This window comes from Microbacterium aquimaris (genome assembly GCF_039531285.1).
GTDB classification, from domain to species: Bacteria; Actinomycetota; Actinomycetes; order Actinomycetales; family Microbacteriaceae; genus Microbacterium; species Microbacterium aquimaris.
This window is the reverse complement of sequence record NZ_BAAAPT010000001.1, coordinates 1-55,755: the sequence shown is the minus strand read 5'-3', so window position 1 is coordinate 55,755 and position 55,755 is coordinate 1. Positions and strand designations below refer to the sequence as shown.

General features: G+C 69.4%; 57 protein-coding genes and 2 tRNA genes (1 of these 59 only partly in view). 35 read left to right on the top strand and 24 right to left on the bottom strand.

The window, feature by feature from the left end:
• Together ABD204_RS00295 and ABD204_RS00290 are read right to left on the bottom strand one after the other, a co-directional pair.
• A protein-coding gene (locus ABD204_RS00295) for a helicase-associated domain-containing protein (protein ID WP_194422750.1) crosses the window boundary here: on the bottom strand, positions 1–662 show its 5' portion. Its footprint begins 1,054 nt before the window's first position; only the first 662 of its 1,716 coding nucleotides appear in the window; it begins with the start codon at positions 660–662; its stop codon lies off the left edge, out of view.
• Positions 663–929 carry a multidrug ABC transporter ATPase gene (locus ABD204_RS00290; RefSeq protein WP_194422749.1) on the bottom strand — a complete coding sequence of 89 codons (267 nt, stop codon included), beginning with the start codon at positions 927–929 and terminating at the stop codon, positions 663–665. It lies immediately after the preceding gene.
• A gap of 160 nt (positions 930–1,089) precedes the next feature.
• Between ABD204_RS00290 and ABD204_RS00285 the strand changes: the two genes are divergently transcribed.
• Both ABD204_RS00285 and ABD204_RS00280 read left to right on the top strand, forming a co-directional pair.
• On the top strand, positions 1,090–1,473 hold the full coding sequence (locus ABD204_RS00285; RefSeq protein ID WP_194422748.1) for a cold-shock protein: 384 nt from the start codon (positions 1,090–1,092) through the stop codon (positions 1,471–1,473).
• Positions 1,457–2,086 (top strand): DUF3027 domain-containing protein, encoded by a 630-nt coding sequence (locus tag ABD204_RS00280; RefSeq protein ID WP_194422747.1) that lies wholly within the window; start codon positions 1,457–1,459, stop codon positions 2,084–2,086. Before ABD204_RS00285 ends, ABD204_RS00280 begins: the two co-directional genes overlap by 17 nt.
• Before the next feature lie 31 nt (positions 2,087–2,117).
• Here ABD204_RS00280 and serC read toward each other — a convergent pair whose 3' ends face one another.
• The gene (serC, locus tag ABD204_RS00275) at positions 2,118–3,233 is read right to left on the bottom strand and encodes a phosphoserine transaminase (protein ID WP_194422746.1); all 1,116 of its coding nucleotides are present in this window, start codon (positions 3,231–3,233) and stop codon (positions 2,118–2,120) included.
• A 269-nt stretch (positions 3,234–3,502) separates the two neighbouring features.
• On the opposite strand from serC, the gene ABD204_RS00270 reads away from it, so the two are divergent.
• The 6 genes from ABD204_RS00270 (at position 3,503) to ABD204_RS00245 (ending at position 11,994) form a co-directional block, all read left to right on the top strand.
• Positions 3,503–4,204 carry an iron-dependent transcriptional repressor DtxR gene (locus ABD204_RS00270; protein WP_194422745.1) on the top strand — a complete coding sequence of 234 codons (702 nt, stop codon included), beginning with the start codon at positions 3,503–3,505 and terminating at the stop codon, positions 4,202–4,204.
• A 218-nt stretch (positions 4,205–4,422) separates the two neighbouring features.
• Complete coding sequence (locus ABD204_RS00265; RefSeq protein ID WP_241747742.1) at positions 4,423–5,346, top strand: M23 family metallopeptidase; 924 nt, start codon at positions 4,423–4,425, stop codon at positions 5,344–5,346.
• Between the two features lie 316 nt (positions 5,347–5,662).
• On the top strand, positions 5,663–6,160 hold the full coding sequence (locus tag ABD204_RS00260) for an HNH endonuclease (protein ID WP_194422744.1): 498 nt from the start codon (positions 5,663–5,665) through the stop codon (positions 6,158–6,160).
• A 115-nt stretch (positions 6,161–6,275) separates the two neighbouring features.
• Positions 6,276–6,995, top strand: coding sequence for a hypothetical protein (locus ABD204_RS00255; protein WP_194422743.1), 720 nt, complete (start codon positions 6,276–6,278; stop codon positions 6,993–6,995).
• The gene (locus tag ABD204_RS00250) at positions 6,995–8,578 is read left to right on the top strand and encodes a DNA polymerase Y family protein (protein WP_194422742.1); all 1,584 of its coding nucleotides are present in this window, start codon (positions 6,995–6,997) and stop codon (positions 8,576–8,578) included. Before ABD204_RS00255 ends, ABD204_RS00250 begins: the two co-directional genes overlap by 1 nt.
• A complete protein-coding gene (locus ABD204_RS00245) occupies positions 8,578–11,994 on the top strand; it encodes an error-prone DNA polymerase (protein ID WP_194422741.1) in 3,417 nt (1,138 codons plus the stop codon). The genes ABD204_RS00250 and ABD204_RS00245 overlap by 1 nt, the downstream gene beginning before the upstream one ends.
• A gap of 1 nt (position 11,995) precedes the next feature.
• Here ABD204_RS00245 and ABD204_RS00240 read toward each other — a convergent pair.
• Positions 11,996–12,068: transfer RNA gene (locus ABD204_RS00240), tRNA-Arg, on the bottom strand.
• 103 nt (positions 12,069–12,171) lie between these two features.
• Here ABD204_RS00240 and ABD204_RS00235 point away from each other — a divergent pair.
• Entirely contained in the window at positions 12,172–12,582 is a 411-nt protein-coding gene (locus tag ABD204_RS00235) for a glucose-6-phosphate dehydrogenase (RefSeq protein WP_194422740.1), read from the top strand.
• Positions 12,583–12,606: 24 nt separating this feature from the next.
• Here ABD204_RS00235 and ABD204_RS00230 read toward each other — a convergent pair whose 3' ends face one another.
• A complete protein-coding gene (locus ABD204_RS00230) occupies positions 12,607–12,936 on the bottom strand; it encodes a hypothetical protein (protein WP_194422739.1) in 330 nt (109 codons plus the stop codon).
• A 157-nt stretch (positions 12,937–13,093) separates the two neighbouring features.
• Here ABD204_RS00230 and ABD204_RS00225 point away from each other — a divergent pair, with 157 nt between their 5' ends.
• From ABD204_RS00225 to ABD204_RS00215, 3 genes are all read left to right on the top strand, one after another.
• Positions 13,094–15,439 carry a phosphoketolase family protein gene (locus ABD204_RS00225; protein WP_194422738.1) on the top strand — a complete coding sequence of 782 codons (2,346 nt, stop codon included), beginning with the start codon at positions 13,094–13,096 and terminating at the stop codon, positions 15,437–15,439.
• A gap of 89 nt (positions 15,440–15,528) precedes the next feature.
• The gene (locus ABD204_RS00220) at positions 15,529–15,792 is read left to right on the top strand and encodes a hypothetical protein (protein WP_194422737.1); all 264 of its coding nucleotides are present in this window, start codon (positions 15,529–15,531) and stop codon (positions 15,790–15,792) included.
• Positions 15,793–15,863: 71 nt separating this feature from the next.
• Positions 15,864–16,172, top strand: a complete 309-nt coding sequence (locus ABD204_RS00215; RefSeq protein WP_194422736.1) for a DUF7882 family protein — start codon at positions 15,864–15,866, stop codon at positions 16,170–16,172.
• 1 nt (position 16,173) lies between these two features.
• Here ABD204_RS00215 and ABD204_RS00210 read toward each other — a convergent pair whose 3' ends face one another.
• The 5 genes from ABD204_RS00210 to ABD204_RS00190 form a co-directional block, all read right to left on the bottom strand.
• Positions 16,174–16,644 carry a MarR family transcriptional regulator gene (locus tag ABD204_RS00210; RefSeq protein WP_194422735.1) on the bottom strand — a complete coding sequence of 157 codons (471 nt, stop codon included), beginning with the start codon at positions 16,642–16,644 and terminating at the stop codon, positions 16,174–16,176.
• 122 nt (positions 16,645–16,766) lie between these two features.
• Positions 16,767–17,051: a Fe-S cluster assembly protein HesB gene (locus tag ABD204_RS00205; RefSeq protein ID WP_194422734.1), complete on the bottom strand. Its 285-nt coding sequence runs from the start codon at positions 17,049–17,051 to the stop codon at positions 16,767–16,769.
• A gap of 114 nt (positions 17,052–17,165) precedes the next feature.
• A complete protein-coding gene (locus tag ABD204_RS00200; RefSeq protein ID WP_194422733.1) occupies positions 17,166–17,507 on the bottom strand; it encodes a histone-like nucleoid-structuring protein Lsr2 in 342 nt (113 codons plus the stop codon).
• A 63-nt stretch (positions 17,508–17,570) separates the two neighbouring features.
• Positions 17,571–18,431, bottom strand: coding sequence for a helix-turn-helix transcriptional regulator (locus tag ABD204_RS00195; RefSeq protein WP_194422732.1), 861 nt, complete (start codon positions 18,429–18,431; stop codon positions 17,571–17,573).
• A 68-nt stretch (positions 18,432–18,499) separates the two neighbouring features.
• Positions 18,500–19,021: a methylated-DNA--[protein]-cysteine S-methyltransferase gene (locus ABD204_RS00190; protein WP_194422731.1), complete on the bottom strand. Its 522-nt coding sequence runs from the start codon at positions 19,019–19,021 to the stop codon at positions 18,500–18,502.
• Between the two features lie 181 nt (positions 19,022–19,202).
• On the opposite strand from ABD204_RS00190, the gene ABD204_RS00185 reads away from it, so the two are divergent.
• Complete coding sequence (locus tag ABD204_RS00185) at positions 19,203–22,943, top strand: AAA family ATPase (RefSeq protein ID WP_241747741.1); 3,741 nt, start codon at positions 19,203–19,205, stop codon at positions 22,941–22,943.
• Complete coding sequence (locus ABD204_RS00180) at positions 22,930–23,118, top strand: hypothetical protein (RefSeq protein WP_194422730.1); 189 nt, start codon at positions 22,930–22,932, stop codon at positions 23,116–23,118. The genes ABD204_RS00185 and ABD204_RS00180 overlap by 14 nt, the downstream gene beginning before the upstream one ends.
• 10 nt (positions 23,119–23,128) lie before the next feature.
• On the opposite strand, the gene mscL is transcribed toward ABD204_RS00180, so the two are convergent.
• From mscL to ABD204_RS00165, 3 genes are read right to left on the bottom strand one after another with little or no spacing between them, the layout of a single operon-like run.
• On the bottom strand, positions 23,129–23,554 hold the full coding sequence (mscL, locus tag ABD204_RS00175) for a large conductance mechanosensitive channel protein MscL (protein WP_194422729.1): 426 nt from the start codon (positions 23,552–23,554) through the stop codon (positions 23,129–23,131).
• Positions 23,555–23,583: 29 nt separating this feature from the next.
• Positions 23,584–23,865 (bottom strand): FmdB family zinc ribbon protein, encoded by a 282-nt coding sequence (locus ABD204_RS00170; protein ID WP_194422728.1) that lies wholly within the window; start codon positions 23,863–23,865, stop codon positions 23,584–23,586.
• Positions 23,866–23,885: 20 nt separating this feature from the next.
• Positions 23,886–24,482: a 5-formyltetrahydrofolate cyclo-ligase gene (locus tag ABD204_RS00165; protein WP_194422727.1), complete on the bottom strand. Its 597-nt coding sequence runs from the start codon at positions 24,480–24,482 to the stop codon at positions 23,886–23,888.
• A 57-nt stretch (positions 24,483–24,539) separates the two neighbouring features.
• On the opposite strand from ABD204_RS00165, the gene galU reads away from it, so the two are divergent.
• From galU to ABD204_RS00140, 5 genes are all read left to right on the top strand, one after another.
• A complete protein-coding gene (gene galU / locus ABD204_RS00160; protein ID WP_194422726.1) occupies positions 24,540–25,427 on the top strand; it encodes a UTP--glucose-1-phosphate uridylyltransferase GalU in 888 nt (295 codons plus the stop codon).
• 25 nt (positions 25,428–25,452) lie between these two features.
• Positions 25,453–26,082, top strand: coding sequence for a GNAT family N-acetyltransferase (locus tag ABD204_RS00155; protein WP_194422725.1), 630 nt, complete (start codon positions 25,453–25,455; stop codon positions 26,080–26,082).
• 64 nt (positions 26,083–26,146) lie between these two features.
• Positions 26,147–27,016: a large exoprotein gene (locus tag ABD204_RS00150; protein WP_194422724.1), complete on the top strand. Its 870-nt coding sequence runs from the start codon at positions 26,147–26,149 to the stop codon at positions 27,014–27,016.
• A gap of 60 nt (positions 27,017–27,076) precedes the next feature.
• Positions 27,077–27,149, top strand: a tRNA-Ala gene (locus ABD204_RS00145).
• A gap of 70 nt (positions 27,150–27,219) precedes the next feature.
• Positions 27,220–27,699: an MFS transporter gene (locus ABD204_RS00140; RefSeq protein ID WP_194422723.1), complete on the top strand. Its 480-nt coding sequence runs from the start codon at positions 27,220–27,222 to the stop codon at positions 27,697–27,699.
• A 3-nt stretch (positions 27,700–27,702) separates the two neighbouring features.
• Here ABD204_RS00140 and ABD204_RS00135 read toward each other — a convergent pair whose 3' ends face one another.
• Positions 27,703–28,371, bottom strand: a complete 669-nt coding sequence (locus ABD204_RS00135; protein WP_194422722.1) for a TetR/AcrR family transcriptional regulator — start codon at positions 28,369–28,371, stop codon at positions 27,703–27,705.
• Positions 28,372–28,456: 85 nt separating this feature from the next.
• On the opposite strand from ABD204_RS00135, the gene ABD204_RS00130 reads away from it, so the two are divergent.
• Positions 28,457–29,083, top strand: a complete 627-nt coding sequence (locus ABD204_RS00130) for a hypothetical protein (RefSeq protein ID WP_194422721.1) — start codon at positions 28,457–28,459, stop codon at positions 29,081–29,083.
• Here ABD204_RS00130 and ABD204_RS00125 read toward each other — a convergent pair.
• Entirely contained in the window at positions 29,073–30,152 is a 1,080-nt protein-coding gene (locus ABD204_RS00125; protein ID WP_194422720.1) for a Glu/Leu/Phe/Val dehydrogenase family protein, read from the bottom strand. The genes ABD204_RS00130 and ABD204_RS00125 overlap by 11 nt on opposite strands.
• A gap of 124 nt (positions 30,153–30,276) precedes the next feature.
• On the opposite strand from ABD204_RS00125, the gene ABD204_RS00120 reads away from it, so the two are divergent.
• Positions 30,277–30,750 carry a YbaK/EbsC family protein gene (locus tag ABD204_RS00120; RefSeq protein WP_194422719.1) on the top strand — a complete coding sequence of 158 codons (474 nt, stop codon included), beginning with the start codon at positions 30,277–30,279 and terminating at the stop codon, positions 30,748–30,750.
• A 16-nt stretch (positions 30,751–30,766) separates the two neighbouring features.
• Here the strand turns inward: ABD204_RS00120 and ABD204_RS00115 are convergent, their stop codons facing one another.
• The 5 genes from ABD204_RS00115 to ABD204_RS00095 all read right to left on the bottom strand — a co-directional run bounded on the left by ABD204_RS00115 (position 30,767) and on the right by ABD204_RS00095 (position 35,306).
• Entirely contained in the window at positions 30,767–31,891 is a 1,125-nt protein-coding gene (locus tag ABD204_RS00115) for a baeRF11 domain-containing protein (RefSeq protein WP_194422718.1), read from the bottom strand.
• A gap of 68 nt (positions 31,892–31,959) precedes the next feature.
• Positions 31,960–32,430 (bottom strand): SixA phosphatase family protein, encoded by a 471-nt coding sequence (locus ABD204_RS00110; RefSeq protein WP_194422717.1) that lies wholly within the window; start codon positions 32,428–32,430, stop codon positions 31,960–31,962.
• 63 nt (positions 32,431–32,493) lie between these two features.
• Complete coding sequence (locus ABD204_RS00105) at positions 32,494–32,835, bottom strand: gamma-glutamylcyclotransferase family protein (protein ID WP_194422716.1); 342 nt, start codon at positions 32,833–32,835, stop codon at positions 32,494–32,496.
• A 19-nt stretch (positions 32,836–32,854) separates the two neighbouring features.
• A complete protein-coding gene (locus ABD204_RS00100) occupies positions 32,855–34,060 on the bottom strand; it encodes a DUF445 domain-containing protein (protein ID WP_194424146.1) in 1,206 nt (401 codons plus the stop codon).
• A gap of 67 nt (positions 34,061–34,127) precedes the next feature.
• Positions 34,128–35,306, bottom strand: a complete 1,179-nt coding sequence (locus tag ABD204_RS00095; protein ID WP_194422715.1) for an acyl-CoA dehydrogenase family protein — start codon at positions 35,304–35,306, stop codon at positions 34,128–34,130.
• 77 nt (positions 35,307–35,383) lie between these two features.
• On the opposite strand from ABD204_RS00095, the gene ABD204_RS00090 reads away from it, so the two are divergent.
• Complete coding sequence (locus tag ABD204_RS00090; RefSeq protein ID WP_194422714.1) at positions 35,384–36,388, top strand: TIGR00341 family protein; 1,005 nt, start codon at positions 35,384–35,386, stop codon at positions 36,386–36,388.
• A gap of 38 nt (positions 36,389–36,426) precedes the next feature.
• On the top strand, positions 36,427–36,831 hold the full coding sequence (locus ABD204_RS00085; protein ID WP_194422713.1) for a pilus assembly protein CpaE: 405 nt from the start codon (positions 36,427–36,429) through the stop codon (positions 36,829–36,831).
• 7 nt (positions 36,832–36,838) lie between these two features.
• On the opposite strand, the gene ABD204_RS00080 is transcribed toward ABD204_RS00085, so the two are convergent.
• Positions 36,839–38,044, bottom strand: coding sequence for an MFS transporter (locus ABD204_RS00080; protein ID WP_194422712.1), 1,206 nt, complete (start codon positions 38,042–38,044; stop codon positions 36,839–36,841).
• A 374-nt stretch (positions 38,045–38,418) separates the two neighbouring features.
• On the opposite strand from ABD204_RS00080, the gene nrdH reads away from it, so the two are divergent.
• The 9 genes from nrdH to ABD204_RS00035 all read left to right on the top strand — a co-directional run bounded on the left by nrdH (position 38,419) and on the right by ABD204_RS00035 (position 47,811).
• On the top strand, positions 38,419–38,652 hold the full coding sequence (nrdH, locus tag ABD204_RS00075; protein ID WP_071044530.1) for a glutaredoxin-like protein NrdH: 234 nt from the start codon (positions 38,419–38,421) through the stop codon (positions 38,650–38,652).
• A gap of 3 nt (positions 38,653–38,655) precedes the next feature.
• The gene (gene nrdI / locus ABD204_RS00070; protein ID WP_194422711.1) at positions 38,656–39,120 is read left to right on the top strand and encodes a class Ib ribonucleoside-diphosphate reductase assembly flavoprotein NrdI; all 465 of its coding nucleotides are present in this window, start codon (positions 38,656–38,658) and stop codon (positions 39,118–39,120) included.
• A complete protein-coding gene (nrdE, locus tag ABD204_RS00065; RefSeq protein ID WP_194422710.1) occupies positions 39,102–41,258 on the top strand; it encodes a class 1b ribonucleoside-diphosphate reductase subunit alpha in 2,157 nt (718 codons plus the stop codon). The genes nrdI and nrdE overlap by 19 nt, the downstream gene beginning before the upstream one ends.
• A 24-nt stretch (positions 41,259–41,282) precedes the next feature.
• The gene (gene nrdF / locus ABD204_RS00060) at positions 41,283–42,257 is read left to right on the top strand and encodes a class 1b ribonucleoside-diphosphate reductase subunit beta (protein ID WP_194422709.1); all 975 of its coding nucleotides are present in this window, start codon (positions 41,283–41,285) and stop codon (positions 42,255–42,257) included.
• 155 nt (positions 42,258–42,412) lie between these two features.
• The gene (locus ABD204_RS00055; protein WP_194422708.1) at positions 42,413–44,047 is read left to right on the top strand and encodes an ABC transporter substrate-binding protein; all 1,635 of its coding nucleotides are present in this window, start codon (positions 42,413–42,415) and stop codon (positions 44,045–44,047) included.
• A 5-nt stretch (positions 44,048–44,052) separates the two neighbouring features.
• Complete coding sequence (locus ABD204_RS00050; RefSeq protein WP_322597666.1) at positions 44,053–45,039, top strand: ABC transporter permease; 987 nt, start codon at positions 44,053–44,055, stop codon at positions 45,037–45,039.
• On the top strand, positions 45,036–45,881 hold the full coding sequence (locus tag ABD204_RS00045; protein WP_194422707.1) for an ABC transporter permease: 846 nt from the start codon (positions 45,036–45,038) through the stop codon (positions 45,879–45,881). Before ABD204_RS00050 ends, ABD204_RS00045 begins: the two co-directional genes overlap by 4 nt.
• Positions 45,882–45,886: 5 nt before the next feature.
• Complete coding sequence (locus tag ABD204_RS00040) at positions 45,887–47,380, top strand: ATP-binding cassette domain-containing protein (RefSeq protein WP_194424144.1); 1,494 nt, start codon at positions 45,887–45,889, stop codon at positions 47,378–47,380.
• 44 nt (positions 47,381–47,424) lie between these two features.
• Positions 47,425–47,811 (top strand): DoxX family protein, encoded by a 387-nt coding sequence (locus ABD204_RS00035; RefSeq protein ID WP_194422706.1) that lies wholly within the window; start codon positions 47,425–47,427, stop codon positions 47,809–47,811.
• Between the two features lie 3 nt (positions 47,812–47,814).
• Here the strand turns inward: ABD204_RS00035 and ABD204_RS00030 are convergent, their stop codons facing one another.
• Positions 47,815–48,921 (bottom strand): class I SAM-dependent methyltransferase, encoded by a 1,107-nt coding sequence (locus tag ABD204_RS00030; protein WP_194422705.1) that lies wholly within the window; start codon positions 48,919–48,921, stop codon positions 47,815–47,817.
• A 66-nt stretch (positions 48,922–48,987) separates the two neighbouring features.
• Here ABD204_RS00030 and ABD204_RS00025 point away from each other — a divergent pair, with 66 nt between their 5' ends.
• Positions 48,988–49,443, top strand: a complete 456-nt coding sequence (locus ABD204_RS00025; protein ID WP_194422704.1) for a DUF3817 domain-containing protein — start codon at positions 48,988–48,990, stop codon at positions 49,441–49,443.
• 115 nt (positions 49,444–49,558) lie between these two features.
• The gene (locus ABD204_RS00020) at positions 49,559–52,093 is read left to right on the top strand and encodes an ATP-dependent Clp protease ATP-binding subunit (protein WP_194422703.1); all 2,535 of its coding nucleotides are present in this window, start codon (positions 49,559–49,561) and stop codon (positions 52,091–52,093) included.
• 64 nt (positions 52,094–52,157) lie between these two features.
• Here ABD204_RS00020 and ABD204_RS00015 read toward each other — a convergent pair whose 3' ends face one another.
• On the bottom strand, positions 52,158–53,012 hold the full coding sequence (locus tag ABD204_RS00015) for an NYN domain-containing protein (protein WP_194422702.1): 855 nt from the start codon (positions 53,010–53,012) through the stop codon (positions 52,158–52,160).
• A gap of 20 nt (positions 53,013–53,032) precedes the next feature.
• On the bottom strand, positions 53,033–54,016 hold the full coding sequence (locus ABD204_RS00010) for a Gfo/Idh/MocA family protein (protein WP_194422701.1): 984 nt from the start codon (positions 54,014–54,016) through the stop codon (positions 53,033–53,035).
• Between the two features lie 86 nt (positions 54,017–54,102).
• On the opposite strand from ABD204_RS00010, the gene ABD204_RS00005 reads away from it, so the two are divergent.
• A complete protein-coding gene (locus tag ABD204_RS00005; protein ID WP_194422700.1) occupies positions 54,103–55,431 on the top strand; it encodes a M20/M25/M40 family metallo-hydrolase in 1,329 nt (442 codons plus the stop codon).
• Positions 55,432–55,755: the final 324 nt, after the last annotated feature.

Below are 55,755 nucleotides of genomic sequence, written 5' to 3'. Positions count from 1 at the left end.
TGTTCCCATCGTTCGGCGGTGGGCAGGTGGAGCCATCGGTCGCCGGCGTCGGAGACCGTGGCTTCGCGTTCGGCTGTGTCGATCAGAACCGCGGCACGGGCGATCGTGGCCAGGTCGTCGAGCGCCTCGGCGTCTTCGACGATGCCCGCCTCGAGCAGGCGCCGGCGGTCGCTCGCGCTGATCGACCCGGTCGCCGTCGACGACAGCGGCGACTGCTCGGTCGCCAGGAGCAGATCGGCGAGAGCGCCGGTGGAGGTGAAGGCGCGTTCCGCGGCGGAGGCTTCCTGCGCGGCGGTCGCGGGGGGCGGAGGAGCGCCTTCCGGCGCGGAGAAGGCGGCGGGCCGGGCTTCGCGGGTGCGCCGGACACGGGCGGCCACGGCGGTCGGTAGCGCGCCACCGACGAGGAGTTGCGATGACGACGGGATCGCGTCGATGGTCGCGTCCTCGCCGTCGGCGAGGGCGGCCAGTGCCGCCAGCGCGGCACGCGGGAGACGGGTGAGGGCGCGGTCGACCGATCCCGCCTCGAGCAGACCCTCGGCCGCGTCGAAGAAGTCCCGCCACGCCACACCGGCCGAGACCGCGCGGGTCGTCAGGACCTCGCCGAGTCGTGCGTCATCCAGTCCTGCCAGTTGCAGGGCCAGAGCGCGCTCGTCGGAGACCACTCAGGATCCGCGGTTGGCCCGCGACCTCCGCACGAGCGTCATGATCAGCACCGCGAGCAGCATCACGAACGCGATGGGCGGTGCGAAGTACACCGTGAACCCGATCGTGGGCCAGAGCCCGGTGCTCATGTCCGCCCCCGCGCTGGAGGCGATCATGATCGCGAAGAAGCAGATGACCGACAGTGCGAGCAGGCCGAGGGACATGAACGCGAGGATGCGGTCGATGCGGCGGATGGGGACGTCGCCGCCCGGGGTTCGCGTGCTCATCCGTCCCAGCCTAGCGGAGCGCCGCGCCCGCGTCTTTCCGGAGTCCGCGGCGGGCGCGGTACCCGGTCCACGGCGGTGGGTGCCGTAGTCTGGAGGAGGGGTCGGATCGGCCCCGGTTTCACCCTGCCCGCGTGCGCGGGCCAGTATCAGCGAGGTTTCGATGCCCACCGGCAAGGTCAGGTTCTACGACGAGGACAAGGGATTCGGCTTCATCACCACAGATGACGGCCAGGACGTCTTCCTCCACGCCACGGCGCTGCCCACGGGGACCCCGGCGCCGGGGCCCGGTACGCGCCTCGAGTTCGGCGTCGCCGACGGCAAGCGCGGACTTCAGGCCCTCTCGGTGCGGGTGCTGGAAGCGCCGGTCAGTCTTTCCAAGCGTGCACGAAAGCCCGCCGACGACATGGCCGTCATCATCGAGGACCTCGTCGGTCTTCTCGACGGCCTCGGTGCGGAGTTGCGGCGCGGCCGGTACCCCAGCGGCTCGCACTCGAAGAAGATCGCCGCGGTCCTGCGCAAGGTGGCCGATGACCTCGACGCCTGACGCCCCCGGTCCCGACCAGCCGGCAGCCGACGCGGTCGCGCTGCCCGATCCCGCGCTCCTGGCGGCGCACGATCTGGCGCTGGCGGCCCTGCGTGAGATCACCCCCGAATCGACCATCGGCGCGCCCGCGGGACACCGGGTCGAAGCGGACGGGATCGTCTCGCTGCTGTTCGCGAACCGCCTCGCGGGCTACCCGGGTTGGTTCTGGACGGTGAGCCTGGCCCGCGTGGCCGACGCCGACCCGACGGTCCTGGAGGTGGAGCTGCTGCCCGGCGACGACGCGCTGCTCGCACCGGACTGGGTCCCGTGGGCGGAGCGTCTCGCCGACTATCAGGCCGCGCAGGCCGCGGCCGCCGAGGACGCCGCGTCCGGTGACGGGTCGGACGAGGATGACTCCGACGCGGATGAGCCGGATGAGGACGAAGAGGACGACCGCGGCTCGATCCTGCACTCGGGCGACGTGGACGGTGTCGACATCGACGAACTCTCTCCGGACTACGCGGAGGGCGACGACGCGGATCTCGACGATTCCGACGTCGACGCGGACGACGCGGACGCCCCCGCCTCCGACGAAGACCCTGAACCGGTCGACACGACCGACGAGCGGGACTGACGGGCGGGGGGAGGAACGCGTCCCCGATCGATCAGCCCAGACGCTCCACGGTGTAGTCGATCGCCCGCACGAGGCTGCGTACGTCGGCGGGTTCGATCGAGACGAAGGTCGCCACGCGAAGCTGATTGCGTCCGAGCTTGCGGTACGGCTCGGTGTCGACGATTCCGTTGGCCCGGAGGCTCTTGGCGATGGCGGCCGCGTCGATCGACTCGTCGAAGTCGATCGTGACGACCACCGGCGATCGGTCCTCCGGATCGGTGACGAACGGTGTGGCGAGGGAGGACTCCTCCGCCCACGAATACAGCACCGAGGACGACTCTGCGGTGCGTGCGCCGGCCCAGGCGAGGCCGCCGTTGTCGAGGATCCAGGCCAGCTGGTCCTCCAGGAGCAGCAGAGTCGACAGCGCCGGGGTGTTGAGCGTCTGGTTCAACCGTGAGTTGTCCACGGCGTTCTTGAGGCTCAAGAAGTCCGGGATGTAGCGATCGGTCGCCGCGATCCGTTCGATGCGCGCGATCGCCGCCGGCGACATGGCTGCGAACCACAGCCCACCGTCGGATCCGAGGTTCTTCTGCGGTGCGAAGTAGTAGACGTCGGCCTCCGCGACATCGACGTCGATGCCGCCTGCGGCGCTCGTGGCGTCGATGACGGTCAGTGCACCCGCATCCGCCGACACGCGGCGTACCGGCGCCGCGACACCCGTGGAGGTCTCGTTGTGCGGCCACGCGTACACGTCGACGCCTTCGACGGGTTCGGCGGCCGTGCGGGTGCCGGGCTCGACGGTGCGGACGTCGGGGGCGGTCAGCCACGGCGCCGCGGCGGCCTTGGCGAATTTGCCCCCGAACTCGCCGAACACGAGGTTCTGGCTCCGGCGTTCGATCAGGCCGAACGCGGCGGCGTCCCAGAAGGCGGTGGAACCGCCGTTGCCGAGCACGATCTCGTAGCCCTCGGGGATGCGCAGCAACTGGGCGAGGTGCTCGCGGACCCGGCCGACGAGGTTCTTCACCGGTGCCTGGCGGTGCGAGGTGCCCAGCACCGACGCCCCGCGGGTCACAAGGGACTCCAGCTGGGCGCCGCGCACTTTCGACGGGCCGCAGCCGAATCGTCCGTCAGCGGGCAGAAGGTCACGGGGTAGCTCGACGTGCGCCATGGCACGATTCTACGGTCGGCGGCGCGCCGGCGCGCCGCCGACCACCGCCGCCGGCGTCCCCTGCAGCAGGCCGGTGTGCTGCCCACGTCGCTCCCGGTCGATCGCATGTCCGACGGCGTCGCGTTCGTTGTGGCTCCGGGACGCGGTGGCCGTTGGCTCAGCTGCGAAGTGCCTTCCATCGGCGCGCGGGCAAGGGAGGGGCCGGGCCGGTGTGCCCCGGTGCGGATAGGCTGTCCTTGCCCGTCCGACAGCTGTGAGGGAACCGCGATATGGCCGATCTCATCGACACCACCGAGATGTATCTGCGCACGATCCTCGAGTTGGAGGAGGAGAACATCGTCCCCCTCCGTGCGCGCATCTCCGAGCGACTCGGGCACTCCGGCCCCACGGTCTCGCAGACGGTCGGTCGGATGGAGCGAGACGGACTGGTCGTCGTCTCGGACGACCGTCGACTCGAACTGACCGAACTCGGCCGGCAGAAGGCCGTCGACGTCATGCGCAAGCATCGACTCGCCGAACGTCTGCTGTCGGATGTGATCGGTCTGGACTGGGCCTATGTGCACGAAGAGGCCTGCCGGTGGGAACACGTCATGAGCGAGCAGGTCGAGCGACGCCTCGTCGAATTGCTCGGGCACCCCACCGAATCGCCCTACGGTAACCCCATCCCCGGGCTCGATCTGCTCGGCGATGTGGCCGGGGCGACTTTCGAACAGGGCGTCGTCGGTCTCGTGCGGCGCCTGAACGCCGCGGACGCGCCGATCCGGGGAACCGTGCGACGGCTCGCGGAGCCGGTACAGGTGGACCCCGAGCTCCTGGAGCAGCTCAAGGACGCCGGAGTCCTCCCGGGCGCTCGCGGGGAGTTCCGGTTCAGTGAGGGGTACGTCCTGGTTCAGATGGAGGGGTCGGCCGACGCGCTCGAGCTCCCGATCGAAGTCGCCTCGCACATCTTCCTGGTCGACGACGCGGCGTGACGCGTGCAGGTGGATCGCGGTGTCTCGCGCGGTCAGCGTGACTTATTCGTTATCTTCAGGTAGCCTGGCGCGGTCCTGTATCCCGCGAGAGCGCGGATTCCGGACGCTGGGAAGGTCGCCTCACGGACTCGTCGCCTTCGCAGCGAATCGCACGCTGTGCCCCCGACACCAGTGCCGACGAGTCAGCGCCTCCGGCGCCGAGGCGCCGGAGGATTGATTTGGCTGAAGAGAACCACCCGCACGACGAGCAGGTCTCCGCGACCGTCTCTCGACGCGACCGTGCGCGTCGGATGGCTTCGCGCGCCAAGAAGAGCGTGACCCGAGGCGCCGCCGCCGTCACGTCGGCCCCTCGTCCCGCCGCGTCACGTCGGCCCCTGCGCACTCTGGTGATCTTCAGCATGGTCGGTGGGCTCGTCGCCACCGTCGGTCTCCCCGCCTACGGGGCCATCACCCTTCCCTCCGAGGAACCCCAGACCCTTCAGCAGGTCGCGGCGGAAGACGCCCAGTCCCTCGTGATCGCATCGGCGACGGACGCCGACGTCGACACCGAGGAGCCCGTCGACCTCGGTCGCGAGAGCTATTCGGCGACCACCGCCGAGGAGATCGAGGAGAAGAAGGCCGAAGAGGCCGCGGCTGAGGCGGCCGCCGAGCGGGCACGCCTGGCCGCAGCGGCCAGCACCGAGCAGGAGGACTCGTCGGGGAGCACGTACTCGGTGGACCTGTCGATGGTCGCGCCGGGCTCCGGAGAGGTCCGGTATCCGCTGGCGGGCGGATACACCGTCGGCGACGGCTTCCTCGCCCGCGGCGGATCCCACATGGGTGTCGATCTGCTCGCGCCGGCCGGAACGCCGATTTACGCGGTCGCCGGCGGGGTCGTGCGCATGTCCCAGGAGAGCCTCGGAGGCTACGGCGTGGCCGTGGTGATCGACCATGTCATCAACGGGCAGGCGGTGACCTCCACTTACGGGCACATGATCTACGGCAGCCGACAGGTCGTCGTGGGGCAGACCGTCTCTCCGGGGCAGGTCATCGGTCTGGTCGGGACCACCGGGAGTTCCACGGCCAACCACCTCCACCTGGAGATCGCGATCGGCGGTTCGTACGTCGACCCGTGGGCCTGGGTCCAGCAGAACGCGGGGTGACGCCTGTATGGCGTGTTCCCCGACACGCCACGTCCCGTTCATCCGACGATGCCGCCCCGCGCATGCCGTGGTGCACTACCCTGAGACCGACGCTGAGAGAAGCGGAGGGAAGTCGATGGAGAGTGCGCCACGCATCCGAACCATGGATGCGCTCGGACTCCTCGTCCTTCGGCATTCTATGAGCGGAAGCCGCGGTCCCGCCGTGGTCTCCAAGGCGCTGTCTGTGTGACAGCGCCTTTTTTCATGCCCGAAACCTCTCGATCCGTCGTGATTCGAATAACCGCGAAGCCGTCCCGGCCGTTCGAGAGGAACCACTATGCGCACCCTGGTGCTGAATGCGGGCTATGAGCCGCTGGCCGTCGTGTCGTTCAAGCGAGCCCTCGTCCTCGTCATGAACGACAAAGCCACCGTCGTCGAGCACATCGACGGCCAGCCCGTCTGGGGCACCGTGGCCTCCTACGATCGACCGGCGGTGATCATCCTGACCCGCTACGTGCGCGTGCCCGGTGGGCGCCGTGTGCCTGTCACGAGACGCGGGGTGCTGCGCCGGGACAGCCACCGCTGCGGGTACTGCGGGGCTTCCGCCTCGACGATCGACCACGTCATCCCGCGTTCCCGGGGCGGGGCGGACTCCTGGGAGAATCTGGTCGCGTGCTGTCTGCGTTGCAACAACGTCAAGGGGGACCGCACGCCGCAGGAGATGGGGTGGAAGTTGCGGTTCGTCCCGGCTCCGCCGCGCGGTCCGCAATGGGCGGTCCGCGGCACCGATCGCGCCGACCCCCGGTGGGAGCCGTATCTCGCGCTGGCCGCGTGACATCGATGCGTCTTTCGAACATTCATCGCACCTGAGCGGGTTCTCATGTCCGAGGTTCCCCTTATCGTCACCTCATCGCATTGAAGGTGTAGAACAAATGTTCTAACCTGTGGAGGTGACAGGGGTGATGAGTGCGCAGCAGGCGGTCCGTGGTGACCGCAGTGGCGATCTGCAAGCCCTCCGGGCGAAGCTCGAGAAGGTGCAGGGGCGTCGGCTGGGAGGATCGGCGCTGCCTGTCCACCCTGCTCTCGCGGGGCTGCTTCCCGGTGGCGGGCTGCGTTCGGGGTCGGTCTACTCGATCGACACCTCTCCATCCCTTCTGTTCGCGTTGATGAGCGCCGCCTCCCGCGCGGGGACATGGTGCGCGGCCTTGGGGATGCCCGATCTCGGGGTCGAGGCGGCCGAGCGACTCGGTGTCTCTTTGTCGCGACTGGTGCTCATCCCCGACCCCGGGTCGCGGTGGATGGCGGTGGCCGCCACGGTGTCCGAGGTGATGCCGATCGTCGCGGTGCGACCGACCTCCCGCATCGGAGATGCGGACGCGGCACGTTTCGCCGCGCGGCTGCGCGACCGCGACGGGGTGCTTCTCGTCCAGGGGCGCTGGCCTCAGGCCGAAGCGACGATCACCGTGTCGGAGCAGAGCTGGACGGGCCTGGGCGCCGGCCATGGATATCTGACCGACCGCGGTGTGGTCGTCACGGTCTCGAGCCGGCGACTTCCCTCTCCCCGGCGAGGACACCTGACGCTTCCGGCGGGGGACGGGAGCGTCAGGCGTGTTCCCGACCCGCCGTCCACCCGCAACGGAGGGCGTCCCCTGCTCGAGGCGGTGGGGTGATGACCGCGCGGGCCGCGCAGACCCGCAGTCTCGTCCTGTGGGTGCCCGATTGGCCGATCGTGGCGTTGGCGCGTGAGCGTGGTTCCGTCGGGGGGCTCCCCCTCGCGGTGGTCGAGAACAACCTCGTGGTCGCGTGTTCTGCGGCGGCGCGCACCGAGCGCGTCCGACGGGGACAACGTCGGCGAGACGCACAGGCACGGTGCCCTGGACTCGAAATCGTCGCCGGCGACGCCGCCCGCGATCACCGCTGGTTCGCGACGGTGGTCGCCGCCGTGGAGGAGAGGGCCCCCGGGGTGCAGATCATGCGGCCGGGACTGTGCGCGCTGCGTGCTCGTGGGCCCGCACGGTACTACGGCGGCGAGCGTGAGGCCGCCCAGGTGCTGCGGAAGGCGGTGCGCTCGCTCGGTGTGCCCGATGTCCGCGCGGGGATCGCCGACGGACCTTTCACGGCCGAGCAGGCGGCGCGGGCGGGGACGACACCGGAGGAGGCGGTCCGGATCGTCGGCGACGGCGACGCGGGCGGATTCCTCGCGGGGCTGTCGGTGGCGACCCTCGACGACGTGTTCGTGTCGGGCGCGGGCGCCGCGCCGGGGGAGGTCGCGGGATTGCTGGCGCGATTGGGAGTCCACACGCTCGGGCAGTTCGCCGGCATGGAGGTCGACCGTGTGCGCGACAGGTTCGGCGAGCGCGGGGTGCGTCTGCACTCCCTCGCCGCGGGCGAGGACTCCCGCGGGATCGAGCCCCGTGTGCCGCCCCCTGAGTTGGAGCGTGAGGTGGCTTTCGAACCCCCGCTCGAGATCGCTGACCAGGTGGCGTTCGGCATGCGCGTGGCGGCGGAGGAGTTCCTCGCCGGTCTCGGCGCGATCGATCTGGTGTGTACCGAGTTGCGGGTGGAGGTGACTGGAGACCGGGGGGAACGCAGCGAACGGGTCTGGTTGCATCCGGGGGCGTTCGACGCCGCCGCGGTGGTGGACCGGGTGCGCTGGCAGCTCAGTGAGGACACCGCCGAGGGAGTGCTCGCCAGCGGGGTCTCGCTCGTGCGCATCTCGCCGGAGGCCGTCGACGCGGCGTCCCATCATGCGCCGACGGTCTTCGGTTCGGGGGCGGAGGAGCGTGTGCACCATGCCCTGTCCCGGGTGCAGGCGATGCTCGGACACCGCGGCGTGGTGACGCCGACCGTCGGGGGTGGGCGGTGGCTCGCAGAGCGTCAGGTCATGGTGCCGTGGGGGGACCGCACGGTACTGGAGCGGGATCGCTCGCAGCCGTGGCCGGGAAGCCTGCCCGATCCGCTCCCCGGAACGGTGTTCGAGCACCCGCACGATGTGCGGGTGCTCTCGCCGCGGGGCGAAGCGGTCTTCGTCGACGACCGCGGGCGTCTGAGTGACCCTCCGGCCGAGATCGCCGAGGGGGGATCGAGGCGCGGCATCCGATCGTGGGCCGGGCCCTGGCCGATTTTCGAACGCACCTGGGACGCGGCCAGAGCCTGTCGGGCGCATCGGTTCCAGGTGATCGACGCTGCGGGTGTGGCCTGGTTGCTGGTGTGCCAGAGCGGCTCGTGGCGCGCCGAGGCGAGGTACGACTGATGGGCTGGCAGAACCCGCCGGTGCCGTGGTCCGAGCTCGAGGGTCTGCTCAGCGATCGTCGCCGCCCAAGCGGCAGGCCCGCCGGCGCCGACGGGGGCGACAGCCCGGCGTGGTCGGTCGCCCGCGCTCCCTATATACCTCCGCAGATCGAACGGCCCGTGGAGGTCGTGCCCTACGCCGAACTCCACGCGCACTCGTCGTTCTCGTTCCTCGATGGCGCCTCCTCACCCGAGGAGCTCGCGGAGGAGGCCGAAAGACAGGGGTTGCACGCCCTGGCCCTCACCGACCACGACGGCTTCTACGGCATCGTCCGGTTCGCGGAGGCCGCCGAGAACCTGCGCGTGAAGACCGTGTTCGGGGCCGAGCTCTCGTTGGAACTGCCCGCACCGCAGAACGGGGAACCCGACCCGCTGGGGACCCACCTGCTCGTACTCGCCCGTGGTGAAGAGGGCTACCACCGGCTCGCCGCCGCACTCACCCATGCCCAGCTTCGCGGACGCGAGAAAGGTCGGCCGATCTACGACCTCGACGATCTGGCCGAACGTTCCCGCGATGCTTCCGGCGTCTCACATTGGGTCGTCATGACCGGGTGCCGTAAGGGCGCGGTGCGCCGGGCGCTCATCGACTTTGGTGAGGCCGCGGCCGCGGTCGAACTCGATCGTCTCGTGGACCGTTTCGGCCCCGACGCGGTCTGCGTGGAGCTGATCGATCATGGCGCTCCGCTGGATTCGAGGCACAACGACATCCTCTACGCGCTCGCCCGGGAGCGCCGGCTCGACATCGTCGCCACCAACAACGTGCACTACGCCGTGCCCGAGCGTGCCCACCTGGCTGCCGCGGTCGCCGCGGTACGAGCTCATCGGGGACTGGACGAGATCGACGGCTGGCTGCCCGCCCACGACGGGGCACACGTGCGCTCGGGGGCGGAGATGGCGCAACGGTTCGCGCGCTATCCCGGCGTCGTGGAGCGCACGGTCGCCCTCGCCGACGAATTGGCGTTCCCGTTGCAGCGGGCCAAGCCCGCGCTGCCGAAGCAGGAGGTCCCCGAGGGACACACCCCCATGAGTTGGTTGCGACACCTGGTGTGGGAGGCGGTTCCGCGGAAGTACCCCGACCTCACGCGTGAGCAGGCTGCGCGCATCGACAAGGAGCTCGGCGTCATCGAAGCCAAGGACTTCCCCGGCTATTTCCTCATCGTCCATGGCATCGTCCAGGAGGCCCGTCGTCGGGGCATCCTCTGCCAGGGACGGGGCTCGGCCGCCAACAGTGCGGTCTGTTATCTGCTCGACATCACGGCGGTCGACTCGATCGCATACGATCTGCCCTTCGAACGGTTCCTGTCCTCGCTGCGCGACGAGGAGCCCGACATCGACGTGGATTTCGACTCCGATCGTCGGGAGGAGATCATCCAATGGGTCTACAGCCGCTACGGACGTGAGCGCGCGGCCCAGGTGTCCAATGTCATCCAGTACCGGCCGAAGAACGCCGTGCGTGACATGGCCAAGGCGCTGGGGCACTCGCCCGGTCAGCAGGACGCCTGGTCGAAACAGGTCGAGCGATGGGGGGCCTCGCTGGACAGCGCCCCCGACCATGACATCCCGCCCCGCGTGATCGCCTACGCCACCGAGTTGCTCAAAGCTCCGCGGCATCTGGGCATCCACTCCGGTGGCATGGTCCTGACCGACCGTCCCGTCGGGGAGGTCGTGCCCATCGAGCACGCCCGCATGGAGGGGCGTACCGTCATCCAGTGGGACAAGGACGACGCCGCCTGGATGGGTCTGGTCAAATTCGACCTGCTCGGTCTCGGCATGCTCGCCGCGTTGCAGTACTGCTTCGACATGATCCGCGAGGCCACCGGTGAACAGTGGGAGCTGTCGACCATCCCGAAGGAGGAACGCGCGGTCTACGACATGCTGTGTCGGGCGGATTCGATCGGCGTCTTCCAGGTGGAGTCCCGGGCGCAGATGGGGCTGCTGCCGCGCCTGCAACCGCGGCGGTTCTACGACCTCGTCGTGCAGATCGCCCTGATCCGGCCCGGGCCCATCCAGGGTGGTGCCGTGCACCCGTTCGTGCGACGCAAGCTCGGCCACGAACCCGTCGTCTACGCCCACCCGAAGTTGAAACCCGCTCTCGAGCGCACGCTGGGGGTGCCGGTCTTCCAGGAGCAGCTGATGCAGATGGCCATGGCGGTGGGGGAATGCACCGGTGAGGACGCCGACCTGTTGCGGCGTGCCATGGGGTCCAAGCGCGGCGTGGAACGCATCGAATCACTGCGGGAGAAGCTCTACGCGGGCATGGCGCGCAACGGGCTCGTCGGGGAGGACGCCGATGCGCTGTACGCGAAGATCCAGGCGTTCGCGAACTTCGGATTCGCCGAATCCCACTCGTTGTCGTTCGCGCTGCTCGTCTATGCCAGCTCGTGGATCAAGCTCCACTATCCCGGCGCGTTCCTCGCCGGGCTGCTACGTGCTCAGCCGATGGGGTTCTATTCGCCGGCGACCCTCACCGCGGACGCGCGCCGACACGGCGTGGACGTGCGACGGCCGGACCTGCATGCCTCCGGTGTCGACGCCTTGCTGGAACCGGTGGACGATGCCGCGTCGACCGGGCCGAGTGGGCTCGCCTCCTGCACCGACCGTGTACAACGGCCCGTCGGCGACTTCGATGCCGCGGCGCCCGACGAATCCGCCGCGCACCGACGTGATGCCGCGTTCGCGGTGCGGCTGGGGCTTGCGGCTGTCAAAGGCATCGGGCAGGCGCCCGCGCGGCGCATCGTCGCCGAGCGGGATCGGGGCGGGCCGTTCCGCGACCTGCGCGATCTCGTGAGGCGCACGGGCCTCACCGCCCCGCAGCTGGAGTCGCTCGCCACGGCCGGCGCGTTCGAATGCCTCGGCCTCACCCGACGGGAGGCGATCTGGCTTGCCGGGGACGCCGCACAGGACCAGGTCGAGTACCTTCCCGACTCCCTGGTCGCGGTGCAGCCGCCGTTGTTCACCGACCCGACGGGCTACGACGTGCTCGCCGCGGATCTGTGGGCCACCGGCGTCTCGACCGACGACCATCCGCTCACGCACTATCGGCCACGGCTGGCTGCCCGCGGTGTGCTCACGTCGGCGGCGCTGCGCGCCCACGAGACGGGCAGGCGCGTCGAGGTCGCGGGGTTGGTGACCCATCGGCAGCGTCCCGCCACGGCATCCGGGGTGACGTTCATCAATCTCGAGGACGAGCACGGGCTCGTGAACGTGATCTGCTCGGTGGGGGTGTGGAACCGGTACCGCCGCGTCGTGCGTGATGCGCCGGCGTTGATCGTGCGGGGCATCCTGGAGCGATCGGTGGAGGGGGTGACGAACCTCTTGGCCGATCGTTTCGACGATCTGCGGGTGGATGTGCCGCATCACGCGCGGAACTTCCGGTGAGTGCCCCCGACAGGACTCGAACCTGCGACGCACGGTTTAGGAAACCGACGCTCTATCCACTGAGCTACGAGGGCGTGTCCTCCAGCCTAACCTCCCCTCGGGGGCGACCCCTTGGGCGTGTCGCCCGCCGACGACGTACCGTGGAAGCGGGCTCGTCGCCCGAGGGAAGGTAGGGATATGAAGATCGTCGCGTCCTCGGACTGGCGGGATGGTCTGCCCTTCGACGAGCCCGTTCGAGTCGCCGACGTCACCGAGGGCGAACCCGCTCGGTGCTTCTCCTGCGGGGCGGATTCCGCGCCGCTGGACCGCACGGAGCTGTGGGCGGTCAAGCACCGCCATCCGAAGAACCACAGCGGCTACGTGCGCTTCTACTGCGACGCCCACGTTCCGGCACCGCAGCCGGTGGCGCCCACGACCCCACCGCGCCGTGCCGCCGCGCGCCGTCCGCGCAGCGCACCGGTCGAACGCCACCCCGCTGCTCGACGGCCCAGTGCTGTCGAGGAGATCGTGCGCGCGAAGTGCCCCGACTGCTTCATCGAGGTCTCGGCCACGGGGGAGTGCGGCATGTGCGGGCAGCGGGTGGGCTGAGGCTCGACCCGACCGTCCGCTCCGTCACAACGGGGTGGGCCATTCGGCGGCCCACAACACCACGGCCAGCACGAGTGACCCCATGGCCATCGTGGCCATCAGCCAGGCCATCGCACGATTTCGCGAGCGCGGGTCCGCGACGGCGATGGCGACGGTGACCATGGCGCCGTAGAGCGCGACGACGAGGCCGACGCCGATCAGGGGGACCACCACCTGGAGCGAGAACGCCGCGACGAACAACGCCAGAGCCACCGCGGCGAACAGACCGCCGGGGATCAGCCAGCGGCGTCGGCGTCCGGTCTGCAGTGCCTGCTGCGCGCGGACACGCGTCGGATCGGATTCGGGATCGCTCATGGGGGTCTCCTCTCTCCGGCGCGCCACGTTACGGGACCGGTATCTTGCACGCAGCGGGGTTGACAAGGCTGCGCCGCGGCGGGCGCTCCCGTAGCGGCGGGGCGGGAAGGTCTCAACCCCCTGTCGCCCGGGCCGGTCATCGCCGACGCTGGGGATCATGGCCGCACATGACACCGACCTCGCACGCCTGGACGCCTGGTGGCGCGCCGCCAACTACCTCAGTGTCGGACAGCTCTACCTCCTGGACAATCCGCTCCTGCGCGAACCGCTGGCCGCCGAGCACATCAAGCCGCGCCTGCTCGGGCACTTCGGCACCGTCCCGGGGCTCACCTTCATCTACGCGCACGCGAACCGGACCATCAAGGAACGGGACGTGGAGGCGCTGTTCATCGCCGGGCCCGGCCACGGCGGGCCGGGCATGGTCGCCGCGTCCTGGCTGGACGGGACGTATTCAGAGGTCTACCCGGAGGTCACCCGGGACGCGGCCGGGATGGCGCGCCTGTTCCGGCAGTTCTCGTTCCCCGGCGGCATCCCGAGTCACGCCGCCCCCGACACGCCGGGGTCGATCCATGAGGGCGGGGAGCTCGGATACTCGCTGAGTCACGCCTACGGGGCGGTCTTCGACAATCCGCAGCTGACCGTGTTCTGCGTCGTCGGGGACGGCGAGGCCGAGACCGGACCCCTGGCGACAGGATGGCACGGAAACAAGTTCGTCGACCCGCGCACGGACGGGACGGTGGTGCCGATCCTCCACCTCAACGGGTGGAAGATCGCCAATCCGACGATCCTGTCGCGGATCCCGCGATCGGAGCTGACCGATCTGCTGCGGGGGTACGGGCATGAGCCGATCTTCGTCGATGTCGACGCCTCGGACGCCCACGACGAAGTCCATCGGCGGATGGCCCAGGCGATGGACGACGCTCTGGATCAGGTCGCCCGTCAACGACAGGACCCGGCGGTGGTGCGCCCGCGCACGCCGGCGATCGTGTTGCGTTCACCCAAGGGCTGGACGGGGCCGGAGATCGTCGATGGGAAGCAGGTGGAGGGGACGTGGCGATCCCACCAGGTGCCCGTGGACTCGGCGCGTGACGACGAGGAGCATCGGCAGGTCCTGGATCGGTGGCTGAGGTCGTACCGGCCCGAGGAGTTGTTCGACTCCGCAGGGCGGCCCGTGGAGGAGATCGACCTTGTCACACCCGTGGGTGAGGCGCGGATGTCGGCGACACCCCACGCCAACGGCGGCCTGCTCAGACGCGAGCTCACGTTGCCGGCACTGGCCGACCACCTCCGCGAGCTCGACGAGGAGACGGACAGCTCGGCGATGCGGGAGCTCGGCACCTATCTCGCCGAGGTGATCCAGCGCAATCGGACCGACTTCCGCCTGTTCGGACCCGATGAGACCGCGTCGAACCGGCTCGCGCCGGCGGTCTTCGAAGCGGACTCGAAGCGCTGGAACGCCGCGTCCGACCCTCGGGATGAGAACCTCTCCCGCACCGGGCGGATCATGGAGGTGCTCAGCGAGCACCAGGGGCAGGGGTGGCTCGAGGGGTATCTCCTCACGGGGCGGCACGGGATCTTCGCGACGTACGAGGCCTTCGTCCACATCGTCGACTCCATGTTCAACCAGCATGCGAAGTGGTTGGAGTCGGCGTCGGGCCTGCCGTGGCGCAAGCCGGTGTCGAGTTTCACCTACCTGCTGTCCAGTCACGTGTGGCAGCAGGATCACAACGGGTTCACGCACCAGGATCCCGGATTCCTCGATCTCGCTGTGAACAAGCGTGCGGACGTCGTGCGGGTGTACCTCCCCCCAGACGCCAACACGTTGCTGTCGACCGTCGATCATTGCCTCCGCACGACCGATCGGATGAACGTCGTGGTGGCGGGCAAGCAGCCCGCGCCGCAGTGGTTCACCCCCGCCGAAGCGGTCGGCCACCTCGAACGCGGTGCGAGCAGGCTGCCGTGGGCGGGGACGGACGCGGACGGGGTGGATGCGGTGCTCGCCTGTGCGGGGGATGTGCCCACGCAGGAGGCGATCGCCGCGGCGGCGATCCTTCGGGAGGAGGCGCCGGGACTGCGTGTCCGCGTCGTCAACGTGATCGACCTGATGTGCCTGCAACCACCGTCCCAGCACCCGCACGGCATGGACGACGCTGCGTTCGACGAGCTGTTCACCACCCACGCCCCGATCATCTTCGCCTTCCACGGGTACCCGTGGTTGGTGCACCGCCTCGCCTATCGCCGAGCCGGACACGCCAACCTCCACGTGCGCGGCTACCAGGAGCGGGGGACGACGACGACGCCCTTCGACATGCGGTTGCTCAACGACATCGACCGCTTCCGGTTGGCCGCGGATGTCCTCGACCGGGTCGCGGGGCCCGCCCGTGACGACACGGGTCTGCGCGAGGACCTGGAGCGCAGGCGCGACCAGGCGCGCGCCTACACCCGTCTCCACGGCGTCGATCATCCCGACGTCCGGACAGGGGGCCGTCGGCCTCTGCGTTAGCCCACGGGCCCGCGCAGTTCAACCCGTCGACGGTGCCCGGGGAAGATGCGTAGCGTCAGACCAGCGACGACACGAGGAGGTGGTCGGACATGCGCCGACATCAGTTCGTCATCGACGACCGAACCTACGTCCTGTCCGAGGAGGAGCAGGCCGAGGACGCCAAACAAGCGGTGCTCGATGCCGTCAGGGACGGGGGTGGATATGTCGAGTTCGCCACCGCCGAGGCGACGGTGACCGATGTGCTCATCACTCCCAGCTCGAACGTGAGGATCGAGCACACGGACGTGATCGAACACGACCACCCGGCCAATCCGTTCGACGATCGGCACATCGACCTCGACGCGTGGAGGTGAATCCCGAACCGAACTGATGAGGCAGGCTAACCAGAATTAGTTCGGCTCCTGGTCGCGTGTACGTTTCGGGAGTGGGAAAACTCATTTACGGAAGCGACGGGCATTCGTTCGACATCGACGATCGAACCCTCGCGCACCTCCGCGTGGTCTTCATGAACAAACTGCGCCGCGCGGAACCCTTCTTCTTCCACCACCCGGAGGCCGTCGGGACACGCAGCGTCTGGGTGCATCCTTCGGTGTCGATCGTGTTCCACTTCTATGGCAGTCGTAGCCCCGCGCTGAACCGGGCGTGGATCGAGGAGCTGGTGCGGGACGCGAGCGGCCCGAGCGGTCTGTCGGTGGGGGCCGAGCCGCTGGAGGGCGCGCCGATGGAGGTTTGACTCAGCGGCATTCCTGATCGACCGCGTCGGTCACCAGCTCGATGAAGCGGGTGACGGCCGCCGCCTCTTCCGCCGACATCGCCTCCGCAAGCCCGCGGATCTGTGCGGTGAGCGGATCCACCCCGTCGATGTCGGCCTCCCGGTCGAGCGGGACCACGTACTTGCTCCGACCGTCGTCCGGGTGGGGGATGAAGGTGATGAGGCCTCCCGCCCGAAGCCGGTTCAGGATACCGGTGACCGAGGGCGTGGAGATCTCGAGGTGTTCGGCGACGTCGGTGGGGGTCACCAGGACGCCCTGGTCGTTCATGTCGAAGATGAAACGGGTTGCGGCACGGGCGTTCTCGCTCGGTCCGCACTCGTTCTGCCGACGCCGCGCGAGCCGGTTCTCGGCCAGCCGCAGTCGTTCGATCGCGCGGGTGGCGTCGGTGCGCTCACCGGCCGTGTCGGCCGCGGCCTCGGCGATGTCGGTCATGTCGGCCTCACTTCGTCGACGGCGTCATGCGTGGCTCCCGATGGTACCGAAGCGGCGGAGTGGTCCGAAACGCCGAAGGGCCCCGGTGCGCTGTGCACCGGGGCCCTTCGGAAAACCTGGGGTCAGGACTGGCTGGCGATGGCGAAACGCACCGATCCGTCCTGGTTCATCTCCGCGTCGAGCACGCGGTCATCGAGCGCGGTGTTCGCGCCGTCGTCGAGGAAGACACGCGCACCGTGATCTTCCACGACCTGGTCGCCGGTCTCGGGGGCCGAAGCCACGGCGAGTTCGAAACCGGACTCCTGCGAGCCGGTGTCTCGGATGCGCACTCCACCTTGGTCGGCTTCGGGCAACTGGGCGATGATCGTCTTGACGGCGGTGGCGGCGTTCTCGGTGAGCGTGAGCATAGGGCTCTCCTCTCGGTCGGGACGTTCGAGTCGGCCACGATTCCGAGAATCAGGGCGAGCCGCAAGCGGAGCGCGTCATTGTGAGGGGATTCCCAAACTCGCCCCGCAGCCCCGTCAGTGTGCGGCGTCGTATGCCTCGAGGATCGTGGCGGGAACGCGTCCGCGGTCCGACACGGTATAGCCGTTGGCCTTGGCCCACTCGCGCACGGCGGCGTAATCCTGACGGGGGTTGCGTCGACGCGGAGTGGAGGACGAGGACGAGCGGGCGCCGGAGACCCGCCGTGCGGCCTCCACGTAGGGGGCGAGCACCTCACGGAACGCCGAGGCGTTCTCATCGGTGAGGTCGATCTCGTAGGCGGTGCCGTCGAGGGAGAACAAAACGGTCTCTCCCTCACCGACATCGAGGACGCTGCCGTCCAGGTCGTCGACGAGCTGGTGCACGATTCTCCGGGCCATGCGGCAACCCTACTGACCCTGGGGGCCGTTGACCATGAACGCCCCGCGGCGCGCCGGAGGCGATCAGGGCAGCAGACCCGCCCGCCGCGCCCGTGCCACGGCCGCATGCCGGGTGGTCGCGTCGAGCTTGCCCATCGCGGATTGGAGGTAGGACTTCACCGTCGCCTCCTTCAGACCGAGGGCCGCGGCGATCTCGGCGTTGGTCGACCCCCGTGCCGCGTCGGCGAGGACATCGGTCTCCCGCGGCGAGAGCGCCGCGACGGGGGCGTCGAGGGGGCCGGAGCCGTCCCGCGCGAGCGCGGCCCACCGTTCCTCGAGCCGCGCCAGTCGCTCGCGGACGGCCGGGTCGTCGATGCCGGCGGCGATGCTCCGCAGCTCGGCGTAGCTCTCGCGCACCTCTTCACGGGCCGCGGGGGGCAGCGCGGCTCCCGGGGGCTCGGTTGCGGGCATCGCGGCGAGGCGACGCTCGACTTCGTCGCGGATGCGCAGCTCGCCGGCGATCTCGTCCGCGGCGGCGATGGCGTGCCGGGCGACGGCATCCCCCACGGGTGCGGCATGCCGCGAACCGCAGTACAGCATGCCCCGCGAACGTCCGCTCACGACGATGGGGACGGCGAGGAGCGTGACGATGCCCGCGCCGAGGATCGCCCCGTCGTAGTCGTGCGTGATCGTGCGCGACGCGCGGTAGTCCAGAGCGAGGCGCGGGCGTGATTCGACCATCGCCTGACCACCCAGGCCCCGGTGCTCGTGGACGACGAGGCCGCGTAGCGATCGCGTGCGCTCGCCGGAGATCGAGTTCACGTGCACGGCGTTCCCGCGGGCCAGCCCGCCGAACGCGACCGGGAAGGCGGTGCGCTCTGCCAAGCGCGCGACGGCGCTCTGGACGAGCTTGTCGTCGCTGGCGCGTGCGGTAGGGGCGGGCATCGTTCACCTGGAAGTTCTATGACGGCTCCGGTGCCGTCGACGTCGACAATACACCGGCGTGCCCTCGCTTACCGGGGCGACCGCGCAGCCGTCGTCGTCTCCCTATCGAGGAGCCATCGCTTCAGCTCCGGCCGGCCGCCGTACTCGCCGAGCGAGCCGTCGGCGCGCACCACCCGATGGACGGGCACCACGATCGAGAAGGGGGTGCTCGCGCACGCGGTCCCGACGGCGCGCGCGGCCCGGGGCGACCCGGCGAGGATCGCCACCTCGCCGTACCCCGCCGTCTCGCCGTAGGGGATCTCGCAGACCGCCAGGAGCGCCGCGCGTGTGAAGTCGGGCAGTCCTGTCCAGTCCAGGGGCAGGTCGAACACGCGGCGCGCCCCCGAGAAGTACTCGTCGAGCTGGACGGCGCAACGGCGCGCGATCGGATCGCCGTCGTCCGGTTCGACAGGGCCGGGGAATCGTCGCGAGAGTGCGGCGAGATCGGCGTCGAGCTGTCGGACCGGGTGCGCGGAGACCAGCCGATCTCCGGCCGCGACGACGAGCACGTCGCCGACCGGCGTGGGGTGGGCGAGGAATCGCGTTGTCATGGGGTCATCCTCTCCGACGCGGCACATCGGTCGCGGGCGCGCGACGCGGCCTGGGGAGGGCGGGCGCGCACCGTTGTGCCGGGGAGGGGGAGAGTCCTCGTTCTCGATGCGACGCCCCCAATACCGCGAAACTCTGCCGGGATGCAAGAGCGATGCCCCTCACGCACATAGTGTGACTGTCGTGTGGCGAGCAGAAGGAAGCGTCGCGGTCGGTGAGCAGGTGGCCGGACCGGCGGCGACCGTGACCCCCGGCGACCTCGATCTCTCGGAGCCGGGCGTGCGGGTGACCCATGTCGCCGAGCCCGAACGGGACCGGCTTCGCCGCCAGGCCGCACGTCTCGGGGGTCGTTCGACCCTGCTGCACTTCGACGAGGGTGTCGACGCCGGCATCGAGATCACCAAGGCGCATCCCGGAAGTCTGCCCCAGTTCATCACGGGCCGATCGACCCTGCTGTCGGGCTTGTTCCGGGATGAGGTCGCGCTGAGGACCGCGCGGATGGCCGCCGAACAGATCACCGCCAAGAACGTCGAGCTCCGCACCGCGCGAGGTCTGGAGGCGGTCCACCTCGCGGTGGGACTGGCGACCTGGCGACTCGGGGGTCTGGAGTGCTCCGCGCCGGTTCTGCTGCGGCCCCTCGCGATTCGCCGCCACCACAGCGACTTCGAGTTGAAACTGCACGGTTCGTTCTCGGTCAACCCGGAGCTGGTCCGTGCGTTGCGCACCCACTTCGGGATCGACCTCGACGGCGACGCGCTCGCGGCGCTGGCCTACGACCAGGGGGTGTTCAAGCCGCAGCCGGTCATCGATCACCTGCGCGCGCTCACCGCCGGGTTCGACCAGTTCCGTGTGCAGCCGCGGTTGATCGTGTCGAGTTTCGCCGACGTCGGCGAGACGATGGCGAGGGACAGCCGTGACCTGGACCACCCGGTCTTGAATGCACTCGCCGGGCACCTCGCCGACCGTGAGACGCTCACGGCGCGGCGCGATATCCCGGCATCACCTCACCCCGACGAGCGACCGCCCGCCGCCGACACGTTGCTGCTCGATGCCGACGCCGAACAGGAGGGCGTCCTCGCCCGCATCCTGGCCGGCCAGTCGCTGGCGGTGCACACCCTGCCCGGCACAGGTGGCACGCAGACGGTCATCAACGCCGTGGGCGCGCTCGTGCGCGACGGCAAGCGTGTGCTCGTCGTGAGTGCGCGGCGTTCCACTCTGGACGGCATCCGGCACCGGCTGGCGGGGATCGGGCTGCCCGGCCTCGCCGTGGCGCCGCGTTCGTTGCGTCGCGATCTGATCCGGGCGATCGGTCGGAACGAGAAGGCCCAGCCCCCCAAGATCGCCGACATCGACGATGCCCTGGTGCGTCTTCGGGGTGTCCTGCGCGACTACCGGACCGCGCTGACCCGCACCGACGACGCGCTGAAGGTCTCCGTCCTGGACATTCTCCGCGCGCTGTCGCGTCTCGCGGCGCAGGAGGTGCCGCCCTCGACCAGCGCCCGGCTCCCGGTCGGGACGCTGCTGCGCCTCGCGCCGTCGCGTGACGCCGCGGCCGCGAAGCTGGCCGCCGCGGCCCGCCTGGGGGAGTTCCGCTTCGGACCCGACGACTCGCCGTGGTACGGCGTGTCCTTCGCGACCACGGACGACGCGCGCGCCGCCCATGCTCTGGCCGGACGCCTCCACCGCACGGATGTGCCCGCACTGCTCGAACGCGGCTACGAACTGATCGCCCAGACGCGCATGCACCCCTTCCGCACCATCGCCGATCTCGGCGAGTACCTCGCGGTGCTGCAGGGCATCCGCGACTCGCTCGACCGCTTCAGCCCGACGGTGTTCGAGCGCCCGCTCGCCGAATTGATCCAGGCGCATGCCCCCCGCCGCGATGCGCCCACGATGAGCGGTGCGAACCGTCGTCGCCTGAAGCGTCTGTCGAAGGAGTACATCCGGCCCGGAGTACACGTCCCCGACATGTACGAGGCGCTCGTGCGGATCCAGCAGCAACGCACGCAGTGGCAGCGTTTCGTCGACGCCGGCATCACGCCGGAGGTCCCCCTCGGCCTGGCCGACGTGGTCTCGGCATGGCAACGCGTCGACGCCGAACTCGCCGAGCTCGACACGGTGCTCGGGCGCGCCGGCTCGCAGGCGCTGGCGTCCCTGCCGGTCGCGGCGCTGGTACGCACCCTCGCGTCCCTCGCGGCCGAGTCGTCCTATTTCGACAATCTGGTCGAGCGGGCGACGCTGCGCACGGAGCTGGCGGAGCTCGGACTGGAGCCCCTCCTGTCCGAGCTGTCGGTCCGGCACGTCCCGGAAGAGAACGTCGGGGCCGAACTGGAGTTCGCGTGGTGGCAGTCCGCGCTCGAGCATGTGCTGCGCTCGGACCGGGCGTTGCTGGGGGCGAACACCGCGGTGGTGGATCGACTCGAACGTGACTTCCGGCTCGTCGACGAAGCCCACGCCGCCGCCTCCGGTCCGCTTCTGGCCGCACAGTTGGCCACGCAGTGGCGCATCGGCCTGGTCGATCACGCCGAGGAGGCCGATGCGCTCAAGCGCGCGCTGAGGGACTCCGTCGGTGCGTCCCAGGTGCTCGAGGCCGCACCGTCGCTCATGCGCACCCTCGCGCCGGTGTGGCTCGCTTCGCCGTACGACGTCCCGGCGATCCCGGAGACGTGCGACTTCGATGTCGTCGTCGTCGCCGACGCCGCGTCGCTCGCGTTGGCCGAGGCGGTTCCGGCCCTGCGCCGGGCGCGACAGGTGGTCGTTTTCGGCGACCCGGTGACGCAGAAGCCGACGCCCTTCCGCGTCGCGGCCGGCGCGATGTCGGAGGAGGAACAGCTGGAGGCCGAGGCCGAGGACGCCGAGCCGTTCGACAGCGTGAGCGTCTTCGAGCGCTTCGCCGAGCTCGTCCCGATCGCCACCCTCACCCGGAGCTATCGCGCCGGGGGCGAGGACCTCGCCGAACTCGTCAACGACGCGTTCTACGGAGGCGAGCTGTCTTCGCTTCCCTGGGCCGGCTCCTACCTCGGACGCGGGAGCCTCGGGGTGGACTACGTCGAAGGCGGCACCGGCGTGCCCGACCCGGTCACCGGCGCGGTGGAGAGCCCCGACGCCGAGGTCGCGCGCGTGGTCACCCTCGTCGTCGAGCACGCGGTCAACCGCGGGCAGGAGTCGTTGATGGTCGTCACGGCCAGCGCGAAGCACGCCGCGCGCGTGCGCGCCGCCGTGGAGGCCGCGTTCGCGGGGCGTTCCGATGTGGCCGACTTCGTCTCCCGCGACACGGCCGAACCGTTCGCCGTGCTCACCCTCGAGGAGTCCGTGGCAGAGAGCCGCGACCGCGTCATCTTCTCCCTCGGTTTCGGATTGACCCGTCATGGCCGCGTCCTGAGCGACTTCGGAGACTTGTCGACCCCGGACGGAGACCGGCTCCTCACGGTCGGGATGACGCGTGCACGCCGGTCGATGGTCATCGTCTCCTCCATCCGCCCGTCCTCGTTCGACGATGGCCGCCTCGAACACGGCGCGGCCACACTGATGGGCATCCTCGGGGGGCTGGCGTCACGACAGCGCGATGCGCGGCTGGAGGATCTCGCCGACCCGCTGACCCGTTCGCTCGCCCGCGAACTGCGCCGGCTCGGAGTCGCCGTCGATGTCGACTACCGGGGGCTGCTCCCGCTGGTCGCCCAGCACGACGGCAAGGCGGTCGTGGTCGAAAGCGATCCCGAGACGATCGCCGACTCGTTGCGCGAGGCGCTGCGCCTGCGACCGCAGATCCTGCGTCGTCTCGGGTGGCACTACGTGAGGGTGCACTCTTTCGACCTCTACAGCGACCCCGCCTCGGTCGCCGAACGCATCGCCGGGTTGTTGGGTGTGTCCGCCGAGGCGCCCCGCGCCGATGCCGACACCCAGCCCATCGATGTCATCGAGTGACCGTCAACGCGTCGAGAAGGTCCGCGGTTCCCGGCGTGCAAGGCTGACCGCGGCGCCGGGCACGACGGCCGAGCCTGCCGTCGCCGACGACGACGACGCGGAATCCGACGTCGGCGCCTCCGCGTCGGGGCCCAACGACGAGCGGATGCGGCGCGAGGTGCCGCCCCACTACTGAGGCGCGCGGGTCACACCTTCGGGGATTCGCCCTGCTTCTTCAGCAGGTCACGGATCTCCACGAGCAACTCGGTCTCGGTCGGCAGCGGCTCGTCGTCGGGCTCATCGGAGGCCAGGCGTGCGGCCTGACGCTCCTTGAGGCGGTTCATCGGGTGGACGAACACGAAGTACACCACCAGGGCGACGGCGAGGAAGTTGATCACCGCGGCGATGATCGCCCCGAACGCGAACGTCGCCTCGCCGCCCATGAGGGAGGGGACCGTCAGCTGAAGCGCCTCCTGCAGACTGTCGGCCCGGAAGAACAGGCTGATGAGCGGGTTGATGAGCGACTCGACGAGGACGGTCACGATCGCGGTGAATGCGGCGCCGATGACGACGGCGACCGCGAGGTCGATGACGTTGCCGCGGAGGATGAACTCCTTGAAACCCTTGATCACGGTGTCTCCTTCTGCTGAGGGTCGGCCACTCACGCGCCGGAGGCGGCCGGAGTGGAGGGGCTGTCGGACGCCGACGAGGTCGACGACGACCCGCTCTTGTCGCCGGAGGGCGTCGCCGGGACCGAGGACGAGCCCGACCGGGAGTCGGTCCGGTAGAACCCCGACCCGTTGAAGGTGACGCCGATCGACCCGTACTCCTTGCGCAGCGCCCCGCCGCACTCGGGGCAGACGGTGAGGGTGGGGTCGGAGAAGGACTGGACGGCGTCGAAGCGGTGTCCGCACTGCTTGCAGGCGTAGGCGTAGGTGGGCATGGGCGACTTTCGGATTCGGCTCAGGCCGCCGGAGGGGCGAACTCGAGGATGCGGGTGGGGGTGACCGCGCCGGTGACCGGCTGGTCGTGGAGTTCGGAGGGGACCTCGTCAAGGACCTCGGTGTCATAGACGACGGCGTACACGGGCGGGCAACCCTCCATCGAACCGATGGTCTTGTCGAAGTACCCTCGACCCCAGCCCAGCCGCATCCCGGTGCGGTCGACGGCCGCGGCGGGCACGATCATGAGGTCGACGTCGTTGACCGCGATCGGGCCGAGCAGTTCCCCGACCGGCTCGGGCAGGCCGAACAGTCCTTCCGCGATGTCGCCGTCCTCGGTCGCCACCGCCCAGTCGAGCAGTCCGTCGGCGCGGGTGACGGGAAGCAGGACGCGGATGCCCCGCGCGACGGCTCCTTCGACGAAGGCTCGGGTAGCCGGTTCGAACGGGGTGGACAGGAAGCAGGAGATCGCTGCGATGTCGCCGCGCCCCACCAGCTCGTCCAGTCGGGCGTGCAGCTGCTCGCCGGCGGATTCCGCGGCGTGCGCCGACAGGAGTTGACGACGCTCGCGCAGTTCGGCACGGAGGGCGCGCTTGGCGTCTTCGGTCGTGTCGGACATGGCTCGATTGTATGTCGCCGTCACAGACCGGACACATGCGCGCGATAGGATCTGGCCATGCCGTCACAGTCCTTCAAGGCCGTCATCCCCGCAGCCGGACTCGGAACCCGATTCCTGCCTGCGACCAAGGCGATGCCCAAAGAGATGCTCCCCGTCGTCGACAAGCCCGCCATTCAGTACGTGGTCGAGGAGGCCACGGGTGCGGGGATCGACGATGTGCTGATCATCATCGGTCGGAACAAGAACAACCTCTCCAACCACTTCGACTCGGTCCCCGAGCTCGAGGAGAAGCTGAAGGAGAAGGGTGACGAGGACAAGCTCGCGCGCGTGCAGAAATCCAGCGAGCTCGCCGACATCCACTTCGTTCGCCAGGGCGAGCCCAAGGGCCTCGGTCACGCGGTTCTGCGCTCGCGCGCCCACGTCGGCGACTCGCCCTTCGCCGTCCTGCTCGGCGATGACCTGATCGACGAGCGCGACGTGCTGCTGACGACGATGATGCAGGAGCACGAGCGCACCGGCGCGGCTGTCATCGCCCTCATGGAGGTCGACCCCGAGCACATCCACATGTACGGCGTCGCGACCGTCGAGGAGACCGAGAACGACGACGTCGTGAGGGTGAAGGGCCTCGTCGAAAAGCCCAAGCGTGAGGACGCCCCCTCGAATCTGGCCATCATCGGTCGCTACGTCCTGCCGCCGTCGGTCTTCGAGATCCTCGAGCGGACCGGCCCGGGCAAGGGTGGCGAGATCCAACTGACCGATGCGCTGCAGGAGATGGCCGCCGACCCCGACGGTCCCGGCGTGTACGGTGTCGTCTTCCGTGGTCGCCGGTACGACACCGGCGATAGGGTGGACTACATCAAGGCCATCGTGCAGCTCGCCGCGGACCGCGACGACCTCGGTCCCGACCTGCGCCCCTGGTTCAAGGAGTTCGCGGCGTCGCTGTGACGCCGCCGGTGCGGGAGGGGAGCGCATGGATCTCGCGTCTCCCCGCGCGCACGGCCCCGTCTCGATCCGGCTCATTCGGCAACGGGACGCCCGTGTGCTGCAACAGGAGTTGCTGACCAACCGCACATGGTTGCGGCCGTGGGAGGCCACGAACCCGGACGGCCCGGTGTCCTTCGACATGCGCGCGGCGGTCCGACGCCTCCTGCAGCAGTATCGCGAGGGTGGCGGTGTCCCCTTCGTCATGGAGGAGAACGGTGTCGTGGCCGGCCAGTTGAACGTGTGGGGCATCGCACGGGGATCGTTGGCATCGGCGACGATCGGCTACTGGGTCAGTGAGCGCTTCGCGGGGCGAGGGATCACGCCCACCGCGGTCGCGTTGGCCACGGACGTCTGCTTCGACGAGCTCCGGCTGCACCGCATGGAGATCTGCATCCGGCCCGAGAACATCGCGAGTCTGCGTGTGGTCGAGAAGCTCGGGTTCCGTTACGAGGGGCTGCGGCGCCGGTACATCCACATCGACGGGGACTGGCGCGACCACTATTGCTTCGCGCTGGTGGCCGAAGAGGTTCCCGACGGGGTGCTCCGGCGCTGGGTCGAAGGGCGTGCGCCGCGCGACGCTGCGGCGATCCCGCCGTCGGATCGGCTGCCCGCCTGAACGACGAGGGCGACACGCCGGAGGATGCGCTACGCGACCCCCTCGGTCGCATAGCGTGGACGCCATGGGTGGACAGGTGCTCGGCGGAGGCGTGATCGTTCTCGTCGCCGTCTTGCTGTGGCTGGTCTACCTCCTTCCCTCGTGGAACAGTCGGCGGCAGTTCGATGCGGCCGAGCGCAACGCGGTTCGCCTGAACCAGGCGCTGCGCGTGCTCGCGGAGACGAGCGAGACGCCGAAAGAGGTGCGTCTCGAGTTGACCGCACGCACCGCCGCAGCCCAGCAGAAACTCGCCCGCCGGGCGGCCGCCGAGCGTGAGCAGGCGGCACTGGAGCAGCATCGCCTCGAACTCGAGCAGGCGCGCCGGGCGCGCGCCGCTGCGCGCGCCCTTCCGGAAGCCCGACGTCGCCGTGCGCGCCGGCGCGCGCGTGCCGTGTTCACCGTCACCGGACTGGCCGCGGTCGCCGTCGCCGCGGCCGGGGCCTGGTCGGCGGCCCCCCTCCTGCTGTGGACAGGCGGAGTCGTCGCGTCCGCATGCGCACTGCTGCTGCATCGGATGTGGCGGGTCTCGCTGCGCGCGGCCTCGCGCCCGGCCGTGGCGGAGGTGGCCGCCCGTGCGCCCGCCGCGGTACAGGACGTGGCGCTGGCGCCGTCGCCGACGCCGACATGGACGCCGCGCGATCTCCCTCGTCCGCTCACGGCGTCGACCGGTTCCCAGGCGTCTCTCACACTGGACGTCGCCGACGCGCGAGCGTCCATCCGGCGCGCTGCGCTCGACGAGGCGATGCGCGCCGAGCAGGAGCGTCGTCGCCCGGTGGCCATCCCCGAACCGGCCGCACACGAGGAGCGTCCCGAGTACGCGCGCATGGGATTCGTCGACGACGCCGAGATCGAAGCGCACGTGCGCGACCTGCTCGCGCGTCGCGCTGCGGGCTGACCCGGGCGCCGTCGGGGACGGAGCGCCCCTGTTGCCCGTGGTAGTCTTGCTGAGGTTCACGGGCCTGTGGCGCAGTTGGTAGCGCGCTTCGTTCGCAATGAAGAGGTCAGGGGTTCGAATCCCCTCAGGTCCACATCGCGGAACAAACCCCCTCGATCACGTCGAGGGGGTTTGTTCATCCCGCCCACTCCTTCGCGATCGGGATGTTCGTCGTCGGCGCAGGCTTCGGTCTGCTCGCGTCACAACTGGGGAATGTGAACATGTCGGCCGTCGAGCGCGGCGACACCTCCGAGGTCGGAGGCCTGCAGGGCACATTCCAGAATCTCGGGTCGTCTTTCGGTACCGCGGTGGTCGGGTCGGTGTTCATCCTGTTGCTCGCCGGGGGTTTCACGACCGCCGTGTCCGAGAACACCGGGATCTCGGCCGAGCAGCAGGCGCAGGTGACGACAGCGATCGAGGGGGCCGTCCCGATCGTGTCCCCGGACGAGGCGGAGCGCCTCGTCCGGGAAGGCGGCGGGTCTGCGGAGGTCGCCGCGGAGGTGGCTCAGGACTATGCCGACTCGCAGATCGAAGCCCTGCAGCAGGCGATCTTCATCGTCTTCGCCCTCCTGGTGATCTCGCTGCTGCTGTCGAGGAATCTTCCCGCGAAAGTGGGGGCGGCCGCCTCGACGGACGACGGCTGAGCGTCAGGCGGGCGCGTCCGGGCGTCCGCTGGAGGCGGGTTGCGTCGCGAGTTCGCGCATGCGCGCCATGTCGGCGGCGGCCGTCTCACCGAGGTCGCCGAACATCCGGGATTCGGCGCGCAAGCCCGCCGTGATCAGTCGCAGATGGCGTGTCGCCATGACGGAGCGGGACGGCTCGGGCAGCACGGTCAGTACACCCAGTTCGGACACGATCGTCACGAGGTCGGCGGCGTTCACGTCGGCGCGGAGGGTTCCTTCTGCCTGAGCGCGGGAGACATGGGCCGCCAGGCGCGGCGCGAGGTCGGCTCCGACGGTGGAGCCCGGATCGATGTGGGCCATGCGGCGCGCGGTGGCCGGGAAAGCCGGGTGCGCGTTGTTGACGGCGATGGCGCGCTGCAGGTATCCCTCCACCGCTCCCCAGCCGTCCTCGATCGTGTCGATCTCGTCGTAGATCCGGGCGAAATACGAGTAGGAGCGGGCGTGTAGGGCGCGGATCACGTCGTCGTGGGATGAGAACCGTCGGTAGGTGGTTGCGACGCCCAGCCCCGCCTGCGTGGCGAGGTCGTGCAGCGAGAAGCTCAGACCCTGATTCTCGAACAGGACCTCGGCCGCGTCGAGGAGCTGTTCGCGGCTGCGCGCGATCTCCGGTCGGGGGGCACGAGGTGCGCTCATGGATATCGAGGGTATCCCGTCCGGCCCGGTGCCGTCCGCAGGCGCTACGCTCATCACACCCGCCTCATGGTCGCAAGGAGCAACGATGCCCGAGGGCTCTTCTCACGGGACGCATTCCCCCGACGTACGCGACATCGTCGCCGTCGTCCTGCTGTCGGCCATGGCCGTACTCACCGCATGGTGCGGGTTTCAGGCCTCCAAGTGGGGCGGGGAGATGTCGATCGCCTTCAGTCAGGCCTCGAGTGCGCGCGTGCAGGCGACGAACTTCGACGGACAGGCGCGCGATCAACGCCAGTTCGACCTGACGGTCTATGCGTCGTGGGTCGAGGCGAAGGCCGCCGGGGAGGACGAGCTCGCGGCGTTCATCGAGGAGCGCTTCCAGCCCGACTTCCGCGTCGCGTTCGACGCCTGGCAGGCGCAGGGCGCGGACGAGGGCGGCCCGTTCGTTCAGGACGAGTACGTGCCGACGGGGACGACCGAGGCGGCGGAGTACTCGGCGCGGGCCGACGAGAAGTTCGCCGAAGCGCTGGAGAGCAACCAGCGGGGGGACAACTACTCGCTGCTGACGGTTCTGTTCGCCCTCGTGCTCTTCCTCACGGCGATGTCGCAACGCAACATCGCCGCGTGGGCCTCGCGCGTCTTCCTCGGTCTCGCGATGATCGTCGGCCTCGTCGGCATCGTGATCCTGCTGACCTTCCCGATCAAGATCTGATCAGCGCTCGATCACCTGCACCGGCGCGCAGGCGCTGGCGCGCGAGGTCCTCGGCGGCCACGAGAGGGGTGACGCCGCGTTCGTCGGCCGCCGTGAACACCCGTCGCATCGTGTCGCCGACGCCGGCCACGCGTTCCATGATCTCCTCGCGCGTCCCCCGGCCCTTGGCTTCGAGGTCGAGGTAGATGACACCGCCCGCGTTGACCACGAAGTCCGGGGCGTACAGGATGCCGCGGGCGGCCAGGCGCTCGGCGCCGGAACGGTCGGCGAGAGGGTTGTTCGCCGGGCCGCAGACCGCACGCGCCGCGAGCGCGTCGATGACCGGGTCGGTGAGCACGCCGCCGATCCCGGCGGGAACGAACACGTCCGCCTCCACACGGTGCTCGCTGCCAGGCTCGACCCACTCGGCTCCGATCTGCGCCGCCAGATCGTGCTTCGCGGGGTTCACATCGGTCACCGTCAGCGACGCACCCTCGGTGGCCAGGCGCACGGCGAGGCGACTGCCGACCTGGCCGAGACCGGACACGACGATCCGTCGGCCGGCGACGTCGGCGGCGCCGACGGTGCGCTCGAGGGTGGCCCGGAGCGACTCGTAGACGCCGATGCTCGTGGGGCCGGCCGGCTCCCCCGACCCGCCGACACTGTCGGGCAGTCCGACGACGTGCGCGGTGCGTTCGCTCACGACCAGCATGTCTTCGGTGGTCGAGCCGACATCCTCGGCGGTCCGATATCGGCCCCCGAGCGACTCGACCACGTCGCCCAAGTCGAGGAAGGCGTCGCGGCGCCGCGACGCGTCGAGGTCCTCGTCGCCGGCCAGGGCGATCACGGCCTTCCCTCCGCCGGCGTCGAGACCGGCGGCGGCGTTCTTCAAGGTCATCGCCGAGGACAGTCGCAACACGTCGCCGAGCGCGTCGCTCCACTGCGCGTAGCGCCACAGACGTGCACCGCCGAGGGCGGAACCCAACGCCGAGGAATGGAGGGCGACGGCGACGAACAGGCCGCTCCGCGGGCCCGTGGTCACCTCCACGCGTTCGTGGGTGAACTCGGGCAGGGGCAGGGTGTGCGTCATCGCTCTCCTCTTTCGGCCGGCCTTGTGGGCTGTGCTCTGTGGATCCCGCGGTGTCGCGGCGTCCACGTCCCATTCTGCCGCGCCGGACCCCCCTCGGCGAGAGGGGCGGCGCTAGTCTGTCCGCATGGCAGATCTTCCGCCGCGCAGCGTCCTCGTCCGCGACTGTCTTCGGGAAGCGGGGATCGAGGGGGAGATCGTGGTCTTGCCCGAAGCCGCCTCCACGGCTGCGCTGGCCGCGGCCGCCCTCGGTGTGGAGGTGGGCGCGATCGCCAACAGTCTCGTCTTCTGGACCGACGACGGCCCGCTCCTGGTGATGACCAGCGGAGCACACCGGGTGAACACCGCCGCGCTGTCGGAGCGACTGGGTATCCCGGGGATCCGGCGCGCCGACCCCGACCAGGTGCGCGAGGCGACCGGGCAGCCGATCGGAGGTGTGGCCCCGTGCGGACACCCGCACCGACTGCGTACCGTCGTCGACCAGGACTTGGCCGAGGTCGACGAGATCTGGGCGGCGGGGGGAACACCTCACACGGTCTTCCCCCTGAGCTTCGCCGAACTCGTCCGCGTGACCGGCGGCACCGTCAGTCGCGTCGACTGACGATGCCGCCGGGGGCTCACGCGGGGTCGATCGGAAAGCGCAGTGTGGCGGCCACCGGCGCGCCGTCCGGGAGGTCGGGGCGCCGGACGGCACGCACGGTGCCTCCCGACCGCAGAACCCGCGCGGCGATCTCGTCGACGAGCGTGTACGTGCCCGGGCCCGGTTCTGCGGCCTGGGCGACCCGGCCGAACTCGTCGATCGTGCCTTCGGTGGTCTCGTCCATGTCGAAGGCGAGCGTGTCGACGGCCGCCTCGGTGGCCGCTCTCGCGGCGTCGGTGAGTTTCGACGTCGCACGAGCGTCGCTGCGCAGTGTTCCGAAATCCTCTCGCCACCGGGCCAATTCCGCGGCGTGGTGGTCGTCCAGAATGATCCGTACCTCCGCGGCCAGTCGTGCGGGGTCGCCGAGAGCCTGCGGGTGGGCCGGGATCGTCGTCTCCAGGAGCGCCCCGTGCGTGTTCACGGCCCGGTAGGCCGGCTCGAGGTCGTCCGAGGCGGCGAGCACCAGCGGTGCGCCGCGCGGGATGCGTGCGGTGACGGCGTCCTGGGCGATTCGGGCGTAGCGTTCCCGCTCTGGCTGGTCTCCCGTGCGCCCGTCGGCGCGTCGGCGATCGAAGCGTCCGCCGGTGGTGGTCTTCTCCAAGGCGAGGCGGTGATCTTCGGGGAGGTCGAGGGCCAGCTCGGCAGGTCGATGATCCGGTCCGAACTCGAACAGTCTTGTCTGTCCCTCGTCGATGAGCACGATGTAGGCGCGGTAGTCGAAGGCCACGGCGCGCAGGAGTGCACCGGTGTCGAAGCGGTCGCCTACGGACACGTGCGTGATCAGGTGGTTCGCGATCCGGAACGTCTCCAGCCGGTCGGTCGAGGCGAACACGATGAGGGAACGTGATTGGTGATCCCAGAACTCCGGGTCCTCGAGCAGTCCGCGAAGTCGGGCGATGACGGCGTCCAAGGCCTCGCGCGCGATGTCCGTCGCCGACAGCTCGCGATGTGCGGAGTCGATCGCGTTGCGCAACGCGATGCGGACGCGCTCGTGGTCGGCGGGCATCGGCGAGGACTCGAGGGCGATGCTCACGCTCGCGGGATCCCGGTGGTCCATCAGGTCGAGCAGGTCTCGGGCGTCGGGGATGTCTGCGGGCAACATGTCGCCACGGTACGCAGAGTCACCCGACCCGAGGCAGGGGGTTGCGACGTGGACGAGCCCGCGTTAGGTCACCGTGGCGTGAGGTGATCCCAGGAGGTGGGCTCGATCGCGTCGACGAGCGACCAGTCGTCGGTCTCCCATGCGAAGGTGGCGATCGCGGACGTCGGCATCCGATCGATGCGTCCGCGGGACAGACGACCCGCGAGGTCGGTCATACCGGGATCGTGGGCCACGATCATCACGTCGTCCGCGCCGGAAGAGGTCGCGGCGGACAGCAGCTCGTCGGCGGATGCGCCGTAGAGGTCCTGTCGTGCGTCGACCGGCAGCCCGAGGGCGTCACCGAAGACGCGCGCCGTCGTGAGGGCCCGCACCGCGGTGCTCGACAGCAGGACGGCGGGATGGACATCGGCTTCGGTGAGGCGGGCGGCCATGAGGGGGGCGTCGCGTTCGCCTCGACGGTTGAGGGGACGATCGTGGTCGGACAGCGCGCCGTCGGACCAGTCCGACTTGGCGTGGCGGGCGATGGTGAGGCGGATCATCGTGTCCTTCTGCTCGCTGCGGGGTGGGGCGGTCGCCCGGTCCTCGGGTCTCTGTGCGCGGCGTCACGCCGTGACGTAGACCCAGGCGGTTCGGCCCGTGCCGAGGGTGGCGGAGACTCGACGATACCGGGCCATCTCGAACTCGTCGGCGGCGTCCATCTCGGCCTCTGTCACGTGCAACACGACGCCGGTGACCTTGTCTCGAGGGTCTCCGGTCGCGCGCACGACGGGGAGGATGTGGTGTCGAGGGGATCCGGGGACGCGGTCGTCGTCGATCTCCGCGTAGTCGGCGGTGTATCCGGGCAGCACGTCCTCATCCGACTCGACGACGTGTCCGAACGTGTCGAGCTGCACCTCGCGGAGCTGGAGGGTTCCGTAGCTGAACAGCAGATGCCGGGCGCTCACGCGGTCAGCGTATCGGCACTCACCCCAACACCGCGTGGGCGATCGTGTGGATCAGCAGCCCTGCGAGGGCCCCGATCACCGTTCCGTTGAGCCGGATGTACTGGAGGTCGCGTCCGACCATCAGCTCGATCTTGCGTGTCGTATCCTCGGCGTCCCACCGTTCGACGGTCTCGGTGATGACCGACGCGATGTCGTGGCGATGCCGCTCGACGACGAATACGACCGCATCGGTCACCCAGGAATCGACCCGTCGTTGGAGGGCGTCGTCGGTGCGCAGACGTGCGCCGATCCCGCCGAGCGTCTCGGTCGCGCGGTGTCGCAGATCGCTGTCCTCGTCGGCGAGTGCGGCCAGCAGGCCGGCTTTCGCCGTGCCCCACGCGTCGGCCGCGAGCGAACGGATCCGCGGGCTGTCGAACAGGGACGACTTGGCATCTTCCAGTCGACCGATCGTCGCGGGATCGCTCTGGAGGTTCTCCGCCAGCCTCGACAGGTAACCATCGATCGCGTGACGGGCCTGGTGGTCCGGGTCGGCACGCACCTTGTCCACGAACGCGACCGCCTCGTTGTAGACGGTGTCATCGACCAGGCGGAGGGCCACACGCGGCACCCAGGACGGCAGGCGGCGAGAGACGAGCCCCGCGAAGGAGGCCCGGTTGGCGTGGAGCCAGGCCGAGACGGTGTCGATCGCCAGATCGACGGCCGGACGGTGCGAATCGGAGTCCACGACGCGTTCGAGTCGTTCTCCCAGCGGCGGGCCCCAGTCGGGCTCGATGAGGTGTTCGCGTGCGAGCGACTCGATGACATCCCGCACATCGTCGTCGCTCAGGGCGCGAAGCACACCGGCCGCAGCGGCGGCTGCCTCCGCGGCCACACGTCGCGCATTGTCGGGGTCGTCGAGCCATTCGCCGACGCGGGCGGCGATGGGCGTCGATTCGAGCTTGTCACGCACGACGTCGGCACGCAGGAACTCCGTCTCGACGAACTCGCCGAGGTTCCGGCCGATCTCGTCCTTCCGCCGCGGGATGATCGCGGTATGCGGGATGGGGATCCCCATCGGGTGACGGAAGAGTGCGGTGACTGCGAACCAGTCCGCGAGGGCGCCGACCATGCCGCCTTCCGCCGCAGCACGCACGTATGCCATCGCTGGAATGTCGGCTTGGAGAGGGAAGGCGATGGCGAACAGCACCGCCATCGCCAACAGCGCGCCCAACGCCACCGCCTTCATCCGCCGCAATCCGGCGAGGCGGACGCGGTCGGCGCCACTCAACGGCGCGGTGCGGGCGGTGGGCACGTCAGTCCTCGACCGGGCCGAGCCATGCCGCCGCGACCGCCGCGTGCGCCGACTCCGGGTCCGACGGGTGGAACAGACCCGCTTGCACGTCCCGCGACAGACGGGACAGTTCGGACCCGGAGAAGTAGGAGGAGCCGCCGGCGACGAGCATCGCCTCGTCCACGATCCGCTTGGCGGAGCTCACCGCGCGGTGTTTGACCCCGGCCAGCAGGCTGAACCAGCGCGCGCCGTGGTCGACTCGCGCGTCGACATCGGAGGCCAGTGCGGCGATCTGCGGGGGAAGGGCGTCGTAGGTCAGCGCCATCTCGGCGACGCGCCACCGGATGTCCGGGTCTTGCGCGAGGGTGCGGCCCGATCTCTTCGATGTCCGTGCGTGGGCGGATGCCACGGCGACCTCGACGGCCCGACCGGCGATGCCGGTGTACACCGAGGCGAGGAGGATCTCGAACACACTGAAGATGCCGAACAGCATCGGATCGGGGCTCGGGCCGAGGGGGAGACGCCTGACGACCCTGTCGGCGGGCGCGAGCGCGCCCGCGAGGGTCGTCGTCCGCGACTGCGTGGCCCGCATGCCCAGCGTGTCCCAATCGTCGGCGATGATCACCCTGCGCGCCTCCTCCTCCGAACGGGGGACGAAGGCGAACACGATCCGCGGCGCGTCGGGCGAGGTCGTGTCCAGACCGTGCAGGCCCAGCTGGGTCCAGGCCGGAGCGAGCGAGGTGAAGATCTTCCTTCCGGTGAACGCATAGCCGTCCCCGGGTGTCGGTACGGCCGCGGTGTCGCTGCCGAACAGCACCAGGTCGTTCCCGGCCTCACTGATGCCGAACGCGAACACCTCGCCGGCCGCCGCACCCTCCTGGACGAAGCGCAGCGCGTCCACGCCCCGGTCGGCGGCGACCTTCGCCACGCCGGTCCACACGAGGTGCATGTTCACCGCCAGCGCGGTCGCCGGGGCCGCGCCGGCCAGCCTTTGTTGCAGGCGGGCGGCCTGGGCGAGTGAGAGTCCGGCCCCGCCCAGATCCTCGGGGACGAGCGCGGTGAGGTAGCCCGCTGCGCGCAGATCGTCGAGGTCGTCGTGGGGGAAGGAATTCTCGCGATCGTGGGTCGCGGCGCGGGATCGGATGCGCTCCAGCAGGGCGTCGTCGAGATGATCCGAGGGGTCGAACGCGTCGCAGGCCATGCCGCCATTCTGCCTTCCCCGCTCGGGTGGAGGCGTTCTGACTCGATCCGCGGGCTCGGGTAGGTCATGATGATCGCATGTCCCGTCTCACGCAGCTGCTGATTCCGGACTCCCAACGGCAGACCATGCCCGACCTCCTGCAGGCGGTCGACCTGCGACGCGGCGATGCACTGGCCAAACGCAGCGGCTTTCTCATCATGCTCGTGCTCTCGGGGGTCATCGCGGTCGCCGGCGTGCTCGCCGACTCGACGGCCACGGTCATCGGGGCGATGATCATCGCGCCGCTGGGTACACCGATCCTGGGGATCGCCGCGGGTATCGTCACCGGGCATCGCGGGCTCGTGGCCCGTTCCTTCCTCTGGGTGCTGGGCGGCCTGGCGATCGTCGTGACGATCGGCTGGATCCTCTCCGCGTTCATCGCCGGTCCCGCACAGATCGATGGCAACTCCCAGATCGTCGGACGCACATCGCCCGGTCTTCTGGACCTCGTCGCGGCGCTGGCGACCGGGACCGCCGGGGCCTTCGCGATGACCCGCCGCGACCTCAGCGCCGTGTTGCCCGGCGTGGCGATCGCGATCTCCCTCGTCCCACCCCTCGGCGTCGTCGGGGTGTGTGCGGGGCAGGGCGCATGGGACGAGGCGTTCGGTGCCCTCGTGTTGTTTGCCTCCAACGTCGTCTCGCTCGTCATCGCCGGCAGCGTCGTGTTCACCCTCGCCGGGTACGCGCGGGAGCCGGGCGCATCACGCACGGCGAACCGCCGCCGGGCGTACGCGGTGGTCGCCGTGCTGTCGGTGATCATCGTCGTGCCGCTCGTGGTCAACACCGCGGTCGCGCTGGTGGTCACGCACTGGACCACGGCGATCAGGGCGGCGACGGTGGACTGGCTCGCCGACGACGACGACTCCCGCGTGAACGGGATCACCTGGACGGTGACGACGGCGACGGTGGATGTGTCCACCGAGGACGGTGACATCCCGCCGCTCGAGCCGTTGCGTGAGGACTTGGAGGCGCAACTGCCGTCGTTCATCGAGGTCGACGTGATCGCCTCGCCCGCCGTCGAGTACGTCGTCCTTCCGCGGTGACGGCCCCGACGGAGGTCGGCGCACGGAACAATGGCGCCATGATCTCCACCGAGATGGCCGCGATGCTGCGTGCGGCGGGCCTGGTCTGGCTCCCCGCGTCGGGCGACCGGTTCCAGCTCGACGAGCCGGAATTCGACGCCGACGTCTTCACCGTCAGCGAGATGACCGTCGAACCGAGGGAGTATCCGACCGGACGCATCCTCGCCTTCAACGGCACCACCGAGTGGGCGCTGGACGCGGTGGCGATCGAGGACGCGCTCTGGCTGCCCCACGAAGCACAGCTTCGCGAGATGCTGCGCGGGACGTTCCGTTGTCTGCGGAGGTTGCCCGACACGCACCAGGTGGAGTTGCACGTCGCGGGGGAGGAGTTCGTCTTCGAGCATCCCGAACCCGCCGACGCGTACGCGCTCGCCGTGCGGGAGTTGTTGCGCCGCGTGGCGTGAACCGGGCTCAGAGGATCGTCGAAACCGGTTCGGTGTCCGGGATGGGGGACGCGTCGCGACCGCGGAGGTCGGGGAAGCCGCGGACGAAGACGACGGCGACGACCACCCCGACGACCGCGAAAGCCGTCGCGGCGAGGTAGGCGCCTTGGGGACCGACCCCGTCGATGAGGAATCCGGCGACGGCCGACCCGGCTGCGGCGCCGATCAGCTGACCGGTGCCGATCCAGCCGTAGGCCTCGGCGGTCTCGCTGAACTTCACGCTGATCGAGGTCATCGCGAACATGACGGCGAAGGCGGGGGCGATGCCGGCTCCGGCGATCAGGAGCGTGCCGCCCAGCCACCAGACGTTCAGGGAGGCCATCGCGAGCGCCAGACCCGCCGCGACGATGGCCAGTCGGCGTGCCATGGCCCATCGGCCGATGGGGAGGTGCCCGAATCCGAGCCCGCCGGCGAGGCTCCCGATCGCGAACACGGCCAGCACGAGCCCGGCTTCGAGGCCGCTGTGCCCGAAGGTGGCGACCACGCCGGCCTCGACCGCGGCGCACGCGCCGATGAGGAGGAAACCCGAGACGGTCGCGAGGACCACCGGTGGTTTGGCGAGGACGAGACCGAGGCGTCGGCGGCTGCGCGGGATGCGCACGCGGCCGAGTTCGGGGGAGGAGATGAACCAGGCTCCGCCCCCCACGAGGATCGCGACCACCAGCAGCAGCCCCTCGACGGTGCCCACCTGCGTCGAGACGAAGGTGATGACCACCGGCGCGAGGATCCAGATGATCTCTTGGAGCGACGCATCCAGCGAGAACAACGGGGTCAGCTGACGGGAGTTGACCATCTTGGGGTAGATCGTGCGTACGGCGGACTGGACCGGCGGTGTCGCGAGGCCGGAGACGAGGCCGAGGGCCATGTAGGCCGGCACGGTCATCTCGACCAGCGCGATCGTCGCGATCGAGCACGCGCAGACGATGAGGGTGAGGGTGAGCACCTTCCGCATGCCCCACGCGCCCATCCACCGACTCGTGACCGGTCCGGCGATGCCCTGGCCGACCGAGGCGGCCGCGAGCACGAGCCCGGCCGCACCGTAGGAATCGGTCACCTGCTCGACGTGCAACAGCAGCGCGAGGCTCGCCATGCCGTTGGGGAACCGCGCCGTCAGCTGGGCGGCGATGATGCGACCCACCCCGGGTGTGCGCAACAGTTCCCGATATCCCGCCACGGATCAAAGATACGCGGTGCGGGACGGGCCCCGCCGTGTCCGCCCGGGCGGCCGTCTCGCGACACGCCGACGACGTTCTCCACAGGGTGTGGGATGTCGGAGGCCGCCTCTACCGTGCGTTCTGTGGAGAGGTATCCGGCGGCGCTGCGCGAGCCGCGGGATTCAGCGGATCCGACCGCCTCGCGCGACGTGCGTGCCTGTGGATGAATCGGTGGAGAACCTGTGGTGGAGGTGTTGACGGTGGTGGAAAATCACACGGATGTAACTACTATCCCTTGTGGTGCTATCCAATGTCGGTACCCATATGTAGTATTGAGGTCCCGGTGGGGCGCCGCCGGCGACATCACCGGATGTGAGGGGAGAAAAGGGTAAGAATGGCGATCACGGTCTACACCAAGCCGTCCTGCGTGCAGTGCACGGCGACCTATCGGGCACTGGACTCGAAGGGCATCGAATACGAGGTCCTCGACCTCTCGGAGGACCCCTCGGCCCTCGAGCAGGTCAAGGCGCTGGGCTACCTCCAGGCGCCGGTCGTCATCACCGACGAGGACCACTGGTCGGGCTTCCGTCCCGACAAGATCGACGAGCTCGCCGGCCGTCTGGTCTGACCCGTGGCGACCGCCGTCGCAGATCAGTGCGGCGCGGTTGCCGACCGGGCCGCCGCGCCCCTGCTCGTCTACTTCTCGAGCGTGTCCGGAAACACGACGCGTCTCATCGAGAAGCTGGGCATGCGGGCAAAGCGCATCCCTCTTCATTCGACGGAGCCGAGTCTCCATGTCGACGAACCCTACGTTCTGGTCACCCCCACCTACGGGGGCGGGCAGGGCCGCGGCGAGGAGAAGGGCGCCGTCCCGAAGCAGGTCATCCGGTTCCTCAACGACGAGGACAATCGGGCCCTGCTCCGGGGGGTCATCTCCACAGGGAACACCAATTTCGGCGAACATTTCTGTCTCGCCGGAGACATCATCAGCCGCAAGTGTCGCGTGCCGCACTTGTACCGAGTAGAGCTGTTCGGCACGCCAGAGGACATCGATCGCGTGAGCGAGGGATTGGAACGATGGTGGACGCAGCATTGACCGAGACGGACTTCAAGAGCAACCCGCGGTTCGAGGGGCAGGACTACCACTCCCTCAACGCGATGCTGAACCTGTACGACGCCGACGGCAACATCCAGTTCGACGCCGACCGTCGTGCCGCGCGGGAGTACTTCCTGCAGCACGTCAACCAGAACACCGTCTTCTTCCACTCCCTCAAGGAGCGTCTGGACTACCTGGTCGACAAGGAGTACTACGAGGGCGCGGTGCTCGAGAAGTACCCGTTCGAGTTCATCCAGAAGCTCAACGACCTCGCCTACGAGCGGAAGTTCCGCTTCGAGACCTTCCTCGGGGCGTTCAAGTACTACACGAGCTACACGCTCAAGACCTTCGACGGCAAGCGGTACCTCGAACGCTTCGAAGACCGGGTCGTGATGACGGCCCTGGGGCTCGCCGACGGTGACCAGAAGCTGGCCGTCGAGTTGGTCGAGGAGATCATCGCCGGTCGCTTCCAGCCGGCCACGCCGACGTTCCTGAACACCGGCAAGGCGCAGCGCGGTGAGCTCGTCTCCTGCTTCCTGCTGCGCATCGAAGACAACATGGAGTCGATCGCCCGCGGCATCAACTCCGCTCTGCAGCTGTCCAAGCGCGGTGGCGGCGTCGCCCTCCTCTTGTCGAACATCCGCGAGGCGGGTGCGCCGATCAAGCAGATCGAGAACCAGTCCAGCGGCATCATCCCGGTCATGAAGCTGCTCGAAGACAGCTTCAGCTACGCCAACCAGTTGGGCGCCCGCCAGGGTGCCGGTGCGGTCTACCTGAACGCGCACCACCCCGACATCATGCGGTTCCTGGACACCAAGCGCGAGAACGCCGACGAGAAGATCCGCATCAAGACCCTCTCCCTCGGCGTGGTCGTGCCCGACATCACGTTCGAGTTGGCCAAGAACGGCGAGGACATGTACCTCTTCTCGCCGTACGACGTCGAGCGCGTCTACGGGGTGCCCTTCGGCGACATCTCGGTCACCGAGAAGTACCGCGAGATGGTCGACGATCCCCGCATCAAGAAGACCAAGATCAACGCGCGGGAGTTCTTCCAGACGATCGCCGAGATCCAGTTCGAGTCGGGCTACCCGTACATCATGTTCGAGGACACGGTGAACAAGGCCAACCCAATCAAGGGTCGGATCAACATGTCGAACCTGTGCTCGGAGATCCTGCAGGTCAACACCCCGACGACCTACAACGACGATCTGTCGTACGACCAGATCGGCAAGGACATCTCCTGCAACCTCGGGTCGATGAACATCGCCCTGGCGATGGACGGCGGGGATCTCGGCAAGACCGTCGACACCGCCATCCGAGCGCTGACCGCGGTCAGTGACCAGAGCCACATCCGCTCGGTGCGATCGATCGAAGACGGCAACGACCGTTCGCACGCGATCGGACTCGGGCAGATGAACCTGCACGGATATCTCGCTCGCGAGCACATCCACTACGGCTCCGAAGAGGGTCTGGATTTCACGAACATCTACTTCTACACGGTGCTGTTCCACGCGCTGCGCGCCTCGAACAACCTCGCCAAGGAGCGCCAGACGGTCTTCGACGGCTTCTGGGACTCGACCTACGCCTCGGGGGAGTTCTTCGACAAGTACATCGAGCAGACCTGGCAGCCGCAGACCGAGAAGGTCAAGGAGCTGTTCGCGGGGATGTCGATCCCGACCCAGGACGACTGGCGTGAGCTCAAGGCGAGCATCATGGAGCACGGCATCTACAACCAGAACCTGCAGGCGGTGCCGCCGACCGGCTCGATCTCGTACATCAACAACTCGACGTCCTCGATCCACCCGATCGCGGCGAAGATCGAGATCCGCAAGGAAGGCAAGCTCGGCCGCGTCTACTACCCGGCTCCTTTCATGACGAACGAGAACCTGGAGTACTACCAGGACGCGTACGAGATCGGCTATGAGAAGGTCATCGACACCTACGCCGCAGCCACGCAGCACGTCGATCAGGGCCTGTCGCTGACGCTGTTCTTCAAGGACACCGTCACCACCCGTGACATCAACAAGGCTCAGATCTATGCCTGGAAGAAGGGCATCAAGACGATCTACTACATCCGCCTGCGTCAGCTCGCGCTGGAGGGCACCGACATGTCCGAGTGCGTCTCCTGCATGCTGTGACGAACCACCCGAGAAGAAGGAACCATGGCTGAGAAGCTGCAGCTCCTGGATCAGGTCCAGGCGATCAACTGGAACCGCATCCAGGACGACAAAGACCTCGAGGTGTGGAACCGCCTCGTGAACAACTTCTGGCTACCCGAGAAGGTGCCGCTGTCCAACGACATCCAGTCGTGGAACACGCTCACCTCGGAGGAACAGACCCTCACGATGCGCGTGTTCACGGGGCTGACCCTGTTGGACACCATCCAGGGGACCGTCGGTGCGGTGTCGCTGATCCCGGATGCGATCACGCCTCACGAGGAGGCCGTGTACACGAACATCGCGTTCATGGAGTCGGTGCACGCCAAGAGCTACTCGTCGATCTTCTCGACGCTGTGCTCGACGAAGGAGATCGACGAAGCCTTCCGCTGGTCGGTCGAGAACCCGAACCTTCAGAAGAAGGCCCAGATCGTCATGGAGTACTACCGTGGCGACGAGCCGCTCAAGCGCAAGGTCGCTTCGACGCTGCTGGAGTCGTTCCTGTTCTACTCGGGCTTCTACCTGCCGATGCACTGGTCTTCTCGGGCGAAGCTCACCAACACCGCCGACCTCATCCGCCTCATCATCCGGGACGAGGCCGTGCACGGCTACTACATCGGCTACAAGTTCCAGAAGGGGCTCGAGAAGGTCGACGAGGCCAAGCGTCAGGAGATCAAGGACTACACGTTCTCGCTCCTGTATGAGCTCTACGACAACGAGGTGCAGTACACGCAGGACCTCTATGACGGTGTCGGCCTCACCGAGGACGTCAAGAAGTTCCTGCACTACAACGCCAACAAGGCGCTGATGAACCTCGGCTACGAGGCGATGTTCCCCTCGAGCGTCACCGACGTCAACGCCGCGATCCTCTCCGCGCTCTCGCCGAACGCCGACGAGAACCACGACTTCTTCTCGGGGTCGGGTTCGTCCTACGTCATCGGCAAGGCCGAGGCGACCGAGGATGAGGACTGGGACTTCTGACCTTCTTCCTCCCGTCGTTCGAATGGAGGGGCCGGTCCCGCTGAGGGCGCCGGCCCCTGCGGCGTCTCCACCGGCCGGGGGTGGTGCGCGGTGCGTACCTTCTGACGCAAGGGCTATTATTGGATCGAATCCACAAACCCTCCTGAAGGGGAACGATGTTCCAACGTGCCCGGCTGACCGCAGCCCTGTCCCTCCTCGTGGCCGGAGGTCTCGTCCTCGCATCCTGCTCGACAGGCGGCGGAGAGTCGGCCGAGCCCCAAGACGGTGGCACGCTCGTGTACGCCTCCGGAGACGCCGAGCCGACGTGCCTGGACCCTCACGTCGGCGGCAACTACCCGCAGGCGCTGGTCTCGACGCAGTATCTCGAGCCGCTGGTCGGGCGCGACACGTCCGGGCAGATCCAGCCGTGGCTCGCGGCCGAGTGGAGCGTGAGCGACGACGGACTCACATGGGAGTTCGTGCTCCAGTCGGACCTGACCTTCACCGACGGTACCGCCTTCGACGCCGAGGCCGTCAAAGCCAACATCGAGCACCTGAAGGACCCCGATACCGCGTCCTCGACGGGGTACCTCGCGGTCGAGAAGGTCGCAGAGGTCGAGGCGGTGGATGACGACGTGGTGCGGTTCCACCTCTCGGAGCCGGACTCGGCGCTGCTGGAGTCGCTCAGCCAGCAGTGGACCGCGATGCAGTCACCGGCCGGGATGGCCCGCGGGCAGGAGGAGAACTGCCTCGCCCCGATCGGGACGGGGCCGTTCATCGTCGAGGAATGGGTCGTGCAAGACCACATCTCGTTCGTGCGCAACGAGGACTACCGCACGCCGGCGCCCCACGCCGAACACGACGGTTCCGCGTATCTCGAGGCGATCGAGTGGCGCTTCATCCCCGACGCGGCCACGCGGCAGGCCGCGCTCACCTCCGGTGAGGTGCACGTGATCGACAACCCGCAGCCGGATGCCATCGTGGCCGCGGAGGCCTCCGACGACCTCGGTCACATCGACGCCCCCCGCCCGGGGTCGGTGAACCGGCTGGAGTTGAACGCGGGTCATGCGCCCTTCGACGACCCGCGCGTCCGGGAAGCCTTCATCCGTGCCGCCGATCCCGAGCCGGGGATCGAGGCGCTGTACCTCGGCACGGTGACACGGTCGTCGTCGCCGCTGGCGAGCACGGAGATCACCGCGGTCTCCGAGCCGGACCTGTTCGTCACCGACGTCGCTGCAGCACGCGATCTGCTGGATGACGCGGGCTGGGTCGAACGCGACGACGACGGTGTGCGCACGAAGGACGGCCAGCGCCTGACGGTGCGGTTCCCGGTGAGCACGAACCAATCGGTGGCCGCGGAGCAGTCGCTGTTCGAACAGATTCAGGCCAACGCCGCGGCAGTCGGATTCGAGGTCGTGCTGGATCCGACCGACCTGTCGACCTGGTATGGGACGCTCGCCGCCGACGAGTACGAGGTCGTCAGCGCCCCGTACACGAAGGTCGGCCCCGACGTGCTCCGCATCCTCTACCACTCCGACGGGATCGTGCCTGCGCCGTCGGGGTACTTCGCCAACCACGCACAGATCGCCGACGCCGAATTGGACGCGATCCTCGACGAGGCGGCGGCGACGATCGACGAGCAGCAGCGCGCGGAGTTGTACGCGCAGGCGCAACGCATCGTGCTCGAGTCCTTCGCGATCCTGCCGTTGTACGACCAGCAGAACCACTTCCTCACGCGCGCCGTCACCGGTGTCAGCGTGCTCGGAACGGTCGCGACGCCGTCGTTCATCGACGCCCGCCTGGCCGGCTGAGCCGGGTGCGGATCGTCCGCTGGATCGGGGGACGACTGGGGCGGGCGGTCCTGGTCGTCTGGCTGGTCGCCACGATCGTCTTCTTCGCCCTGCGTGCCACGGGCGACCCGCTCGAGGCGATCCTCGGCGGGCCCGGGTCGCAGGCCGGTGAGGAGGCGACAGCGCGGGCACGCGAGGCGTACGGGCTGGATGAGCCCTTGATCGTGCAGTACGCCTCGCAGCTGTGGCGCATCGCGACCCTCCAGCTCGGCGACTCCTACGCGCGCCGGCAGCCGGTCCTGGACCTCATCGCCGCGCAGCTGCCCTCGACGCTGGCGCTGGCGGTTCTCGCGCTCCTGCTGGCGTGGGCGCTCGCGGTGGGCGGTGTGGTCGTGGTCGCCTCCGTGCGCGGACGTGCGGCGCGGCCCCTGAAGGGTGTGCTGCGCGGCGCGGAGGTCATCGCGACGGTCACCCCGCAGTTCTGGCTCGGTGCGGTGCTCATCCTCGTGTTCGCGGCCGGGTGGGGATTGCTGCCGGCCACGAGTTCCGGACTCGATCCGGCGGGACTGGCGCTCCCGGTGGTCACCTTGGCGGTGCCGATCGCGGGCTTCCTCTCGCTCGTCCTCCGGGAGTCCCTCGAGGAGGCCGACCGTGCGCCCTTCGCCACGACGGTCCGCGCTCGCGGTGCGACGGAGATCCGCCTGCGTCTGCGGCACACGCTCCGGCACGCGGTGCTCCCCGCGCTCGCGTTGTCGGGGTGGGCCTTCGGCAGTCTGCTCTCCGGGGCGGTGGTGGTCGAGTCGCTCTTCGCGCGGCCGGGGCTCGGGCGGCTGCTGCTGGACGGTGCGATGCAGCGTGACGTGCCGCTCGTGATCGGCGCGGTGGTCGTTGTGGCGTTCCTCTACGTGGCGGTCGTGATCGTCACCGACGCCCTCGAGCTCCTCGTCGATCCGCGTCTGCGGGGACGCGCGCCGAGATTCCTGCGGATTCCGGATGTGGCGGTCGGCTCGTGACCTCGGTCACGTCGCAGGCGCGGACTGCGGCCGGAACGCTGCGCGCGCGACTGGGTGCGGGGGGAATCGTGTGCGTCGCCGCGCTGGCGGTGATCTTCGTCGCGGTGTTCTGGCCCACCGTGCTGGCGCCCGGCGATCCGCTGGCGATCCATCCCACCGAGGCCTTCCTGTCGCCGCGCGTCGGTCACGTGTTCGGAACCGATGAGTCGGGACGCGACATCTACACGCGCGTCGTGCACGGTGCGGCGGCGTCGGCGGGTGTGGGGCTGGCGGCCACCGCGATCGGGGTGGGCGTCGGAGTCGTCCTCGGCTTCGCAGCGGGTCTCGGCCCCGACCGGCTCGATGCGGCGCTCGGACGGATCATCGAAGTCCTCTTCGCGCTGCCCACACTCGTCATGGCACTGCTGCTGGTCGCCATCATCGGCCCCGGCGTGACCGCCTCGGTGGTCGCCATCGGCGCCGCGACGGCCCCCGGATACGCCCGTGTGTTGCGCGCCCGGGTGCGTGCGGTGGTCCGCAGTGACTACGTGCGGTTCGCCCACCTCGAAGCGACCCCGCCGTGGCGCGTGTTCACCCGCCACATCGTGCCGAACTCCCTCGCGCCCCTCGCCTCCATCGCCGCCGTCGGTGTGGCGCAGGCGATCGTATGGGTTTCCGCGCTCAGCTTCCTCGGTCTGGGTGCGGTGCCGCCGTCGCCCGAGTGGGGCGCCATGCTGAACGCCGGGCGTGTCTATATCGCGTCCGCGTGGTGGATGACGGTCTTCCCGGGGCTCGCCATCGTCGTCACCGCGCTCGTGCTCACCGTCCTGGGGCGGCGCCTGTCGGACGGGGGTGTCCGGTGAGCGCCATGGAGGTGGCGGGTCTGCGCGTCGCCCTGCGCGGAACCGGCGTCGTGCTGGACGGCGTCGATCTCACCGTGGCCGCGGGGGAGTGTGTCGCGGTCGTCGGGCCTTCGGGAGCGGGCAAGTCGGTCCTCGCGCGCACGCTCCTCGGACTCACCCACGACGAGCCGGGTGCGGAGGTTTCGACGACGGTCTTGAGCATCGACGGCCGGGACATGCGTCGGGCGAGTGCCCGACGGTGGCGGGGCCTGCGCGGCGGAGAGATCTCGCTCGTGCTCCAGGACGCGCTCCAGTCCCTCGACCCGCTCCGCACCGTGGAGGCGGAGGTCGCGGAGGTGCTGGCCGTGCACGGCGTGCCGCGCGCCGAGCGTCGCGCACGCGTCCTGCGCGCGCTCGCGGATGCGGAGCTGCCCGACCCTCAGGTCCGTCTCCGCCAGCGCCCGGGGGAGCTCTCCGGCGGCATGCGGCAGCGGGTCCTCATCGCCGCGGCGCTCGTGGGCGGGGCGCAGGTGCTCGTCGCCGACGAACCCACCACCGCGCTCGATGCGACCGTGGCCGCGCGCGTGCTCGGTCTGTTGTCACGCCTGCGTGACGACGGGCAGGGGATCCTCCTGGTGACGCACGATCTCGAGGCGGTCCGACGGGTCGCCGACCGTGTCGTCGTGCTCGATCGCGGGCGCGTCGTCGAAGCGGGGACGGTCGACGCGATCTGGCGCGCTCCACGGCACCCGGTGACACGGGGGCTGCGGGACGCGGTGCCTCGCGGGGCCAAGACCTCGCCGGCGCCGGCCCCCTCCGGGCCGGTGCTCGCGAGGGGCGTCGGCCTGACACGTCGCTACGCCCTCCCGGGCGGGGCGAGGGTCACCGCGGTCGACGACGTCGACATCACCGTCCACCGCGAGGAGGTCGTCGGCATCGTCGGTGAGTCCGGCTCGGGGAAATCCACCCTCGCCCGGCTGCTGGTGGGTGCCGAGCAGCCCGACGCGGGGACGCTCGGTGCGAGCGTCCCCGGACCCGTGCGGCTGATCCCGCAGGACCCGCTCGGCTCGTTCGATCCTCGGTGGAACGTCGAACGTATCCTCCGCACCGCAGCCGGCGCATCCGGGCCGTCGCCGGGCGAACTGCTGGCCGACGTCGGGCTCGAGGCCGCGGTGCTCCGCCGCGCTCCCGCTCTGCTGTCCGGAGGTCAACGTCAGCGGGTCGCGATCGCGCGCGCACTGGCCGCGCGTCCGCGTCTGCTGGTGTGCGATGAACCGGTCTCCGCCTTGGACGTGACCACGCAACGCGACATCCTCGATCTCCTGCTCGAACTCCAACGGCGCGAGGGGCTCGCGATGGTGTTCATCTCCCACGATCTGGCCGTCGTCCGTCAGGTCAGCGACCGGATCCTCGTGATGCAGGACGGACGGGTGGTGGAGCGTGGTATGACGGAGCAGGTGTTGGCGGCGCCCGCGGACCCCTTCACCCGGGAGCTGATCGCCGCCTCGCCGCCGATGTGAACGTGTGCGGCCCGAAGCGGCCGGATCCGTGGTTGCATCGAGGCATGAGGACGTTCTCCCGTTGGCTTCTGGCCGCCGCGATGGTGTTCGCGGGTATCAGTCATCTGTTCTGGGCGCGCAAGGAGTTCCAGGCGCAGGTCCCCGACTTCGCCGTCGAGAGGACCGGGCTCGACAAGGATGCCGTCGTCGTCGCATCCGGCGTGGTCGAGGTCATGTTCGGCGCCGCGCTGGTGGCGCTGCCCGGCTCCCGTCGACGCGTGGGCGCGTTGCTGGCGTTCTTCTTCGCGGCGATCTTCCCCGGCAATGTGGAGCAGTTCACGCGCGGGCGCGACGGGTTCGGCCTGGACACCGATGCCAAGCGTCTCGTGCGCCTGTTCTTCCAGCCGCTGCTGGTGTGCTGGGCGTGGTGGTGCACGCGCGACGGACGCTGACGGTCAGCGGCGTGTCGAGGCGGTGAGGGTGAACTTCGCGTTCCGCGCGACCTGACGGGTAGGGCCGACGGTTCGTTCGAGTGCGCTCCGGTAGCCGAGTGACGAATTCCACACCGTCCACAATTCACCGCCCGGTCGCAGCACGCGTGCCGCATCGGCGAACATCCTCGGAGCGATGCGATCGGTCACCGCCGCCCCGGAGTGGAACGGGGGATTCAGCGCGATGAGGTCGGCCGACCCGTCCGGTCTCGCCCCGAGGAGGTCGTCGCGGACGACCTCGACCCGGTCGTCGACGCCGTTGGCGACCGCGGTCGCGCGTGCCGAGGCCACCGCGATGGCCGACTGATCGCTCGCGATCACCCGTGACCCGGGGTGGCGTGTGGCCCACACGGCGGCGACGACGCCGGTGCCGCACGCCATGTCGATGGCCGCCGCGGCTGATGGGGGCGCGGGGAGGTGTTCGAGGAGGAGCCGGGTGCCGATGTCGATCGAGGTCGCGGCGAACGCGCCGCCGTACGCACACACGGTGACACCGTCGTGCGTGTCGCATCGTGGCGACGGGTCGGCCCCGTCGTGCGGCCCCCGGGCGACGAGGACGCGCGACTTCTGGCGCGCGTGCGTGACGTCCACGTGGGCGAAGCGGCGGGAGAGCACCTCGTTCATGGCGAGGCTCATGTGCTTGAGTCGTCCGCCCGCGAACACGGTGACCTCCGGTGCGGCGTGGGCCGCGAGGACCGCCGCGATGTCATCGAGCTGGTCGAGTGAGCGAGGCAGACGCATCAGCACCACCCGTGTCCCGCTCACGAGCTCCGCGGCGAGGGGGAGGGAGCGGTAGGTGTCCGCGAGGGACAGATCGCGGGCGTTGGCGGCGAGGGCGCGCTCGCCGGTCAGGGCGTCCTGATGGACACGGATCTCGCGCGCCCCCGCGAGTGCTGCCCCCAGCGTCAACGCCCCGTACGCGTCGCCGATCACACACACCTCGCCCGCCCCGAGCGCTTCGCGTACCGACGCCGACTCGTCGAGGATCAGCCGGTCGGCTGCGTCGACGGCCACCAACCCCGGAGCTTCCAGATCGGGGCGACGGCGGAGTCGGTCCAGCTCGGGGTTCACCGTCCCACGGTAGCCGGTGCCGGTGCGCGTCCCCCATAGGGTGGAGGGGAACGATCTGGAGTACCCGTGTTCCACACCCCCCTGTCCCTGTTCCGCGTGCTGGCTTTCGCCGAGGTGGTCTCCTGGACCCTCCTCATCGCGGGGCTGATCCTGCGTGCCACGGTCGATCTGTCGATCGCCGTGACCATCGGCGGCGGGATCCACGGATTCGTCTTCCTCTCCTACGGTGCCACCGCGGTCCTGGTGGCGATGAACCAGCGCTGGCGGACCGGTCCCACCGTCGTGGCGATCGTCAGCGCGGTCATCCCGTACGCCACCATCCCCACCGAGATCTGGCTCCACCGCACGGGTCGACTCGACGGGCGGTGGCGGACCGAGCCCGGAGCCGGGACGGACCGCTGGTACGACCCGCTCATGCGCTGGTTCCTGCGACGGCCCTGGGCCCTCGCGGTGCTGCTGATCGGCGCGATCGTCGCGGCGTACGTGATCTTGTTGATCCTCGGTCCGCCCGGAGGCAAATGACGCCGGCCGAACCCCGGCGGGAATAGGCGGGCACCGCACGCGTTGAACTTGATAAGCGTGCGCTCAACTCTTAATCTTGAGCGCACCTGACTCATCTTCAACGCAAGGAGCGGGAATGCCCGAAGACTTCACCCCCGACGACGGCCACAGCGCCTTCGACGAATTCCTCGCGCGCTACCTGGCCGGAGAGCGCGCCCGCGCAGAACGGTCGATCGACCTCAGCCGGTTCCTCGGCGCGGCGACACAGCACGTCCTCCAGGCCGCGGGGCGTTACGCCCTCGAGCGTGGGCAGCGCGAGCTCGACACGCTCCATGTCCTGCGTGTCCTCGTCGACCGTTCTCCGGTCAAAGACGCCGTGGAGCGCGTCGGTGCCGACCCTCGCGCCATCGTCCGCGCCGCGGAGGATCGCCTGCCCGCAGCCTCGGACCCCGCAGCCGTCGACGGGGCGGTCATCACCCCGTCCGTGCAGCGGGCGCTGTTCCACGCATACCAGGTCGCCCGATCGTCCGGGTCGACCTACGTCGATCCCGAACACCTCTTCTTCGCCCTGGTCCTCGCTCAGGACACTCCGGTCGGTCAGATCCTGGCTCGCGCGGGCGTGACCGCGGAGTCCCTCACCCAGGAGGTGCGCGAGACGGTCGCCTCCGACGCCGCCCCGCAGGAGCCCGGCGGTCCGGAGTCCCCGATGCTCGAGCGTTTCGGCACCGACCTCACCGCGCTGGCGCGCGAGGGCCGCATCGACCCGGTCATCGGCCGCGAGGATGTGATCGAGCAGACACTCGAGATCCTCAGCCGCCGGACCAAGAACAACCCGGTGCTGGTGGGGGAGGCGGGGGTGGGGAAGACCGCCGTCGTCGAGGGCATCGCCCAGGCGGTCGTCGACGGTGCCGTACCCGCCCCACTCGAAGGCAAGCGGATCATCATGCTCGATCTGCCCGCCATGCTCTCGGGGACCCGTTACCGGGGCGACTTCGAAGAACGTCTCACCCAGACGATGGATGAGATCTCCGCCCACCGCGACGACCTCATCGTCTTCATCGACGAGGTGCACACGGTCGTCGGCGCCGGGGCCGGGGGCGAGGGCGGTATGGACGCCGGCAACATCCTCAAGCCGCGACTGGCCCGAGGCGAGTTGCACCTGGTGGGGGCGACCACCCTCAAGGAGTATCGCGCGATCGAGAAGGACCCCGCGTTGGAGCGCCGGTTCCAGCCGGTCCGGGTCGGGGAGCCCTCCATCGAGGACGCCGTGCGCATCGTGGCCGGTGTGGCCCCGGCCTACGAAGACCACCACGGTATCTCCTACACCGAAGCGGCGCTGCGCGCCGCCGTCGAGCTGAGCGACCGATACCTCGGCGACCGTGTCCTCCCCGACAAGGCCATCGACCTCATCGATCAGGCCGGTGCGCGGCTTCGGCTCCGTCTGGGGACGAAGGCCGACGTGTCGGACGTGTTGGAGCGGCTGGCCGATCTCGAAGCGGAGAAGAACGCGGCGGTCGGCGCGGAACGCTACGAAGAGGCCTCGGTCATCCGCGACCGCATCGCCGAGGTGCAGGCCGAGCTCGAGCGGGCCACCGCGCGCGGTGTCGACGCGTCGACCGTGGTCGACGAGCCGGAGATCGCCGCGGTCATCAGCCGCGCCACCGGGATCCCGGTGAACCGACTGACCGAGTCCGAGCGCGAGCGGCTGGGGTCGCTCGAGCGTGAGTTGCACGACCGGGTGGTCGGGCAGGAGGACGCCGTCACGGCCGTCGCCCGTGCCGTGCGGCGCAATCGCACCGGGATGGGCGACCCGCGTCGTCCGGTGGGTTCCTTCCTCTTCCTCGGCCCCACCGGTGTGGGCAAGACCGAGCTGGCCAAGGCGCTCGCACAGTCTCTGTTCGACGACGACCAGGCGGTCGTGCGGTTCGATATGAGCGAGTTCGGCGAGCGGCACACGGTGTCACGTCTGGTCGGTGCCCCTCCCGGGTACGTCGGCTTCGACGAGGCCGGGCAGCTCACCGAACGGGTGCGGCGCAACCCCTACTCGGTCGTACTCTTCGATGAGATCGAAAAGGCCCATCCCGACGTGTTCAACCTGTTGCTACAGGTGCTCGACGACGGGCGTCTCACCGACGGGCAGGGTCGGACGGTGGACTTCCGCAACACCGTCGTGGTGATGACCTCGAACCTCGGTTCGGAGTTCCTCGCATCGCGCGGTGGAGCCATCGGGTTCCTCGCAGACGGGGGAGGCCCGACCGGGTTCGGGTCGGAGAAGAACCTCCGCGACCGCGTGATGGGTACGTTGCGCGAGGCGATGCGGCCGGAATTTCTCAACCGCATCGACGAGATCGTGTTGTTCCGCAAGCTCGAGGCCGACCAGCTGCGGCGGATCGTGCGCCTGCTGCTGACCGAGACTGCAGCGCGTCTCGACCAGCGGTCGGTGTCGTTCGAGGTCTCCGACGCCGCAGTCGCGCGCATGGCCGAACTCGGCTACGAGCCCGAGTACGGGGCCCGGCCCCTGCGACGGGTCATCCAGCGCGAGATCGAGGACCGCATCGCCGAGCTGTTCGTCTCCGGCGGGTTGGACGACGGCGGGGCCGTCACGATCGACGTCGACGGCGGGGACCTCCGGGTGACCGCGCAACGCGAACACGCTTCGCTGGTGGCCTGATCAGAGGGGGCCCGCCCCGCGGGGGCGGGCATCCCCGACCGGGTGGGCAGGGAGGGACGCAGACTCAGCGGTCCGCGGCCAGGCGGATCAGGACGATGTTCCCCGACTCGTCCATCTCGGCGACCTTCGGGTGGGCCTTCACGAAGTCGGTGAAGCTCCGATGCCCGAGCGTCTTCTCACTGAAGGAGGGGTCGAGTCGCTTGATGAGGCTCTTGACCGCCGAGGCGTGCTGCCACTCGGCGTCCTCCCGGTCGTTCTCCAACCGCAGCGCACGCTCGAGCAGGTCGGCCCCGGGGTCGACCGCCTTCTTCCGGCCACGGCTCTTGCGTGTGCCGGCGCTGTCGGCGGAGGGGGCGGTGACACCGGGCAGAGTGTCGTAGGCGTCGAATCGGTCGCACGCCGCCGCGAGGGACTTCGCCGTCGACCCGGACACTCCCACTCCGACCACGAACCGGCCCAACCGTTTGCAGCGCTGTGCCAGCGGCACATAGTCGCTGTCACCGGCGACGATCACGACGTGGGTGAGGTCTTCGAGCCGGAACATGTCCTCGACCGTGTCGACGGCCAGGCGGATGTCCGCCCCGTTCTTGGCGTACGCCGCCGCCGGGAACAGCTGCACCAGGTCGACCGCGCGCGCGACGAGCTGCGTCTGATACTCGGCGTTGACCGGCGAGGACCAATCGGCGTAGGCGCGTGTGAGCACAAGGGTCCCGAAGGAGGCCGCGTAGTCGATGATGGCGCCGACGTCGATCGTCGCCGCCGACAGTCGTTCGGCGACCTCGTTCGCGGTGAGGTCCTGCATGATCTTCTGCCGGTCGCGCGAGTACGCGTTCCGCCCGTGCACGCGGTCATACCAGGACATGACGATGTTGTCGAAGTCGATGTAGACGGCGACACGCTCGTTCTGAAGGTCGGCCATGGCGACTCCTCGCTCGGGGATCAGTGCTCTTGGGGGTACCGCAGCCCGATCTGGCTGCGCACCTCGTCGAGGGTCTCCATGATCGCGACCGATTCGTCGAGGGGCAGACGGTCCGAGTCGGTACGGCCTGCGGCGATGATCTCTTCTGCCGCGATCGCCTGGAACTGCATCCCGCGACCCTCGATGTCCGAGACGAACTCCTCGATCACCGTACCGTCCGCGCCGGTGACGCGGAACGACGTGGGGGTGTACCAGACACGGTCGATGTCGATGCGCGCGTCGGTGCCGACGACGTGCGCGGTGTTCGGGCCGGCGGAGCGCGACGCCGACAGGGAGGTCGAGATCGCCCCGGAGGCGTGGGTGAAGATCGTGGCGACTTCGGTGTCGGCGCCGGTCTCGCCCATGCGCGCGGCGGCTGTCACCGTGGCGGGCGCGCCCAGGATGTCCCACGCGAAGGAGACCGGATAGATGCCCAGGTCGAGCAGCGCACCACCGCCGAGTTCGAGTGCGTTCAGGCGGTGAGCGGGATCGGTCGAGATCCGCTGGGTGTGGTCGGCGAGTACGGCGCGGATCTCGCCCAGTGTCCCCGCGGCGATGATCTCGTGGATGCGGACCATGTGGGGGAGGTAGCGCGTCCACATCGCCTCCATGGCCAGCAGCCCTTTGGAGCGGGCCTTCTCGCGAACCGCCATCGCCTCGGCGGCGTTGAGGGTGATGGGCTTCTCGATGAGCACGTGCTTTCCGTGCTCGAGGGCCAACAGCGCGTTCTCCGCGTGCATCGGGTGCGGCGTGGCGATGTAGAGGATGTCGATCTCGGGGTCGGCCACGAGGTCCTCGTAGGAGGCGTGTGCACGCGGGATGGCGAATTCGTCCGCGAACGCCCGTGCCGCTTCGGCGCGGCGCGAGCCCACCGCCTGCAGATCGAGGCCGGCGGTGCGCAGGTCACTGGCGAAGTTGTGGGCGATGCCGCCCGTGGCGAGGATGCCCCATCGAAGTCCGGTCATGCGTCGACTGTATCGAGGGTGGCGGGGTGATTCGACTCGCGCGGTCTGCGCCGGGCGGGGCCGACGATGGCCGATAGGCTCGAGGTGTGACCACCTCCGTCGAGCGGTTCCGCGAACTCCTGGCCATCCCGACCGTTTCACACGCCGACGAAGCCGACGTCGACGGGAGCGCGTTCGACGCCTTCGCCGCGGCGCTCGAACGGCTCTACCCGCTGGTCCACGAGCACCTCGAGGTCGAGGTCGCCGCCGGCCATTCCCGGCTCTACCGGTGGAAGGGTGCGTCGGCGGAGGATCCCTTGGTGCTCATGGCCCACCAGGATGTCGTTCCCGTCGTGGAGGACGAGTGGCATACACCCCCCTTCGAGCCCACCATCGTCGGGGAGGGCGCCGACGCCGCGATCCACGCACGTGGTGCGATCGACGACAAGGGTGCGCTGGTGGCGATCCTGGAAGCGGTCGAGTCGTTGCTGGCAGACGGTTTCACCCCCGAACGCGACGTGTACCTGGCGTTCGGCCACAACGAGGAGACCGCCGGCGACGGTGCGGGCGCCATGGTGGACGCGCTGGACGAACGCGGAGTGCGGCCGGGACTCGTGCTCGACGAGGGCGGTGCGGTCGTGGACGGCGTGATCCCCGGTCTGAGCGTGCCGACGGCGATGGTCGGCGTCGCCGAACGCGGAATCATGACGGTGCTCCTGACCGCACGTGAGGACGGCGGCCACGCGTCGACCCCGCCCCGCACCCCGGCCACGGCACGCCTGGCGAGGGCGATCGACCGCCTCCATCGCAATCCCTTCCCCGTCCGGTTGGCCGATCCGGTGCGCGCGATGCTTTCGACGGTGGCCCCGTACGCGCCGCAGCCTCTCCGTGCCCTGTTTTCGCACCTGGGCCTGACGGCGCCACTGGTTGTGCGCGCCTTCGGTGCCCTCGGACCGGAGATGCGCGCGATCGTACGGACGACGGCGGTCGCCACGCAACTGAGCGGGGCGCCGGGCGAGAACGTCCTGGCCACCTCGGCGCGCGCCGCCGTCAACGTACGTCTGCTCACCGGCGACACCGTCGAGGGCGTCACCGCCCGGATGCGGCGAGTGATCGCCGATCCCCGGATCGAACTCGAGGTGCGCCACGCGTCTGAGCCGTCACCGGTGTCGCCGTGGCGAGGGGCGGCGTGGCGACGGCTCGCGCGCGCCGTCGGTGACACGCTCGGCTCCGATGTCGTCACCACGCCCTACCTCCAGCTCGGCGCGAGCGACAGCCGGTGGTTCACGCGGATCAGCGACCACGTCTACCGCTTCACCCCGTTCCACCTCACCCGCTCCGAGCGCGATGCGCTGCACTCACACAACGAGCGCATCCGAGTGGACGTCTGGACGCGAGGAATCGGGTTCTACCGGGCCCTTCTCGCGGACTCGTGAGTCGTCACGAGCGTGCGACACGCCCGGGGTGTGGGCTGGGTTTGCCGGGTGTGGGGATTCGACGTAATGTATTTCTTGTTCGCCCCAAAGGGGAGAGCGGAGCGGCCGGAAGGCCCCGCCCCCTCAAGTAGCGGACCACCCCCTCTGAATACGGTTCTCTTGTAGAGCTGTGACCTTCGGGTCTAGGATGGGTTCCTCTCCTTCATCGGAGGCACTCCCACCCTGGTTCGTGTGACAGCGTGCTGGTTTGCGAGTGTGGTGAGGGTGGGGTATGATTGTGAAGTTGCCCTTCTGGGCCTGCTTGGTTGTGGGCTGGTTGGTGCG

Coding starts and splice junctions, on each gene's coding strand:
- ABD204_RS00290 (WP_194422749.1), bottom strand. CDS start 929: ATGAGCACGCGAACCCCGGGCGGCGACGTCCCCATCCGCCGCATCGAC.
- ABD204_RS00285 (WP_194422748.1), top strand. CDS start 1,090: ATGCCCACCGGCAAGGTCAGGTTCTACGACGAGGACAAGGGATTCGGC.
- ABD204_RS00280 (WP_194422747.1), top strand. CDS start 1,457: ATGACCTCGACGCCTGACGCCCCCGGTCCCGACCAGCCGGCAGCCGAC.
- serC (WP_194422746.1), bottom strand. CDS start 3,233: ATGGCGCACGTCGAGCTACCCCGTGACCTTCTGCCCGCTGACGGACGA.
- ABD204_RS00270 (WP_194422745.1), top strand. CDS start 3,503: ATGGCCGATCTCATCGACACCACCGAGATGTATCTGCGCACGATCCTC.
- ABD204_RS00260 (WP_194422744.1), top strand. CDS start 5,663: ATGCGCACCCTGGTGCTGAATGCGGGCTATGAGCCGCTGGCCGTCGTG.
- ABD204_RS00250 (WP_194422742.1), top strand. CDS start 6,995: ATGACCGCGCGGGCCGCGCAGACCCGCAGTCTCGTCCTGTGGGTGCCC.
- ABD204_RS00245 (WP_194422741.1), top strand. CDS start 8,578: ATGGGCTGGCAGAACCCGCCGGTGCCGTGGTCCGAGCTCGAGGGTCTG.
- ABD204_RS00235 (WP_194422740.1), top strand. CDS start 12,172: ATGAAGATCGTCGCGTCCTCGGACTGGCGGGATGGTCTGCCCTTCGAC.
- ABD204_RS00230 (WP_194422739.1), bottom strand. CDS start 12,936: ATGAGCGATCCCGAATCCGATCCGACGCGTGTCCGCGCGCAGCAGGCA.
- ABD204_RS00225 (WP_194422738.1), top strand. CDS start 13,094: ATGGCCGCACATGACACCGACCTCGCACGCCTGGACGCCTGGTGGCGC.
- ABD204_RS00220 (WP_194422737.1), top strand. CDS start 15,529: ATGCGCCGACATCAGTTCGTCATCGACGACCGAACCTACGTCCTGTCC.
- ABD204_RS00210 (WP_194422735.1), bottom strand. CDS start 16,644: ATGACCGACATCGCCGAGGCCGCGGCCGACACGGCCGGTGAGCGCACC.
- ABD204_RS00205 (WP_194422734.1), bottom strand. CDS start 17,051: ATGCTCACGCTCACCGAGAACGCCGCCACCGCCGTCAAGACGATCATC.
- ABD204_RS00200 (WP_194422733.1), bottom strand. CDS start 17,507: ATGGCCCGGAGAATCGTGCACCAGCTCGTCGACGACCTGGACGGCAGC.
- ABD204_RS00195 (WP_194422732.1), bottom strand. CDS start 18,431: ATGCCCGCCCCTACCGCACGCGCCAGCGACGACAAGCTCGTCCAGAGC.
- ABD204_RS00190 (WP_194422731.1), bottom strand. CDS start 19,021: ATGACAACGCGATTCCTCGCCCACCCCACGCCGGTCGGCGACGTGCTC.
- ABD204_RS00180 (WP_194422730.1), top strand. CDS start 22,930: ATGTCATCGAGTGACCGTCAACGCGTCGAGAAGGTCCGCGGTTCCCGG.
- ABD204_RS00170 (WP_194422728.1), bottom strand. CDS start 23,865: ATGCCCACCTACGCCTACGCCTGCAAGCAGTGCGGACACCGCTTCGAC.
- ABD204_RS00165 (WP_194422727.1), bottom strand. CDS start 24,482: ATGTCCGACACGACCGAAGACGCCAAGCGCGCCCTCCGTGCCGAACTG.
- galU (WP_194422726.1), top strand. CDS start 24,540: ATGCCGTCACAGTCCTTCAAGGCCGTCATCCCCGCAGCCGGACTCGGA.
- ABD204_RS00155 (WP_194422725.1), top strand. CDS start 25,453: ATGGATCTCGCGTCTCCCCGCGCGCACGGCCCCGTCTCGATCCGGCTC.
- ABD204_RS00150 (WP_194422724.1), top strand. CDS start 26,147: ATGGGTGGACAGGTGCTCGGCGGAGGCGTGATCGTTCTCGTCGCCGTC.
- ABD204_RS00140 (WP_194422723.1), top strand. CDS start 27,220: ATGTTCGTCGTCGGCGCAGGCTTCGGTCTGCTCGCGTCACAACTGGGG.
- ABD204_RS00135 (WP_194422722.1), bottom strand. CDS start 28,371: ATGAGCGCACCTCGTGCCCCCCGACCGGAGATCGCGCGCAGCCGCGAA.
- ABD204_RS00130 (WP_194422721.1), top strand. CDS start 28,457: ATGCCCGAGGGCTCTTCTCACGGGACGCATTCCCCCGACGTACGCGAC.
- ABD204_RS00125 (WP_194422720.1), bottom strand. CDS start 30,152: ATGACGCACACCCTGCCCCTGCCCGAGTTCACCCACGAACGCGTGGAG.
- ABD204_RS00120 (WP_194422719.1), top strand. CDS start 30,277: ATGGCAGATCTTCCGCCGCGCAGCGTCCTCGTCCGCGACTGTCTTCGG.
- ABD204_RS00115 (WP_194422718.1), bottom strand. CDS start 31,891: ATGTTGCCCGCAGACATCCCCGACGCCCGAGACCTGCTCGACCTGATG.
- ABD204_RS00110 (WP_194422717.1), bottom strand. CDS start 32,430: ATGATCCGCCTCACCATCGCCCGCCACGCCAAGTCGGACTGGTCCGAC.
- ABD204_RS00100 (WP_194424146.1), bottom strand. CDS start 34,060: ATGAAGGCGGTGGCGTTGGGCGCGCTGTTGGCGATGGCGGTGCTGTTC.
- ABD204_RS00095 (WP_194422715.1), bottom strand. CDS start 35,306: ATGGCCTGCGACGCGTTCGACCCCTCGGATCATCTCGACGACGCCCTG.
- ABD204_RS00090 (WP_194422714.1), top strand. CDS start 35,384: ATGTCCCGTCTCACGCAGCTGCTGATTCCGGACTCCCAACGGCAGACC.
- ABD204_RS00085 (WP_194422713.1), top strand. CDS start 36,427: ATGATCTCCACCGAGATGGCCGCGATGCTGCGTGCGGCGGGCCTGGTC.
- nrdH (WP_071044530.1), top strand. CDS start 38,419: ATGGCGATCACGGTCTACACCAAGCCGTCCTGCGTGCAGTGCACGGCG.
- nrdE (WP_194422710.1), top strand. CDS start 39,102: ATGGTGGACGCAGCATTGACCGAGACGGACTTCAAGAGCAACCCGCGG.
- nrdF (WP_194422709.1), top strand. CDS start 41,283: ATGGCTGAGAAGCTGCAGCTCCTGGATCAGGTCCAGGCGATCAACTGG.
- ABD204_RS00055 (WP_194422708.1), top strand. CDS start 42,413: ATGTTCCAACGTGCCCGGCTGACCGCAGCCCTGTCCCTCCTCGTGGCC.
- ABD204_RS00040 (WP_194424144.1), top strand. CDS start 45,887: ATGGAGGTGGCGGGTCTGCGCGTCGCCCTGCGCGGAACCGGCGTCGTG.
- ABD204_RS00035 (WP_194422706.1), top strand. CDS start 47,425: ATGAGGACGTTCTCCCGTTGGCTTCTGGCCGCCGCGATGGTGTTCGCG.
- ABD204_RS00020 (WP_194422703.1), top strand. CDS start 49,559: ATGCCCGAAGACTTCACCCCCGACGACGGCCACAGCGCCTTCGACGAA.
- ABD204_RS00015 (WP_194422702.1), bottom strand. CDS start 53,012: ATGGCCGACCTTCAGAACGAGCGTGTCGCCGTCTACATCGACTTCGAC.
- ABD204_RS00010 (WP_194422701.1), bottom strand. CDS start 54,016: ATGACCGGACTTCGATGGGGCATCCTCGCCACGGGCGGCATCGCCCAC.